This is a genomic window from Peptoniphilus koenoeneniae (genome assembly GCF_030812875.1).
In the GTDB taxonomy this organism is placed as follows: Bacteria; Bacillota; Clostridia; order Tissierellales; family Peptoniphilaceae; genus Peptoniphilus_B; species Peptoniphilus_B koenoeneniae.
Map to the genome: position 1 here is coordinate 173,015 of NZ_JAUSTN010000004.1, position 49,683 is coordinate 222,697.

Genomic DNA, 49,683 nt, shown 5'->3' on the forward strand with positions numbered 1-49,683 from the left:
GATAGTATTTTCTCTTTCTGGGAATTTGTCTAATATCAAATCGCATCCTGCTAATTTTAAAGCTCTCATAACATCATCTTTTGTCGCTTCTTTATTAGCTAAAGCAACATTATCATAAATGCTCTTCTTAAATAATTTTGAATCTTGAAAAACAAAAGAGATAGCTTTAATTAAGGCTTGGTCAGAATATTCACTTATTGGTATTCCGCCTATCTTTATGCTTCCTTCGTTAACATTGTAAAAACCTGATATAAGTTTTGCTACTGTTGATTTACCTGATCCAGATGAACCGACAAGTGCATAGGACTTTCCCTCTTCTAATTTAAAAGATAAATTTTCAATGACAGCTTTATCGTTATAAGCAAAGCTAACATTCTCAAATTCTATATTATAGTTTTTAAAATTATTGACATTGCCATGCACTAATTTGTCTTTTTGCATATCTTCGTATAGTGCCTCTAAAGTATCTACTGCATAATTGCCTTGAGAAATATACATGGAGTACCACATCATTCTCATAAATGAAACAAAGAGAACGCCTGATAAAAATAAAGTCATGATAAGCTCTAGTAAAATTATCTTGGCACTGCCTAAGCTACCCATAAAATAAACTATAGGAATAATTAAAATTGCAATTAAGCCAAAAAATAACCATTGATACAAAACATAAGGTTTTTTACAAGATAGGGAATAATCATAAGCATACTTTGAATAATCTTTTATCGCCTTGTAAAAGCTTTTAAATGACTCGACATTTGCTCTAAATATTTTTACAACTTGCATTCCTCTTACGTATTCAACAGTTTCAGCACTTAGTTTAGATAAGGCTTCTTGGTATATCTTCATAAATTCTTGCTCGCCCATCATTGCACCTAAAATTAAGCCACCGATTATGGTAAGAGCAAGCAAAGTTATGCCAACTCTTATACTTACTATAAAGCCGAGTGCTAGTACAAGTACGGGTGTAACTATTGCCTGAGAGCTATCGGGAATCATGTGAGCTACAACCTGATGAGTTTGCGCGGCGTTGTCATCTATGATCTTTCTTATTTGACCAGATGGATTTAAGTCAAAGAACCTAAAACTTGCTTTTTCTAAGCCGTCTATCCCCCTTTTTCTTAAATTTGTTTCAAGCCTAAAACCTAGTATGTGAGAACATGTTCCTGAAACAGAATAAAATATTGCTCCACTTGTTAGTGTGATGACAGATTTTAATGCTAAGCTCTCTGCACCAGATAAATCTGAATTAATTATTAAATTATCCAGAAATTTGTAGATTAAATAAAATCCATATACCGTAAGTACAGCAGATATAGCAGAAAAAAATATAGCTAAAAAGCCGAGATATTTTTTATCTTCCACATAAGCAAACAGTTTTTTATAAATCTTCATAATAATATCTCCTTTCTTTGTTATTCCTATTAGATTAATTTTCATTTAATGATATTTGTTATCATTGCTTTTACAGTATACATCTGCTATAATCAGTAATGCAATAACTTGTTAAATATAAGGCTAATTGGAATATTGTCTAAAAGGGATAGGTACATTATGACTTACTACGATTTTGTAAAAGATTATATGAAGGTGGATGAATGTAAAAACAATAAGAAGTACTCAAGTGCAGGGCACACTTTTTGTTGGAATAAAGAAGACTCAACTTATGCAGAAGGTCTATATTGGTTTTATGAAGGAGATGGGTTTATTATTGATGTCCATGACTTTTATATAAGTGAAGAAGTAATTCAAAATAGCACTTATAGCATGGCAGATTATGTTTCAATTTATTCAAGCTACATTGTCAGCGCAAACGGGGAGAGATTTAGTCCTTATCAAACTTTGACCGCAAACTCTTTATGCACTCTTGATTTTGATAATATAAGAGATGATTTTGTTTTTTTATTACACGAGAATTGTTGTTATCTTGCTGTTTCCATTGGTTTTAAAAAAGAACTAATAGAAAAACATTTAGCATCTATTAACATTAATCCAGAATCATTTTATTCAGCTTTACTTCAACCGAATCAAATAATTCTTACAAAATCCTTAGAAAAAGTGGCAATGGAAATATTAAATTGTAAGATGGACCCTCCTGCCGCTGACTTTTTCTTTAAAGCCAAAGCAAATGAATGGATAAGTATAGTAATAGATACCTACTTAAATAGGAAAAAATATAAAATTGAGTCTGATGATAATAAAGCACTTGAAGATGTAGCAAGATTCTTGGATGATCATTTCGCCATGAATGTAAATCAAGAAACCCTTGAAAAAATCTCAAGAATGAGCGGAACAAAATTAAAAAATTTGTTCAAAGAAAAATATGGTCAAAGCATTACAGAATACACCCAAAGAAAAAGAATGAACGTGGCTGAGACTCTTCTCTTAAATACCAAACTTCCTATAAAGGAAATAGCTCAATCTGTTGGATACGCATCCCATAGCAAATTTTCTATTTATTACAAAAGATACAAAGGGAAACTTCCTAGTGAGGTTCGTAATTTAGCTTGCGACCATTACAATTTAAATTGTGATTGTTGTGATTAAAATAAATTTTTACAAGCCTTGTTTTTGTATGAGTTTAAGTGGATATGCATATATAGTCTGAATAAATTTGATTTGAAAAATGAGCAAAAAAATAAAGGCAGTCCGAAGACTGCCGATATTTATCTCTCTGCACCTTTGCTATGGTCTTTCTTATTTGACTTAGCTTTATAGTCTGTCTTAAAGATTTTTATTTGCCCTAATATGGACTTTTTATCCTTGTCTTGACTCTTTACTTGTTCTTTTACTTTTAAGAGCTTAGAGGACAAAATACGAACATTTTTATGTTCTTTCCCGTTGTTATCAATCCTTGTTTTTACTTGTCCAAATATTTTAACAAAATCTCCTTGTTTTAGGTTCTCCAAATCTTTTGTCTTGTCAACAAGGTGGACAATTAGCATAAAATTTATCTTATAAAGTAGAAAAAGGGCACCTAAGTGCCCTTTTTAAATAGAAATGGATTATTTTGCAATATTTCTTTTAATTATTACTTCTTTTGTAGTTCCGTCCCAGACGATGTCTTTGCCATCTACTAGTCCTAATGCTCTTGAAACGTTTGCGATTGGAAGCATTGTTCTATTGCTCTTAAGAATTGATTTTACATCACTTTCAAATACTTTACCATTTACGATTATTTGATTTGTATCCACTGGTATTTTAACTACTGTGTCTTTATCTGTTAAGATTACTGTTCTAGTTGGATCATCCCATTCTACCTTAAATCCTAATGCTTCTGCTACAAATCTAATAGGTAGCATGGTTCTATTGTTTGAAATAAATGGTTCTACATCCATTGCCACTTCTTTTTGAACACCATTTACTGTAACTACAAGAGTCTTTGAACCAATAACAAGTTTAGAATCCATCTTTATTTCTACTGGAACTTTTGTTTCGGTAGCTGGCTTGCTTTCAGTTATTACTGGTGAATAAAATTGTAGTGACCAGAATGGGTTGTAATTATATGTTGGCCCCCATGGATATTGGTCTCTTCCAGTTTCTTCTGGGGCTTTATTGTTATTTTCTCTTTCTGCTTCTGTAATTATATCAATTACATTTGCTTTTGAAGTAGCTCCATCTATTTTCTTAAAAATATCAGCTTTTTCTTCTTCAGTTAAGTTATCAAGTGCAGCAAGTTTAGATTTTGCTTCTTTTTTAGCATCTGCTAATTTTTTAACTTCTATTGCTTTTCTTTCACCATCAGCTGCCGCTTCTTCTTTTCTAGTCTTATCAAGGTCAGCAGCTTCTTTATTTATTTTTTCAATTTGAGCTGGAGCTTGGGCTTTTTTAATCTTTTCTATAAAGTCTTTCTTTTCTTCTGGCAGCAATTTTTGCAGTTGATTTATTTTATTTTCACCATCTTTTATTGCCTTTTCAAGTTTTTCCTTGTCAGCTTGTATTAACTTTACAGGATTAATTGTCACAATCCAGGCATATTTTCCTGCTATATTGCTATAAAAATCATCCTTTACTCCTATTGTGTTTTTAGTTTGAGCCTTGTACTTGTACGTGTTTTCTCCTACTTTTTCTATGAAATCTGCTTCCAAGTTATATCTCTTGCCGCTGCAGTCTTTTAAAACTAGAGTAAAGGGATTTTTTTCTGGGGTGAGCTCTATTCTTTGATCGTTTGTGGCCCTGGCATAGGTATAGCCTCTGATTCTATTTTTCAAGGGTGAGAAGTCACAAATTCTATTATTTGCAAAGGAAAAGTTTGCAAAGACTTTGTTTCCTTCAAGGGCCGAAACATCTTTTATGTTGTTGTTTTCCAATCTCAGATATGTGATACCCGGCAAATTTTTCAAAGTGCTTATGTCTTCTATTTCATTGTCGTATAGGCTCAAATTCTCTAACTTGCCTAGATTTTTCAAGGGACTCAAATCTTGAATCTTGTTTTTGCCAAGATTAATAAGCTTCAAATTTTTCAGATTTTGCAAGGAAGTCATGTCTTTAATCTCGTTGCTTATAAAACTTATGGATTGCAGACTGGATAGATTTTCTAAAGCACTTATATCTTCTATATAATTTGAGTCCATGTTTATAGTCTTCAAGTTTTTTAGAGTCTTGATAGGACTTAGATCTCTTATTGAGTTTTCAAAAAGAGTCAAGCTCTCTAAGTTCGTTGCCTTTTCAAGTCCTTTTAAGCTCACCAAGTACATGTTTTTTGTGATGCTTAGATCAGTAAATAGATCCATTTCATCTTGAAAAATTTCATTTTCTGCTTGGGGCTTTTTGTAAGTTTTAGAAAGCGTAGCAGAAATTTTTCCTCCATATCCGTCCTCAGATTCAAAGTCTTTTTCTCCAGATTTTAAAATTTTCAAAATAGCTTCTTTGAGGACAGATATATTTTTTATTGTGTCGTCTATTTCAAAATCTACCCTTGTTCTTTGGCTTGGTGGAGTCGGCTTTTCTTCTTCATTGCCTCCGCCTTCATTTGGGTTTGGATTTTCGTCTTCATGCTTTGGAAGAGCAGATGCATCTATATTTATTATCCATGTTGGAGTTCCTGTATCATTAGCTTTTCCTATGTTTAGTACAGTATCTTCTGGCTTTTGTATGAATTTGTAGATGCCATTGTCGCCTTTTTCTATTATGTTTTGATAATCTCCGTTTAAGCTAGAGCCGAGTCTTGCCTCTTCCAGATTATAGCTTCTGCCTTCTTTGTCAATTAAGTTTAGGCTAAAGGCATTTCCTTTTAGTTTGATGTCGATATTTTGCTTGCCAAAGGAGAATTTATATTGTGAAAAGGTCAAGTCTTTTATAGGTGAAAAGTCTTTTATTTTATTTCCATCGATATATAAAGTCTTTAATACTGCTAAGTTTTTTAGTGTGGCTATGTCTTCTATTTCATTAGAATTAACTTTTAAAATCGTTAAATTTTTAAAGTCTTTTAAGAAATCCAAGCTTTCTATTTTGTTTTCTTGCAAGGCTATCTCTGTGAGATTAGTCATTTTTTCTAAACCTTTAGTGTCTTTTAGACCTTTTCTCCTATAAGTGAATTTCTTGAACATTTTCATTTCAAAGTCATATAGGTCTTCGATATCTTTATCCTTTTCATAGTTGGGGTTATCTAAAACTATATCAGGTTTTAACGGACCTCTACCCCTTCTTGTGGAATGATTCTTGTTTTTTAAAAGGTCTAAAATAAATTCTTTTAAATCCTCATCTCCAAATTCAACAATCTCTTTATTTACTTCTATATCTTTTTCTACTTGGAATTTAAAGCTGTCAGATTTTACCGGCTTTAAATTATCTGCCGAAATACTCAGATAAGCTTCATAAACTTCGCCCACTTGGCTTTTTGCTTTTAGTCCTTCTTTGGGTTTTATCTTGAGTTCTAAGCTTGAACCCTTTATGAGATTGGCATCTGCACACTCGCCTTCAACTATGTCAAAAGATGCCTTATCTTCACCTTCCAGGCTGATGTTTAGCTTGCTTATGTCTGTGCTTCCTATGTTTTTTATTTCCACCTTAATTGGCTTTATTTCTTCAAGCTTATAATTTTCTTTTGCTTTTTCAAACTTGTCTAAGACAGATACTTGCACCGCTGGCATGTCTATTTCTTTTGTCAAAGCGCCTAGAGTGAAGTTTTTGTCTATGTTGTAATATGATTCGCTTTCTGGTCCATTATAAAGGAAGGACACATCTTGCTCGTTTTGGTAGTCGTAACAAGAAATAGTCTCTGCGTTGCTTCTGAATTTTAGGGCAAACTTGTCCTTAGATAGGCTTATGTCGTCATTTATTTTTATGGTATAAAATCCAGCGTGGCTCAAGTTTCCACTTGCTATTTTTTTCCAATTTGAATTGTCTTTAATGATGAGCTTTTTAACTTCTCCTCCCTGATAGTTGAAAGTTCTCTCTTGAGTTTTAAAATTGTCACTATCTTCTGTCATATATATCTCATACCATACTGGAGTATTAGAGCTATTATAAAACCTCACATCGGTTAGCTTTTCAGGCTCTTTGGTCTGTCTTTTGTAGATGTTTATCGCTCCGTTGGCATTGGTTCCATTTCCAATTTCAGTTCTGTTGCCCTTGTAGTCAGAGTAGGTATAGATGTGGGTAGACTTATCTTTAGCATCTTCTATTCTTGGAAAGATGAATAGGGGATCTCTTTTCCCTTTAGTAAAGGAGTCATAGGATATCCACATAAATCCATCTTCTTTTTCTCCGATTTTTTTCTTACCCCAAGAATTTTTTACTAAAAAAGCTCCCGTAGCTTCTTCATTTTTCTTGTTGATGATTTTCATTTCATCATCCCAACCCACTATTGTGACTTGGTGGTTGACTATAGCCCTTTTGCCTAAATTACCAAAATCTTGTATTTTGACTCTGTGATACTTGTCGTTAGGGTTAGTCTTTTCATATCCATAAGCATCAATAAAACCGTCATCATTATAATAGCCACTCGCAACAGAGCCGTATTCCATGACACATTTTTTTATATTATCCACGTTGCAATCTAACTCTATCATGTCTGGCACATAAAATTCGTGCAATTGTTTGTCGGCATCATCCATGAGATTTACTGCCCTATTGTCAAAAGTTCCGCTACCTGCTCTTGGATTGTTCTCTACGATTTCGTATTCTTTAGCATTTTTTTCTTGGACAGGCCCTGCTAGTCTTGAAAAATATCTCATTGCAACCAGATTGTTGCCTCCCCTTTCCAAGTCCACATCCTTAGATGCATTGTATGCCATGTGGCCTTCAGAAAAATCAATTTCTCCCTTGCCTTCTTTTAGCAAAAGAGTTTCAATAGTAGAAAGAGATGAGAAGGCCCAACAAACTCCAGCCATGTACTGATTTTTTACAGGGCTTATAATATTTCTTTCTCTTGAATCATATTTTTTGGGAAACCCTGCTTCCCCTAATTGATCTAAAGACCTTCTCTTTCTAATTCTAAGACTGCTTTTCTCCCTTACATTTATGTATTTTTCTGGGATATATCCGTAAATAAATTCGTCCTTGTGATTGATGTAGTATGTGTATTCGGGGTTTAAGACTGGTTCAGTTATATTTTTGTTTAGATTATAGATTTCGTCTTGGTTTTCATCTCGAAAATACATACTCTCTGCATAAGTACCACTTCCCAGAGAAGATATACTTATAATTAACGCTATCAAGAGCGCAAACATTCTTTTAAAATTTCCTTTCATTTATTCCTCCTTTTTTTAATCCTTGGTTAATTATAATTATATTGTTAATTGATAGGGATTGTCAATTGTATTAATCTTGTCGGAAATTTTTAATTCCCAAGTCCTTTTCACCTTACTTATCAATAATCTAATTCATAAAACCTGAACAGAGTTAAAGCTAATGCTTTATTATATATAATAAAAGGTTATCAATTTTTTTTCCATAAAAATATCTATTAGAGAGTTACTCCCCCAACAGATATTATAGAGTCTTTATTTGCCCTAATATGTTTTTTCCATCCTTATCTTGACTCTTTACTTGTTCTTTTGATTTTAAGAGTTTAGAAGACCAGATACTAATATTTTTGTCATTTTCTTAGCTATCAATATTTGTTTTTAATCGTCCAAATGTTTTAACAAAATCTCTCTGTCTTATTTCTATAAAGCTTTTGTCTTATGTACTAGGCTAAGCAATTTACATGCAATTTATTTAGTTTTAAATATTCTAAATGTAAGCAAAAAAAGAGTAGAATAATTCTACTTCTCTTTTACTTAATTTTTCTTGTCTACAATTTGCCAGACAGCGTCTGTTAAATTGCATCTCCTGTCGTCAGGTCAAGTTTCATAGGATTTTTGGTCATTCTAACATTTGCCATTAGTAAAATTCTAAAGTTCTCGTACTCGTCTTCTTCTCTTATGTAAGAGATGTCTTTTATTTCAAATACTATTCAATCGTAAACACTAATATTTATAATTTCTCCTACAATTTTTTATTATATTAGCCAATATCCCATCATTAATTTTCCGATAGAAGAATAGCAAAAATTTTAGGTTTTCATCACCCCACAATATCTAGAGAATTAAAAAGATGTGATAACGAGTATGAAGCTATCTATGCCCAAAAAGATAAGATTAAAAAATCATCATCTAAAGGCAGAAAACCAAAAACTGATGACAATATCACTAAATCCATTTCTGAAAAACTTCATAAGAAGTGGTCTCCTGAGCAAATAGCAAATACTGCATGTAAAGATATAGTATGCTTCAAAACAATATATAATTGGATATATTCAGGAATTATAGACTTTTATATTTCCAAGCTAAGAAGAAAAGGAAAATCAAGAAAACCCAAAGAAACAAGAGGCAGATTTAACATTGGTAAATCAATAAATAAAAGACCTAAAGAAGTTAAAAAAAAGGAATACTTTTGGTAACTGGGAACTAGATACAGTTGTCTCATCCAGAGGTAAAAGTAAAGGCTGCCTAGCAACATTTGTAGAAAGAAAAACTAGATTTTACATAGCCTTACCTATGATAGATCGAAGTAAAAACTCTATGCTAAAAGCAATTGACAAGCTAATTAAATCCTTACCATTAGAAGCTTTAAAGACTTTCACATCTGATAGAGGTAAGGAATTTGCTTGTTATGAAGATGTTGAAAAACGAGGGATAAATTTTTATTTTGCTGATGCATATTCAGCATGGCAAAGGGGCAGTAACGAAAATTCTAATGGTTTGTTAAGAGAGTATTATCCTAAGAAGACAGATTTATCTAAAATATCTATTAATGAGCTGATTAAAAACTTAATGGAGCTTAATACCAGACCTAGAAAGTGTCTAGAATATCAAACTCCATTTGATTTATTTATGCACGAACTTAGTTTGATTTAAGTGTTGCAATATTATTTGCAATTTATCAAAATAGATGTATTTACTTAAAACTCCATTTATTTGCTCGCTCTCTTATTGAAATGAATGATTTATATATCCCATCTTGAGTTATAAGCTCATTATGCGTTCCTTCTTGTGCTATTTTCCCTTTATCTAAAACAATGATGTTGTCTGCTTTCATAACAGTTTCTAACCTGTGTGCAATCATAATAACTGTTTTATTCTGTACTAAATTATCGATGGCTTGCAAAATATGGCGTTCATTTTCTACATCTAAAGCACTGGTAAATTCATCTAAAATCACAATGGGAGCATCTTTGAGTATTGCTCTAGCTATCGCTATTCTTTGTTTTTCTCCGCCGGATAAAGTGCTACCCGCTTCGCCAATTTTAGTTTCGTATCCTTTTTGCAAGCTTTTTATAAAGTCATGACAGCGTGCTTTTTTTGCAGCGGATATAATATCCTCATCACTGGCATTTGGCTTTGCCAAACGAATATTATTCATAATTGTATCTTCAAACAAATACACATTTTGAAATACCATACTTATATTTTTCATCAATTCTTCGGTGGAGATATTTGTTATTTTTGCTCCACCAATCAGAATTTCTCCTTCGCTTACATCATAAAATCTCGGTATAAGCTTGCAAAACGTTGTTTTTCCTGAACCTGAAGGTCCGATAATCGCTGTAAGTGTGTTCGGTTTAATAGCTACTGATATTCCCTTTAAAACTTCTCCTTTTCCGTAAGAAAAACTCACATTTTTAAATTCTATTTCATTGGATTTTATATTTTGAATAGGTGATAATACCTTTATTTCTTCAGCATTTTCCATACTGCTTATATCCTTTAGTGAACTATCTAAAAGCCCAATCATAGAAAGAATAGAACCTGCTTGACTTACAGATTGGAATATTACAAAGCTCATAATCAATAAATTAATGGCTTTTTGAGGAGAAATTTCTCCACTATTCCACATAAAAAACGCATAGCTAATAATCATAATTTCAAACAGCTGTATCGTAAGACCGGCACCTATGCCTGAGGGAATAGATTTTTCGGATAAATTTATATTATTAACACAACTACCATCTATATCTTTTTTTACTCTTTCATCTTTTTCCCCCATACCAAAAGCCTTAATTACGCTTATTCCCTGTATAAATTCAATAGCACTTTCCGTTAATTTTGTTTGTGCTAATTGTCTTTTGGGAGCTTCGCTTCTTGAAATTTTCATTTGATGATTAACTACAAACAAATATGTTAATATGCCAGCAAATATTACAACGGAAACTTGCCATTCATAGTAAGCAAATCCTAAAACTATTGATATAGCAGATAAAATTCCACCTATCACATGAATTAAAATGATTGGTGCAACTTGTTCTACAGTTGAAATAGATGTAGTCAGTGTTGAGTTTATATTTCCTACTGAATTTTTGCTAAAGAACCCTAAATAGAGTTTTTTAAATAATGAGCCAAAATATAACCTTTTATCTTTCGCCATCTCAAATCCAACGGATACAGAACCCAGTTGTGTGAAATAACCAAAACCAAATACGCCGATGATACATACAATTCCGAGTATCATTACCTTATAAATATAATTGTCCATTAAATTGCTATTAAACATGGCGTTTACCGCTAAAATTATTGCTATCATTTTCAGCATAACGAATATGCCTTCTATAAATGATAAAATTAAAATTTTGACTAAACTGCCTTGCCTTTTCTTACTAAAGTTCCATACACTTTTTAGAGCTTCAAACATATTCTCACCTCCAATCAATTTGCTATTTCATATAAATGCTTATACGCAGAACACGACTTAATAAGTTCTTCATGTTTTCCATCGCAAATGATTTTCCCATTTTCCATATATATGATCTTATCTGCATTTATGACAGTTTTAATTTTATGTGTAATAACAATTAGTGTTTTTCCTTTAGTAAATTCCAGTAACGCTCCTTGAATTTTTTCTTCATTTTCAATATCTGTACTTGCAGTTGCTTCATCTAATATGATAATTGGAGCATTTTTTAGAATTGCTCTGGCAATAGCTATTCTTTGCTTTTCTCCGCCGGATAACCTATCCCCTGCGATGGTGTCATATCCATCAGGCAAAGTTACAATAAAATCATGGCAACCGGCTCTTTTAGCAGCTTCTATCACCTCATCATTCGTTGCATCTTTTTTACCTATTCTAATATTTTCCAAAATAGTATCATCAAATAAAAATGTATTTTGATCCACATAGGAGATAAGAGTATTCAGGTCATTCATTGAAAGGTCTTTTACCCCTATACCACCTATTTTTATTTTTCCTTTCTCAAAATCCCAAAATCCGGCTAAAAGTTTCATTAGAGTTGATTTTCCTGAACCTGAAGGACCAATAATTGCAGTCATAGTTTTTTCTTTAATGGTTAAATTCACATCATCAACATCATTTTTTGTCCCATCATAAGAAAATTGTAAATTTTCAAACGCTATGTCGTATGTCATTTTTTCTTTTAAATTAGAATTCTCACTTCTCTTAAGTTCCGGATAATCTAAGATTCCTTTTATTTCCTTAGCAACAGTTCCCATCTGTGCCAATTGGTCAACATAACCGGATGCTTTAACAATCGGTTTAAATATTCCAAGAGAAATCATCATAAACAAAAATAAACTTTGCTCAGTAAGAAACCCATTATTAAAAAATATCAATCCCACAACAATTGTTGGAAATATAGATACAGGAGCTATGCTATAGGAAAGAGACGCATAAATCTGTGAGCTTTTCATCCAGTTTATAGCATACTCCGCATGGCGTATGACTGCATTTTTATATTTAGCATAGGAACTATCTTCCATATTGAAAGTTTTAATTACCTCAATCCCCTTGACATACTCTATAACCGCTTGATTCATATTCTTTTGTGCCTGTACTTGTCCCTCATATTTTTTCTTATATCCAATCATCATAAGCATTCCGATTGATAGTCCAAATATAACCCAAAGAAATATAATCCCGGTAAGCTTAATATTAACTGCAAGTATCCAAACAATCATGGCAATAGGTATCAATAGATTTGCAGTCATCTCAGGAAGTAGATGTGCTAATGTTTTTTCTATATCTTCCACCCTGTCTACCAATATAGTTTTTAATGTTCCACTAGGATTCATATCAAAATATCCCATCGGCAATCTAACAAATTTATCACAAATTGCATATCTTAAGTCCTTTAGCGTTAAGTATGCTGCTTTATGAGATATAAGTGTTGAAATATTTGAAAGCAGCACCCCTGATATTTTGCAGATTATAGTGAAAATCAAGACATATATCATGTTGTTTCCATGAAATCCTTTGAAGATATATCCCGCTAAAATTCCAACAAAAGCATAGGATAACAGTTCGCATAGAACAGAAAGCATACTTAGCATAACAGATAAAATATATCTTTTTTTGTATGGCTTAATAAACGAATCCATTTCTTTAAAAAAGTTTGGTTCTTTCTCTTTTTTCATGACTTCACCCTATGCATTAGCTTCTTTTTCTAAAATATGTTTCCTTACGACCTTGCTACTTATATAAGCTCCTGCAATTGCTGAAACTATAACTAAGGCAAGTAAAATCAGCGTTCCCCAAGAAGAAATCATTTTGCCTGCCGCTATAATATTTGAAGCTAACTCCTTTTCTTTCATGGCTCCTATAGTTTTATTCAAGGCTATTGTATATGGATAAATTACACTTCCAATTGAAGCCAAAGTTTGCTGAATAACATAGCTGATTCCAATAACTTTTAAATTACCATAACCTTTTTTATATAATAAAAACTCTGCTATCAATCCTGAAATTACAAACATCAAAATATATGGTGGATAGAATGCTATCACTCCTTGAATAAGGGAATATATAAAAAACGCTCCTCTTTTTTTCACTTTCACTCCGATAACATAGAAAACAATACCCTGTAATAATGAGTAAAACACCGGTGTTAAGAGTATGGTAATTGGTGTTGCATACATGAATGTTCCTATCGAAAATATCAAAATGTTACACAATGATAATAAAGTAACTGTAATGATATCTTTCGCTTTCAATTTGTTTTTCTGCATGATTAAGTCCTCCTATTTTTATAAAATATTTATCATCAAAATTACTATCATTCCAATCATCAATATGTAATCGCATAAATTGAACTGTAAAGTAACATAAGAAGATTTTTTATGATTTAAAGCAATTCCTCTTGTTTCTGCTGAAGCTGATAAAGTTTCGCCTATTCTTACCACTCGAAAAATGAGTGATACAATCAGAGCCTCAAGATACTCTATTTTTTCTTTTATTATATTTTTATGCTTGCAACTTCCTCTATTTCTAAGCACCTGTCTAAGTAATTTAAAATCATTCCTTAGCACCGGGAAAAACCTGAAAGAAACTGCAAGAATCAATAATAACTTCTCAGGCATTCTTATTTTTCTAAGTCCCGCAAGCATATTTGTTGTCCCTCTACCTCCAAGAATAATAGGAAATAGTAGAAATATTAAAATAAATCTAGGAAACAAATTTGCCGTAAATATTGTAATTTCATTCGGATATATGATTTCAAGACCGTAAATAAGCCCTATAATGACAGAAGTAATTCCTAAAGTCTTATATCTTCTATTTGCAAGAGAAAAAACGAGAGCTAATAAATTGCATTCAAAAATCAAACTTTTATTGTCGATTCCTACTGCAACCATACAAAGAAGCCAAAACAAAATATTTGTTCTCGAATCTAAAAGATTTTTTTCTCTTTTTGTCGGAGGTTGATGTTCTAAATCTTTTTCAAATATACTTTTAATGCTTTCAATATCTCTATTCTCTTTTACTTCACAAATCCTTTGTATCGTTCCATCATCAAGTTCCAAACATTTATCCGCAACTGATGAAATAAATTCTAAGTCATGGCTAATTGTTATCACGATTTTTTTCTTTTTCATATCGTTTATCAATCCCACTACAGTATCTAAACTTTTTTTGTCCATTCCTGAGGTTGGTTCATCTAAAATAACCACACTTTTATCCGAAAGATACGCCATCATTAATGTTAATTTTTGCATTTGCCCACCTGAAAGAGAAAATGGATGTCTATCACGATATTTCCACATATCAAACTTTTTAAGTAGAACTTCTATCTCATCATATTTGTTTCGATTTACACCGTACTTCAGTTCAGATAATACAGAATTTGTAAAAAATTGAAATTCAGCTTCTTGCATAATAAAGAGGCTATCCTGCGATAGCTGCCTATGGCTCAATTCTTTTCCCTTTAGAAAAACTCTTCCCTTTTGTGGTTTCAATAGTCCACATATACATTTTCCTAAGGTGGTTTTACCTGAACCATTTTTGCCAATCAAGCAAGTCACTTCTCCCAAATAAGCTGTAAACGACAAATCATTTAAAATATGTTGTTTTTTATATCCAAAGGATATATTTTTTACCTCTAATTTATCATTGACAACATTAGAACACTTCTTCTGAACCTCAATCTGCTTCAAATCCGTAACTCGTAAACACAAATTATTTAATTCATCCTTAGAAAATATCTTAAAATCGTCCTTATCATACTTTTCATAAAAGCTTCCATTTTTTATTAGCCAATATTCATCAGCCAACTCTTTCAAATAGTAAAGCCTATGTTCACTGATTATTAGAGTTTTTCCATCTTCTTTTAGAAGCAATAAGATATTTTTCAGTTTTTCTATGGCTAAATAATCTAAGTTTGCAGTTGGCTCGTCAAGTAAAACAATATCCGTATCCATTGCCCAAGCAGACATAATCGCTATTAGTTGACGCTCTCCGCTTGAAAGTTTGAATACTTCCCTGTTTTTCAAATACTCCAAGCCAAATTTTGAAAAAGCTTCTTCTGTTCTTCTTTTTATTATTTCATGGCTTAACCCTTTATTTTCAAGTCCAAAAGATACTTCCGTATCGCTTACCATTGTAAAAAATTGACTTCTTGGATCTTGAAAAACGGACGAAATCAATTCTCCAACTTCTCCAATGTTCTTGTTTTCTATATTGTTGCTATTTACCAAGATATAGCCATTAAATATTCCATTATAGAACTCCGGTATTAAATGGTTTAAGCACCTAAGTAATGTTGATTTTCCACATCCACTTTCGCCACAAAGAACTATGCAATCTCCTTTTGATATGTTGCCAATTACATCATCTAACGACTTTTCCTTTTTGCCTTCATAGGAAAAATCTATTTTAAAATCTAAAATATTTTCATCCTTCTCGCCTTTATCGTACATAAATTCAATACCTATTTATAATTTCATCAAATATCTTTTCCCAACCCGCCCCAATAAATTCGCCGAGCATTTTTATGTACTCGATTGTCTCCTCTTTGCTATATCCTTTTTCAACCACTAATTTAAAAGCACTAAATTGTTGATTCATTAAAAGCTCTACCAAATCTAATTTCATCTCACTTATATTCGGGTCTATATTTTCCCTTATAAATTGTTTTGTTATGGAAATTTTATTATTCATCATTTCACGAAACATTGCTTCTACAGAACTGCCTTTACTTGAGCAAAGTAATAGTTTGCACTCCTCGTAATATTTAAATAACACATCTACATATCCTTTGGTTTCTTTCTGAATGCTACGCAAGAAATGATCAAAGTTTTTATCTACGCAATATTCCCTATACGAGTATTCGTTCTCTTTTCTTTTCACACTTATAGCTTCTAAAAATTCTTTTATCAAACTATAAAAAAGTTCATCTTTCCCTTTATACCTTGTATAGATTGCTCCCGTTGTAACTCCCGCTCTTTTAGCAATATTGCCTATTGAAGCAGCCTGAAATCCATTTTGCAAAAACTCTATTTTAGCAGCTTCAATGATTGGTTTATCAAGTTCATGGTTTCTATTTGCCATGTCCATTCCTCCATTCTTACAAAACTTTAATTTTAATAATATAATCAATAATCGAATTATCAATAATGATATTATTGATTATACATCAGTTAGTTTTATCTAACAATAGTTGTAAGATGTTTTTTTAGAAATTTTACTGATTTACATATTTATTTGTATGAAGTCGGTGCCACCCGTAAAACGGGTGGTTCGAACTGGTGCTATAAGCCCCATAAGAAAAAGACGATAGTTTTTCTATCGCCTTTGGTTACCATTTTGATGAAATTTTTTAAATCATAAGAATAGAATCTGTTAAGCCACTTTTTGAGCAATCATCACACCAATCGGTGCAAGACCCCCATGTGCCAATTTCATTTCAACTACTGAAAATCCATATTCTTTAATAAAATCTTCAAATTCCTTTTTATCCCATTCTTGATACATCTTAAATCCTAAAATAGACATCAAACTTTTTATCATTTTTCTTTGTTTTCCCTCTTTCCATAGAAAAGTGGGGGCGAACAAAGTCCCATTAGGTTTTAACACCCTATATATTTCTTTCATCGCCTCATCCGGTTTAGGCATAATATGAAGTGCATTAGCAATTAACACACAATCAAATTTTTCATGCGAATAGGATAATGCTGTTGCATCGGCTGTTTCAAATGTAAGATTTTCGTATTCCCCCTTTTTAGCCTCGAAAATCATTTGTTCGGAAAAATCTGTACCGATCCAACTTTTCGTATGCTTTGAAAGACTAAACGATAATTGTCCTGATCCACAAGCGAGTTCAAGCACCTCCATGTCTTTATTCAAATGAGGACGAATGTATTCGCATACTTTATCATATACTCCTTTGTCTTTTTTCATGAAAGGAGCATATAGCTTAGCAAATTTATCCCAAAATTTTTTATTGCTTTTGTCAATCATTTCAACGCTCCTTTAAATATAAAAAGGATCCTATAAATCTTTATATTGAGCCTATTTTCTGATTGATACCTCGTAAGAGAGGAATAATAGCTGTTCCTATACCAAGTAGGAATGTCATAAATGCAGAAAGTCATATGCTGTCATTCTTTTCTATTCAATCATTTTGAAGTGTCTCAAAGCATCCATGATGGCTTCTTCTTTTTCAGGTGTACACTGTGGAATAATTTGTTTCTCCTTTTTAGACTTGTTGTAATGTTCTCGTAATTCTATTCCACATTTCCTTTTTATCTGTGCAATATATAATGTTGGAACTTTTAATTGAAATTTATTCCAAACATATTCTTTGATTTGAGCATATGTTGCCTTACTTTCAGCACTTGTCAAATCAAGCTCATCCAGCTCAATTTCAATATTTATATGCTTATCGACATCGAGTTTGGACAAAAGTGCTACCGTCTCCACATGCGTTGTCTTTTGATTGGGAACATAATTTTTTATCCTCGTCATTCTTGTAGGAACACAATTTATTAATATCATTATCTTTGGCATTTTTTCTTTTATCTTTAAAGTTATTAGAATCTTGACTATCTTTAACTCCTGTTTTGAAATAGAATGTTAAGTCATAAGGATGAACTGTTCCGTCTTTGTCAATTCTTCCCACCACGACTTTATCAACTATGCTTTCAAATACTGTTCTATTAAATTCCTCTATAATTTCTCTATTCTCTAACACCTTTTTAAATTGCTTTAATCTTTCTTTAATAGAGTTTTCATCTTTTATCGTTAGTTCCAGTGTTTTCTTTTCATCGAGTAATTCTTCTTTTTGTTTTGTCAGTTTTTTATACTTTTTAGCATAAACTTCTTCGTCTATACTATCTTCCAAATGAAGATCAACTAGCTTTCTTTCTTGACTAATGATTCTATTTAATTGACTTTCTATCTTTTTCAGATCCTTGACTAAAGTATTATCATTTATTTCTTCTTCTACAATTTTTAAAAAGTCATCTATTACTGTTGAATCTGCATGGCATAATTGCCTATAGCTTTCAACAAAAGCTTTTTCTATTGCTGCTTCTTGTATTCCTTTTGAATGAGGACAATATTTTTTACCTTTTTTTGTTGATTTTACACATTGCCAGTTAATTTTTTTGTAAATAGAACTGGTGTGCCAGGTTCTTCTTGAAAGTATTTCTCCACAAAATCCACATTCAAGCATACTTGAAAAAGCGTATTGTCTTGATAGTTTTTCTCTCTTCCTATCCTTGTTAGCAATGGTGTTTCTATTTTGTGCTCTCCTGAGTCTAATCTCTTGTGCCTTTTCAAAATCTTCTCTTGATATAATTGGCTCGTGATGATTTTCAATGTGGTATTTATCAGATTCACCAAAGTTTGCTAGTCTTCTTTTTGTTATGGGATCAACTGTAAAAGTCTTTCCCATTAGTATATCGCCAATATACTTTTCATTTTTAATTATTCCTAACACTGTAGTATCAGACCATTTTGTTTTACCTCTCGGGGTGAGATATCCTTGTTCTTCTAGTTCCCTGCCAATGACTGAGCCACCATTGCCCTCTAGATATCTTTTAAAGATGTATTTGACAATTTTGGCTTCTTCTTCATTTATAGAGATACTTTTTGTTGTGGGGTCATAATCATATCCAATACAACCTTGAAAACCAATAAGTTCCCCTTTTTCCATTTTCATTTTCAGTCCTTTTTTTACATGGGCTGAGGTATTTTCTACTTCTTGTTGAGCTACTGAACTTAATATTGTTAATAGTAACTCTCCATCCATTGTCAAAGTATCTATATTTTCTTCTTCAAATACTACACCAACATTATTTTCCTTTAGAAGCCTTACATATTTCAAAGTATCTAATGTGTTTCTGGCAAATCTTGATATAGATTTAGTAATTATCATGTCTATATCTCCATTTTGACAATCGCTTATTAGTCTCATGAAATCAGCTCTCTTACTATCAGTTGTTCCTGTGGTTGCTTCATCTGCATATATACCAGCCAAAGTCCAGTTCTTATTATTTTTTATTAGATTTGTGTAATAATCAACTTGCGATTTATATGATTCAAGTTGGTCTTTACTATCTGTACTTACTCGACAATATGCTGCAACTCGTTTTAAATCTAAATGTAGTGCATTTCTATTTCTAGCTCCTGTATTTGAAGCTTTTATTAATTTTACTTTAGTATTCATTTTACCTCCTTCCCATTTTGTATCTTTCTACAGTGTTATTATATCACAAGATTAACTACTTTCTATCTCTCTTTTTATAATCATTTTCTATTCTATTTTTTATTTTTGTATATTCCTTATCATTAATTAATTTAAGATCATAAAGTCTACATAACATAGCAACTCTCATACTATAAATCTTTATTACTTGCATTTTACCTCCTATGTAAGTTATTTTTTTACCTTGATAAGTGAATTAAATTTGAAATATGCTAATCTCACATAATCAATTTTAAGAATATTCACACTTCAAAGTATTTTGATTCTTATAGAAAGATGACAAATACCCCTCACTTTATAAAGTGAAATTTGCCCTCTTTGGTAACCAGAATTTTTATTTTTCTATAGTATTTTTGAGTTTTAATGATTAATTGAATATAAAAAATGAGGACTTATGCTACTAGGCATAAATCCTCAAAAATAAAAAAATATTATAAAGTTTATATTATGGAGTATTCAAAAAAATACTATTCATAACTTCTCGTTTTTCTTGCGTGTTTATCATATGTCCCTCTTCTAATTTACTAATATATGAATTTTCATAAATAAGTAAAATCAATCACTTTATCACAAACTGACTCTAAAAACTCAACATCATGGGATATTATTAAAATCAACTTATCTTCTTCTTTTACTTTCTTTATGTTTTTAGCTACTATTTTCATATTTCTATAGTCCAATCCACTGGTTGGTTCATCGAAAAATAGAATTTTCTTGTCTGATAGTAAAGCTGATAAGATAATTACTCTCTGTTTCTGTCCTCCTGACAAGGTGTGAGGATTCCTATCACTGATATTTTTTAACTCCATATCTTTTAACCAAGTATCTAAAGCATTATCATCTTTAATATTTGATGTTAATACTATTTCATCTTTGACAGTGTCCGTGAATAACTGACAGTTCACTTCCTGCATAATAAGCAGGCTCTCATTTAGCCTACTTTTTATATTTAAATTCTCATCATCTTTTAAAATTTTACCTTTATTTTCTTTGTATAAGCCACATATAATTTTTGCTAATGTAGACTTCCCAATTCCATTTTCTCCAACAATCCCAATAATATTCCCATAGCAAAAATTAAAATCCTCAATGGACAAAATTATTTTGGTATTTCTTTTGAATATTATATCTTTTAGCTCTAATAAAGTCCCTTTATTTGAAGTTTCAAAATCATCAAATCTTTCAATAGCTTTATAATCAGAATGCCTAAGTCCTGTTCTCATTCGTTCATCTTCACTTAGATTTTCAATTTCGTCCATACTATATTCTCTGATGATTTTTCCATCCTCTAAGTATATTGCTTTATCAACAATGTCTTTTAAATACCACAACCTGTGTTCTGCAATAATAATAGTTTTTCCTAAAGATTTAAGCTTTTTTATTGTAAGCGATAGTTCTTTCATTGACTTTATGTCTAAGCTTGAAGATGGTTCATCAAGAATAAATATCTCAGGGTTTAATGCGTAAATGCTTGCTATAGCAATCTTCTGCTTTTCTCCTCCAGAAAGATTGAATATATTTTTATTCATCAAGTTTTCAAGATGAAGCTCTTTTTCAACTTCTTCAATCCTTTTGTTAATTACTTCTCTTTCTATTCCGTAATTTTCTAAACCAAAAGCAATTTCATCGGTTGTATTGGTTGTATAAAACTGTGTTTTAGGATTTTGAAAAACCGAGCCTACATTATTAGATAATTTATAAATTGGTGTGGTAAATGTATTCATACCATTGACCATAACACTGCCAGAAATGTCCCCATCATAAAACTCAGGTATTATGCCGTTCATAAGCTTTAATAGAGTCGACTTTCCGCAACCGCTCCTACCACACAGAAGAATGCATTCCCCTTTTTTGATTTTCAAATTTATATCTTTTAATGAGTAATCAGATCCTCCCTTATACTTAAAACTTAATTCTCTAATTTCAATCATAAGTCCCACCCTGATACTTTCATAAATATTACTATTGATAAAATTAAAATCATAATAATTAGAACACCAATATCATTTTTTCTAAACTTAATTAGGTGTCTACTTATTTTGTTAACAGGAGCATCGAGTCCCCTTATAATGGCTGATTGAGAGAGCTCATCCCCAATTTCTATCACACTTACGAACAATGGCACAAAAAAATATTCCATAATTAATGTTGGTCTGCTTGTTAAATTGATTAAGTTAAAATTAATTCCTCGAGTTTTCATCGCCATATTTATATGACTCCATTCGTCTTTAATAGTAGGCAAACATCTAAATATAACAGAAATCATTATGAGCGAGTCTTTTGAAAGTTTTAATTTTTGTAAAGTTGCCACTGCACTGGAAACAGATGTTGAATTTAAAATCCATTTACCCACGATAATACATGGCAGAAATTTTCTGCCAATTGCCAAGATAAATAAAATTAAATTCAAAAGAAAATTCATATTAAAATAGGCTAAAGATTTTTCCAATACTACACTTATTACAAAAAATAAAATATACCTTATAGCGGATTTTTTATAACCATCGCTAATAATGATGACAAGGAATAATAATGAAATAAGGCTTTGATAGATCCAATCAAACCCTAAAAAAATTAAAATATTCGCACCTATAAGCAAGATAAGTTTTGTTCTGAGGTCATATTTTGACCCCAGAACAAACTTTGAATTTTCCATTATAAAACTCCTGCGGATTCCAACTTTTTATTTAGTATTTTCTTTGTAAAATAAGAACCAATCAAAGAGAATATAAATGTTCCAATAATCATTACTGGTAACATCCATATTGGTGTCCATGCTCTTACTGTGTTACAAAAGCTTTGATCTAATTTACCTTTTATTAAACTTTCAAAAAATGCTTCTCTCATAAGCCAAATTGGTAAGAATCCTCCAAATAAGTTTAGAGAAAAAAACATATGACTAATTGTATTTTTCTTAAAGTCTATATAATTTCCACCTTTTGCTATGAACATGGCAATTATTCCGGCAGGCGCTGCCACTAATGGTGCAATTGGAATATGTCCAGTTGCAACTAATAAAATACTTGGTAAGATAGCTGCGATTACAATAGCAGTAGCTGACTTTGTCTTTGCAAGAAGCATATGATAGGTTGGTGCAGCAAGTAGTGCTACAAGCATAGGCATTAGTAAAAATAAAACAGGGACAGGCATTGATATTACCCCAATTACTAAATATGTTACAAAGTAAAGTGCAATTAAAACACCGGCTGTAACTGCGTTTTTTGATGATTTCTTTTGTGTTTTCATACGTTTTCTCCTTTAAAATAGATTGTTACTGTACAATCTTCCATTCTTTAGACTTTTCTTGATAATTCCATAAGTCTTTATATAGTCCTTCATTTTTAATAAGTTCTTCATGCTTCCCAACTTCCTCTACCTTTCCTTTGTTTAAAACAACAATTTTATCAGCTCCCATTACGCTTCTTAATTTATGGGCTACAACCACAACTGTTTTATTTTTAATTAAATTTGATATGGCTTCCTGTATAATAAGTTCATTTTCAGGATCAAGCGAAGATGTTGCTTCATCAAGTAGTATTATTGGGGCATTTTTTAATATTGCTCTCGCTATTGATATTCTTTGTTTCTCACCTCCAGACAGAGTCGCTCCTCCTTGTCCAATCATAGTGTCAAATCCATCATCCTTTTTGACTATAAAGTCATAAGCTCCTGCCATTTTTGCAGCATTCATGATTTCATCTTTAGTTGCATTTTCATTTCCAAATTTTATATTGTTATAAATTGTGTCTTTAAAAAGATACACATCTTGAAAAACAACAGAAAATTTATCCATTAATTTATCAGGGTCGGCTGTTAGCAAATCTACTCCACCAATTTTAATTGTCCCTTCATTAGGATCATAAAATCTGGAAATTAATTTAATTAGTGTAGATTTTCCAGAGCCAGAGTAACCAACAAAAGCAGTTAATTCATTTTCATTAATGTCTAATGAAACATTATCGATAACCTTAGATTCCTTGTAAGAAAATGAAACATCGTGGATTTCAATTTTGTTGCTTTCGTTTACATCGGAATTTCCTGACATAGGTTTAGCCTTAAGTAAGTTAATGATTCTCTCTCCTGAAACTGATGCCATTTGTAGACCTGTATAATTTACAAGTGCAAGCTCCAAAGGATCAAAAATCCTTGTACCTACAAATAAGAACATTAAAAATGTATCAATTTCCAAAGATCCATTTATAAATAAATAGGAACCGACTAAACTCATCAAAGGAAGTCCTATTCTTAAAATCATACTTGCTATAGTAGTTAATGAACCAACCCCTTTCTCACTCTTAATATTTGCATTTCTTGAGTTATCTATATCTTCTTCAAGCTTTGTTAATGTATCATCTAAGCTGTTATAAGCTTTTAGAGTCTTAATGGCATCCAAATATTCGTTTATATCTTCTTCCTCTTTTATCCTCATTTTCTTTGTTTTCAAATAAATTTTTTTCTGAAAGTTTTGCATGAGTGTAAGAAGTAGAACAGAAATCGGCAATCCAATAAGTGTTGCTATTCCCATTTTTACATTAATTATCAAAAATAATATTGAGCAAAGAACCGCTACACATATGCCACTGAAAAATTGAGGTAATTGATGCGTTACTGCCGTTTCAACTTTGAAAAAATCATTCATTAATGTATCTAAGATCTCTGCTGAGCTTTTCCCTGAAATATAACCTATTGGCAGCTTTCTTATGTGGTCTGCAAGCTTTATTCTTCCATCTGCACTTGTCTTGTATCCAAGTTCATAGGTATATTTTGTGGCTAAATTTTCCAATAAAAATGTTATTAGGAAAAATACTGCCATTATCCCAAAATACTTCCATAAAAGGCTCGTATCTATACTATCTACACCTCTATTTAAAAATAGTGTTTCTACAATTTTCGCCAAAGCAATAAATGGTATAAGGTTGGAAATAGATGCCAAAACATTTAAAATAATTGATTTTCTTATATTATTCATCTTTCCTAATGTAATATTTCTTATCATTCATTCTCACTCCCTTCTATATCCATTTGCCAAATATTTGTCTTCTTATAAATATCAAAGAGTCGCTTATATATTCCATCTGCAAGGATTAAATCTTCATGCTTACCTCTTTCTGCAATTTTTCCATCAGATATTACTAAAATTTGATTTGCATTCTCTATGGTATTTAACCTATGAGCAATCATGATAACTGTCTTATCTTTAACCAATTCAGACAAAGCTTCCTGCATAAGATATTCATTTTCAGAATCAGCAAAACTTGTTGCCTCGTCTAATACTAATATTGGTGCGTCCTTTAAAATCGCTCTTGCTACAGCAATACGTTGTTTCTCTCCTCCAGATAAATAAGTCCCTTTACCCAAAACAGTGTCATACCCATCAGGAAGTTTTACAATAAAATCATGACATCTTGCTTTTTTACATGCTTTTATGACATCCTCTTTTGTAGAACCTGTCTTTGCCATAGCAACATTATTGAAGACTGTATCTGTGATAAGATCACTGTCTTGAAAAACGAATGCTATCCTCTCCATTAAGGCGTTCATCGGAATATTTTTTATATTAACTCCACCAATTTTAATAGAGCCTTCTGAAGGATCGTAAAATCTGGGTATTAGCGTTCCAATGGTAGATTTGCCTGCTCCCGAATAGCCAACTAATGCTGTAACTTCTCCTTGTTTAGTACAGAAGCTTATATTCTTTAAAACCTCTTCATCTCCATAAGAAAAGCTTACATTCTCGAATTCAAGATCATGACCTTTTATCTCTTCCTCGATATTTTCAATTGCCAATTCTTTTTGATCTATAATTTCGTAGATTCTCAAAACAACTTCATTTAGTAAATTCATTCCTTCTGCAAAATCTCTAAGTTTTAATGCAGGTACGCTAATGGCAGGTGCAAGAATCAAATAGAAAATAAAAACTGTAGCAAAATCCAAGTTATTATTTTGTGACATTAAAAGTATTCCTACTGGAACTATGAATGTAGCAACAGATAAAATAAACATTCTAAATGAAACAAATCCCGGTCTTATCATTGATGTCATCGAACTTGTAAAGTCTCTATATTCTCCTACTGACTTTGAAAAAGTTTTAAATGATTTTGCTCCTGTTCCAAATATTTTCACTTCCGGCATACCTTTAACGTATTCAGTAGTTGCTGAATTAATTTGATCCAAAATCGCAAAGTTCTTCTCAAGTCCACCCGACTTTATAATCTTTGCCATGATTGCAATCTGAATTCCTAAACCAACAAATATAATTAACAAAGTCGTAAGACCTAATATTAAATTTATCTTCAACATAACAATTATCATTGCTAAAATTAGTGCTAAAGTTGAAATTAAATTTGGTAATTGATGAGAAAAGTATCCCTCAATTTGATTCATATCCGATCCTAATACTTGCCTTATTTTTGACTTGTTATCCCCAGTGAAAAATCCTAAAGGAAGGTTCCCAATATGAAATAATATCTTCTTTTTTAAGTTAGCTATTAAAACATATGAAAACTTATGGCATAAAATACCGCCAATGTAAGTTAAGCAATATGACAATACCACTGCTGCAAGTCCATAGGTGCAGAACTGTATTGTACTTTGTTCTAATTTTCCATATAAAAATAGAGATTTTATGACTTTGTATATCACCAAAATTGGACAAATACTTAATAGCATTCCAAGACTAACAAATAATATTCCCCCTACAAGTTGTCCTTTTTTTATTTCACTGTAGGAAATAATATCTTTGATTGATTTCTTCTTTTTCATCTAAAACATACCTCCTTACCGAACGAGTTCGTTCATTTGCCTTAAAACTAATACAAGGAAAACACCATTGATGTTTCCCTTGTAAAATACTTATATTTTATTTTTCTCTAATGAGGTCTTTGAAATAGTTCGCTTATTATTCCAAAGGCTTCACTTGAATTTGTTTTGTTTTCTCCCTTAATAATATAGTCATTATATATTGTTCCAACAGCTCCGTATAAAATAAAAGCTGCAAAACTTCTCACATTTTCCCTGTTTATTCCCATATTATTTTCTATTTTTTTATTTTCAATTCCTTCAATTATAAACTCTGAATAGACATCTATAAATTTTCCAATGTAATGAATTAATTCCCATAGCCTGTAAGAGTTATCTGTAATTGAATTCTCTTTCGAAAAATTATATCTTGTTGTAAATTGACCGATATCTTTTACTATGAGATCTCTTAGAATTTTTATTCTTTCTTCGTAATCTATTTCCTTGTTTTGAAGGATACCTAACTTATTTTTTAATTTTTCTTCAAAATATGTTTCCATACAAGCCAAGAAAATATCTTCTTTTGATTTGAAATAATAATAAAACATTCCCGGCGCTCCGTTAACTTCTGCGAGAATATCTCGCACAGAAACTTTTTCATACCCATACTTTTCAAAAAGTCTGGATGCTATATTTATAAGCTCCTGTTTTCTTTCTTCTGGATCTTTTACATTTCTCTTTACCAAAACCTCACCACCTATTGACCGACACTCGTTCTTTAATAAAGATTATCATTTTCTTATACTTTTGTCAATAGTACCCTGAATTTATATTCTGAGTATGGTATAATTTTATTTACTATAAATAACACGCTTAGCGCTTATAACTTTAATAGCAAGCACAGTAAGTGAGTACCCACTTACGAAAAATTGATGAAGCAGAACCTTTATGGACTGCTTCTTTTTTTATCAATTTTACCTTGTTAGGGAGAACCCTAAGACCCCAATATTTTATGATAAGGAGATAAACTATGGATAATAGAAAAAGAAATAATCAACTAAAAATATATTTAACAGATGAAGAAAAAGAAGTTTTTGTAAAAAAAATGAAACTTGCTAATTGCAAAACTATGTCCCACTTTCTTAGGAAATGTGTATTAGAAAAAGAGATTTATGTAGTAGATTTAGAACCATTTAGAAACCTACAATGGCTACTTTCAAATGCTACGAATAATATAAACCAGATTGCAAAAGCTACTAATACAACTGGCATTATTTACAAGAATGAAATCGAATCAATGAATAAACAGATAGAAAAATTATCAAGAGAAATATGGCAGATCCATTCCCTACTTCTTAATAAATCAAAAGAAAGTTCTGGTGACTAATATGGCAATTACAAAAATACATCCTATAAAATCAACTCTAAATTTGGCAATAGATTATATAACTAAGAGTGAAAAAACTGATGAAAAAATCTTGGTATCTTCATTTAAATGTCATCCATCTACTGCTCATATTCAATTTATGAAAACACGAGAAGACAATGATACTAAAGGTACAGTTTTGGCTAGACATTTGATCCAATCTTTTCTACCAGGAGAGGTTAATCCTATAAAAGTCCCGGAAATTAGAATGAATTATGTAAGGGTGCTTTTTACAAAATCTAATACATGTGAGCTTTATCTAATATGAAAGATCTATAGAATCTACATATATAAGGAGATGGAAAGATAGCCATCTCCCTTACATTAACGCAATTTATATTAGTTCAATAATTTTCTATAATAATTTCATCAACACTTTTTATTTCAGTGTAACCTTTATAGAAAATAGGAATATCTTCATTTTTTAAATTTGGTGAATTATAAACATAAATTTTTTTATCCAAAGCGTCTGCATACCCAAGTTCCCATGGACACCATTGTGATTTAAAAGTTAATTCTGTTAAAAAAATTATAAAAATCTTACTCTGATGTATTCTTAGTTTAATAATTTCTGATGTTGAAGCATTACACCATTCTCGTTTCAAATCGTATTTATCATTAACCCAGTCTATATAAGCCACATATCCTTTTGTATTTAGGGTTTTATAAAATTCAACTATTTGATTCATGTCATTAGAGTTATGAGATATAAAAACATCAAATCTTTTTACCTTCTCTAAATCATCTACGTACAGTCTCTGTTTTAAAACTTCAGGACCTGAATTGTTTTTTACAATTTCGTTATCAATATAATTTTTCTTTCCTTTTTTCTTACGTCTTAACATAAATGGTAATCCAATAGATTGAATGTAGTTTTGGGCTTCTTCTTTTAAAGAAAAATTTCTTGTACATGAATTAACCTTATAAAAAAACTCCGTAATATTTGATGATTTATATTTTGAAAGTTCTCTCATTATCTCTAATTTTTGATGCAAGTCATAGGTTTTAAAATATTTATCTATAAAAAACGATGTATATTGTGGTTCTATTTCTTGAATAAATCTTAATGTGCCGTCAACTTTTTGTTTTCTTTTATCAAATTTGGATTTTGATATCTGCTTTATTTCATTCTTTAAATTTTCCATATCATCTTTTCCCAAAATAATTCTATTCTTATCTTTTCTAAGTTTTTTCACACTATGAAAAGAACAATCTAAAATAAAATTATAAGGTTTTATAAAATTATATCTGCTTTTTTTCCCATACTTAAGTAGAACCATATTTTTGTTATGCCAAAAATTATACTGTTTATTCAAATCATCCCACAAATGTGGATATAACTCTTTAAATGTATTAACAATATCATCGTCTGAAAAAGTATATGGCATTAACTTCAAAACTTGTTGAATTGACTTTTTAAATTTCTTTTTGTAATCAATATATATTTTATTGAATTGTCTTGCTGTTTTTCCCATAACCAATTACTCTTTTATCCAACTTGAAAGTGGTATTATAGATTTTTTGTTTTTATATTTTATCATAACATAATGTCCTGACTTTACTTTTTTCCTGAATAATATTACTCTCACTCATCGAACTAAGTTATATATGAATATATTCTAGATGCTCATTTCCTTTTCAGTTACACTTATTCTTTTTCATAACCCATCACGTTGATGTTTTTATCAACTTACACAGTTATTTTCCTTTTTTTAGTGCTGCTTTTTCAATCCAACTTCCCAAATTATAATATCCATTGTCTTCCAAATAGTCATACAAATCATCACAAATATAGTCAAAATACGCAGGTGTACCATCATTATAATATCCAATAATAGTATGTGGATTACCCTTTACTGTTGTCCTTTGAGTTATCATATCTCTAAGATTATGTATATGAATCCCAATTATTGCATTTCCTCTTTCGATGCTTTTTCTTATTTCATATTGGACAAATGGACGGTTTAATGTTTCTTTACCAATTAGGACTATAGTAATTGAAGTTCCTTCTAGTTGCTTATCTATCCATTTGCAAACAGCATTTTCACCATTCCTTTTAATTTTTTCAAATTCCGCCTTATCGATAAAACCTGCAGCTTCTTTGCCTTGAGTAACCCAACTATTTCTTACTATCATCGATCTATTGATATCCTCATCATAATGAAAACTAAAAAATACTCTTCTTGCCATATTAACATTCCTCCTTACTGTTAAGTCTATTTATTATTTTAATTATTGCATCAACATTAGTGTCTATATCACAAAATTTAGTAATATACTGAATTTCTTCATCATTTAAAATATTTTTAACCATATCACTATTTTCAGAATATAATTCCTGAGATATAAACCCAGTAAATGCTAATGGTATATTCACTAATTGATATGATTCAGCAATATTAAATTCTTGTTTTACACCATCAGCTTTAATAATTTCTCCATCCTTTTGTTTATTACCAAACATATAAATTGCTATACCACATTGAGAAATCATTTCATCTCTATATTTTTCCCAAGTTGTCCTAAGTTGCTCACTATTTATTGCACTTAATGGGAAAGGCATCAGTTTTAAGCTATCTTCAATTTTAATGTCCCTGTGATCATAACAATATTCAGTGATTCCATTTATTACATAAGTCCCCACACCTAATCCATATCCATTAACAACTTTATATCCGTTCTTAACAAGTTCAAAAGATAGTTTCCTGATAAACTCCTTAGCTTCTTGTGCATCTAATGGAGTATAAGTTTCTGCACTTCCAGAAATAAACACAGTTTTTCTTTTATACCTATTTAATATGATTTTTAATATCTCCGTGATTTCTTCATAACTATCAATTAAGCATATTTTTATTCCATATCTGTCTAAATCAGCAATCTGTAGGCTTTGTTTAATTAAATCATATTTGTATTCGTCCATTGCTTTTTTATATTCTTTTTCGTCTTCAAACTTGTTCCTATTAGGTTCAGCAATTTTTTTTAATATATAATAATGTGGTCTGTTATCATCTTCCAGCAAAACTCTCATTTTACTAAGTACAAAATTAAAATTAGGATCACTAAAACTGAATCCTAAAAATAAAAAAGTCTTTGTCAGCAATGTTCCTTCTAAAACATCTCTAAATAATTTTCTACTATTAATTCCATATTCTTCGTAATCATCTCTAGTTATTACTGCATCAGATGGACTTTGAATATCTCCATGCATTTTATATACAACTGCATCATAATTTTTATATGAAAGCTGTAAATCCTTATCATCCTTTCTGACAGAAACATTTTTATTATTTTCTTTCAAGGCGTCTTCAATTAACGTATCAAAATTTGTTGTCCAATATGTAGAAATTGGAAGCTGTGATAATATATTATGGTTTTCCGTAGGTTTTTTATTAGAAGGAAATGAAGCTGATAAAAGTTCATTAATAGCACTTCTTTTCTTTTTATTACAATAAAATTGAGCCAAAGAAATCAAATCATGCTTTTCTTTTGATATATCTAATTCCAACTCCTTTGCAGGTTTTTCTAATAACTTTTCCCAATTATAGTATCCAGCATTTATAGAAAGTCCTGCGCCAGCAAAAATCGCTAATTCATCACTATACAATGCCTGTTCAACAATTTCAATCAATTCTTTTTTCTTAATTATATTGTTCAATTATTCTCCTCCGCAATAGAAATTAGTTCCCCAAAATCAGTATCTAGAGAAATACATATTCTGTATAAAATTTCCATACTAACAAATTCGCCTTTTCCCATCTTTGCTATCGTCGCTGGAGCAATACCAACCTTCTCCTGCAAATCTTTTTTGTTCATATTTTTATCTATCAAAAGTTTCCATAATCCATTATAGTTTATTTTCATAATATCATCCTTAATATTCATATAATTGAATTTTTCCTTCATATATTATATCATAGTTTTATTAAATAAAAAATCAGTGCAGCCTAAAGACGGCCGATTTTATCTCTCTGTACATTCGCTATAATATTTCTTAATTTACTTAGTTTTTTCATCTGTCTTAAAGCTTTTTATTTGCTCTAATATGGTCTTTTAATCTTTATCTTGACTCTTTACTTGTTCTTTTGATTTTAAAAGTTTAGAAAACAAAATACGAACATGCTTATGTTCTTTTACTTTGTTATCAATTTTTGTTTTTTTACAAGTCAAAAGATTTTATTAAATTCTCTTGTCTTTAAGCTATATAAATCTCTTGTCTCATCTACAAGGCTAAGCAATTGGCATAAAATTTATTTAATTTTAAATCCTTTAATGCAAAATAAAAAAGAAGTAAAATAATTCCACTTCTCTTTTACCTAATATTTTTTTGTCTATAAATTTCCAGACAGTGTCTGGAATATTACATCTCACTAACCCTATTTGAAATAGTTATCACTACATCAACAACCTTATCAAAGGTCAGATCTCCAATATACTTATTTTCACTGAGATATACTTCCCACAAGGATCTTTGGTATGAATCTTCTTTTATGTCCTCGATTATTTCCTCATAGTCTTTCATTATCTCCTGACTTCCTCTTTTGTCGGAAGTTCTTTCTATTGCTTCTTTTAAAATTTTATAATCTATCTCATCTTTTTTTAATTTGTAGAGGGTGTATAGGTCGTAAAAGTCTCTCATTCGTGTTGTTGTTATATTTCTTCTGATTATGGTTTCATATTTTTCTGCGAGAATTGTTTCTAATGGATATGCCATTATTTTTATATCTTCTTGGCTAAAGATACAGGGATAAGTATATTCTATTTCCCTTGGCGTTATTGCATCTCCTGTTGTTAGGTCTAGTTTCATCGGGTTTTTGGTCTTTCCAACATTTGCTATTAGTGATATTCTAAAGTTCTCGTACTCGTCCTCTTCCCTAATATAACTAATGTCTTTTATTTCAAATCTTATTCCATCATCGACATCTATATTTATAATTTCATTTACGATTTCTTTTATTTTTTCTTCTTTTAGGGGTATGCCTTTTATGGTTGTGTCCATATCCATAGTTGTTCTATTTTCAATTCCAATTAAGGAAGATATTAGGAATCCTCCTTTTATTACAAAATTATTTTTGTAATTTGATTTGGATAGCCTTTCTAAAAATCTTTCGAAGAAATATATTTGCAGAACTTCTTGTGACTTTAGATTTTTCTTCTCTGCCATGCTTCTTATCTTGCCCTTTATACTCTCGATATTAATCACGATAATACCTCCATGTATTTTCTAATTTCATTTTCTATTTTAAATAATCTACTGTATTTTATGAGTCGTCTTAGATTTTTATTTTGTGATTTAAAGTATCTTTTTATGGCTTCTGTAAAAATTTGCTTATCTATTTTTTCTCTGTCTATTATGATATCGCAAATTGTTCGATCTATATCGTAAACTGGAATAAGGTTGCCTTGTGGTGATTTTATTTCTGTCTTTCCTAGTTCGTATAAGTCTTTTTTTACATAGTGAACTTGTAGATCCTCATATCTTTTTTTGATATGGCTTGCATTATAGCCTTGGGGCACAGATATATGAAATACATTTGGAGTTCTATCTGATAGGTCGTGGAGATAGAGGGCTGTTTGATGTGAAAATATAATTCGATTACTATTTGATGATATTAAAACAAAATCGTCTATTACTTTTCCTTTTAATTGATATAGACCTGGTCTTAATCTTTCTAATTGTCCGATTTTTGTTAATTCTGATAGATTATGCCTAGTATATCCAAGTTCTTCTGCTTCTTTGTTGGTGATTACTAAATTTTCTTGGATATATTCTTTAAGTGTATTCATAGTCCGCCTCCTCTCGTTTACGCTTTTATTATATGTTATAAAAGCGAATATGTAAAGTCGGCTTGTGAATGTTTCATATTTTGAAAAGGATGTAACGAATCCTTACTCCCTTTCTAAAATTATTCTTTCTTAACTCAATATTACTAATATTATTATAGTTACTCTCCGATTTTCGGATTTCTAGAAATCTGTTATTCGGAGTTCTTGAATTCCGATTTTCGGAAGTCTGGACTTCTGATTTCAGAGATCAGATTTTGTATTATTAGTAATATTTAAAATTTATATGTACCTACTTTTTAGTAAAAAAAGAGCAGCCTTTTAAGCTACTCTTGTAGAAAGTATAAAATGGGTTTTATCTTATTTTATTTTTCCTTGTGTCTCCTCATACCAGTTGTAAAACTACTCTTACATCCATGTAGTTTTTTTGGGTCTTTTTGACGTATCCTTCTTCATCTTTATCGAAGACAAAATGCTTATAAAACTGCTTAAAATGCAGGATTTCTATATTTACATCTTTTGTATCAACGCTATAGTCTCAACTTGTTCATCATTGTCCAAACTTATATTTAGATCCTCATCAATGATAGGTAGCTTAAAAGTAATGGATTTTAACCATTGTCCATTAGGCTGTTTCTCTTCATAAATTTGAATTTCAGAAATGAGTGCTTCTATTAGCTGCCTGCGTTCAACATCGTTCATGACTTTATAAAGTTTGTCAAAATAAATCAAAACCTTATATATATTATCGCCAGTAAGTTTTTCAGCTTCAATAGTTTGTTTCTTTGCTTTTGCATCAATTAACAATGATTCTAATTCGTCAATTTTATCGTACATACGATAAAGTCTATCATCTAAATCTTGTTTCCTTCGTTTGTAGTGCTTATCATCAACATCTAAATTATCTATTTCCTCAATGAGCTTAAATTTTGTGGAATGACTTTTCCTTAGCTCTTTTTGATAATTATCTATCTCATTTTCAATCGCTGATGTATCAACCTTCATGTTGATTTTTTCCTGCATCATAGATGCAAATTTAGGATTGCTAACTAACTTGATTATTACCTCAGCGACAGCATCATCTAACAATTCTTCTCTAATTTGTTTGTTATAGGTGCATTTATGTCCTCTATTCATAAGTCTATGCTTACAACCATAGTAATAGAAGTCTTTATACTTCGTCCCATCTTTTTTATATTTTATGGATTTATTTCCAAACATTCCAGCACCACATATCGGACACTTTACTATTCCTGATAATAAGTGTGTCCTCATGTTCTTACCCTTATTTACATGTTCATACTTTTTAGCTTGTGCTTTCAGCTTAACTTGTGCAGCCTGCCACAATTCATCTGGGATTATTGCTTCATGAATGCCTTCTGCTACTAAATAATCGTCCTGCTCTACTTGTCTGTATTCATTCCTTGTACCATGAACTTTTTCTAAAGTTCTTCTTCCAAATGCTATTTTCCCGTTATACACAGGATTCTTTAATATTTTTCTTATAAGACCTGCGTCAAACAATGGATTTTTTCCATTTTGTCTTGGTATTTTTCTTATACCATGGTTTTCTAAATACTTAGAAAGACCATTAGCTCCAATACTTGTGTTTACATACTGATCAAATATAGTTCTTATTGCAATTGCTTCTTCTTCATTTATTAACAACTTTCCATCAATCAGTTGATAGCCATACGGAGCAAATCCACCATTCCATTTACCCTCTCTTGCCTTTTGAATACGACCTTCCATTGTTTGGACACGAATATTTTCTCTTTCTATTTCAGCCACTGCTGATAAAACAGAAATCATCAATTTACCTGCATCTTTAGATGAATCAATTCCATCTTCAACACAAATAAGATTCACACCAAAATCTTGCATTATTTGCAAAGTCGAAAGTACATCAGCAGCATTTCTTGCAAATCTCGATAATTTAAATACAAGAACAAAAGACACTCCATCCTTTCCGGATTTTATATCTTCCATCATACGAGTAAACTGGACTCTGCCTTCTATAGATTTTCCAGACTTACCCGCATCTTCATATTCACCAACAATCTCATAATCGTTATAGAGAGCAAAAGCCTTCATTCTTGATTTTTGTGCCTCTAAAGAATAACCGTCTATCTGTATTGATGTAGATACTCTTGTATAGAGGTATACTTTTATTTTTTCTTTTGACATAGCATTAACCTCAATATCCTTTTCTATATCTTTATATTTTTATATTTTTACCAATTATGGTTTGGACTTATATATCAAGTATATTATAGCACTTTTATTACTTTTTCTCAATCTGTGTTTTTGCTATGTCAAATTTATTTTTATCTTCTATATTTTTTACTGGAGTTGGATTTGGAAGATTATCTAAATCTAAAACTCCAGCGTACTTTGTAATCAGATTCGCAATTAAATCAGCCAATCCATTCCAGTCATTATCCACTAACACACCTCCTCCGCTTTAAATTTTCTATAATCAAATATAATTTCTCTTACTAAGTTTTATGACATTGGTAGGTGCTTGGCAGCAACATAGGAATCTCACCTCCGCCCCTTATTAAGACGAGCCGGCTTAAACTATTGAAGTATCATTATCACTACTTGTATCACCGAACAGATTGCCACCTCTGTTTTTTATGTATTCTTATTTATCGCTCACTTTCTTGTATCCTTGGCTAACCCAGTATTCATAGAACCGAAATTGCTTTCAGCAGAAAGATCATGGCGTAAGTCATAATTCTCCACAAGTAGATAAAGTCCTACCTTGGTCTATTCAGTTGTCAAAGATCAATATTTGAAAGGGATTATTTTCTTTACATTTTCCTATTTGCCATAAGCAGGCTTCTCTCTTATTGAATAAAGTAAAGGAGGTCAAACTCCCCTTCACTTTACATAAGGAAAATTTGACCCCTTTGGTTACCGAAGTTCTAAAGTTCTTCGATGAATTTTTTTAACTTTTCAAGTATTTTGTTTCTTCTTTTGATTAAAGCCGGATGTGTAATACTTTTGATTTTTGCCACTGAACGAACCGTTTCATCATTGAAATACAAACGTTCAATAATATCCCTTTCTTCAGCATTGAGCCTTGATATAGCATTTCTGACTGTTTCAATCATCATCTGTGTTTCAACAATCTTTTCTACATCAACGCTTTCATCAGCGATGTTATCTACAAAGTGTCCGTCATGATCCAATGATGAAAAAAAGAGCAAGTGGTTTTTTCTGTCCACCTGCTCTAAATACTTCTCGTGTTCTCTTTCTCGCCAGTAGACTTTGTATATCTGCTCACTGACTTTTACCTTTTCTCCTCTGACATAAAGGTAATATTCTCTTGCCATAATGTTTCCTCCATTCTTTTTTTGTCTGCGTTTTCAGGCAAAAAAAGGAGGACTCCTGCATCTTGGCATAAGAAGTCCTCTAAAACGAAAGAAACTTGTTCTTCCTTTAATTATATTTAATTGTTTAGACAAGCATATGGAAAGATAAACAGCTATAAAGCTTATAGGAAAAAGGACTATTTTTATTGTGGTTTATTCTTTCAAATAAATATATAGACTTTTCCATTTCTATCCCTCCATTTTATAGCTAACTATTCCTCATAAATTAAGCCTTTCTGCTATTTCAGGTATTCACGCACATAATAAGAAATTTTATGCTTGTACTTTTTCTTTGCTCATCTTATTTAGTTCTCCAAGCATCATGAAGATTCCAACAACAATCATAATGAAATCAACAAGTGGCTGCGTAAACCAAACTGCTTTTACTCCAAATGCCATTGGTAATAAAATCATGGCAGGGACAAACAGGAAGAGTTGTCTAAGCATGACAATAATTCCTGCCTTCTTTCCATTTCCGATTGATTGGAAGAAAGTAACAGTCATAACCATTACTCCATACAAGATAAAGACGGAATAGAACAATCTAAAATTTCCAACCCCTTGTGCAATGATGTTTGCTTCTACACCAAATAGCGAAAGTATCTGACTTGACAGCAATAGGGATGGAACCCAAAAGATTCCTGCAAGAACTAAACCGCCAATAGAAAAGACCTTCATAGCTTCTCTTACTCTGTCATACTGTTTTGCCCCAAAGTTTGTTCCAACAACAGGTTGCAAGCCTTGACTCATTCCCCAAAGAGGAATAAATGAAAAGGCATATACACGAAGTGATGCCGCCATCAAAATTCCATTGGTATCTCCGCCATACTTAAATGCCATTTTATAAAGCATAGTTTGTTGTATCATAAATAAAAGCTGCATCATCATAGCTGATGATCCTACCCCAAACATTTCTTTTTTTATCTCCGGATTAGACTTTATCTTATGGATTTTAACAACTTTACTCTTTTTCAAGAAATAATGTAGTGTTGCCACTGCCTGAACAAATTGTGCTGTGATGGTTGCAAGGGCAGCACCTTCAATCGCATATTCACCCATAACAGTCATTAAGATAGGGTCAAGAATAATATTCAGTAATGCCCCAAGTCCCATAATCGTCATAGCTTTTTTCATCAGTCCTTCACCACGCATAACCATGTTTGCGGACTGTGTGAAGTTTACAAACAAAGAGCCTATAAAGATCACTCTAAGGTATCTAATGCCATAGGCTTTGATTTCACCTGTTGCTCCAACCATAGACAAGAAATGTGGAGCAAGAAGTATTCCTCCAACTGTAATAATTACAGAGAAGAAAATCACCCAATAGATTAGGTTGCCCATTATTTTATCTACAGTTTTTTGATCTCCTTTACCGATTGCTCTTGAAAGTACAGATGCAGAACCTACACCAAGTAAAGTTGAAACACCGCTGTTAAAAAAGGTAAGTGGCATTGCAACGCCGCAGGCAGTCATTGCTGTTTGCCCTATGATTTTTCCAGCAAATATTCCATCCATTAACGGATATAAGCCGATAACAATCATTCCGATAACAGCCGGTATAGATAATTGAAATAACAAGTCTATTGGTCTTTTTGTTAATAATTGTTCTTTCATATCTTGTTTCATCGTCTTCTCCTCTCTTAGACCAATTTTTATATAATTTTTAGTCCTTTATTTTTTTCTTGCAGTTGTACCATATTTTTATAGATTCCATCTAAAGTCATTAAATCACTGTGATTTCCTTGTTCTGCAATATTCCCATCTTTTATTACAATAATATTATCAGCCTCTTTGATTGTGCCTAATCTATGGGCAATCACAAGCAATGTCTTGTTTTTTACCAATTCACTGATTGCTTCCTGTATATAGCTTTCATTGTCCACATCAACACTTGCTGTTGCCTCGTCAAGAATTACAATAGGAGCATCTTTTAATATGCAGCGAGCAATAGAAATTCTTTGTTTTTCACCACCGGATAGAGTTGCTCCTCCTTCTCCAATCATTGTGTCAAATCCATCAGGAAGTGCCATAATAAAGTCATAACATCTTGCTTTTTTTGCGGCTTCTATAACTTCTTCTTTCGTCGCATTTTCTTTCCCCATGGCAATATTATTAAAAATCGTATCTTGGAATAAATAAACTCTCTGGAAAACCATACTAATTTCCGACATCAATTCAGATAGTGAAACATCCTTTATATTCACTCCTCTAATCAAAATTTCACCGGAGTCTACATCCCAAAATCTCGCTAAAAGGTTGGCTACTGTAGATTTTCCTCCACCAGATTGTCCAACTAAAGCTGTCATTGTATTCTTTTTCATTTCAAAATTCATATCATGCAAAACCTCTTTTTCTCCATAAGAAAATTTCACATGATTAAAACTAATTTCCGGCTCACCAAACTTAGCCTTTAAGATATGTTTTTTACCTGTATCCTGTAGTTCTGTTTCATTTAATACTTCTTCAATACGATCTAAAGCAGCATTCATAACTGTTAGCCTGCTTGCTTCTCCATAAAGAGTTTTTAATGGACTGAATAAGTCAAATACAAATAGTATCAGTCCTAACACATAAGGAAGTTTCAACATTCCTTGTAAATGAAGATACAAAGCAAGTGCCAAAATAAATGTAATTCCGATACCATAAATGATGTTCAATCCGCTTGTCCAAGGTGTCATCTTCTTTTCAAACTTTATAGAAGTGTCTCTTGATGAAGCAAAGCTATCTGTAAGAGCCTTTGAATTGTCGCCTAAAAGGTTATAGCTTTTGATTACACTAATTCCTTCTGCAAATGACAAAACTGAATCTGTTAGCTTCTCTCCTTGCTCTTGCCTGATAACAGCTTCAGATAAAGACATCTTATTCATGCCGTTTGCAATCAGTGTTGCAACCAATATTACAAACACCGCAATCAATCCAATTCTGTAGTCCAAAACAAACATGAATATAGTAAGCACAACGGTTGAAAGCACATAACTCATCATATTAGCTATGGTACTCATGGATACTTCCTCAATGAATGCCATATCTGAACTTAAAACAGAATTGATTTTTCCTAAATTTCCTGATGTGAAATATCCCATAGGAAGTTTTCTAAGGTGATTTCCAAGCTCCATCCTTTTGTCTGCAAAAATCAGAAAGCCGGCTGCACTTTGCAATTTATCGCTTAAGAAATGAACCACCGCTTGTAATAAAACCACTAAAACAAGTCCTATTCCTACATATAGAAAAGTTTTGGAGGTATTCGTTTTTTCATAAAATCCTATCAAAACGGTAAATGCAATAAATATAGGCATTTTACTTAATATGGATTCAACAAAGGCAAAAACAAATGCCCCTTTAATTCTATTTTTATACTTTCCTGACAAGTTTAAAATTCTTGATATTAGCTCAAACATTCATTTCACCTGCCTTTCTATCAATTTTCCATTCCTTACTAAATATTGTCGCATCCCATAATTTACGGTAGTCTGCTGATGATTCTAACAAGTCCTTATGTTTTCCATTTGCAACTAAACGGCCATGATTCATTACCAATATTTGGTCTGCATCTACAATTGCCGGAAGTTTATGAGCAATTACAATCAATGTTTTACCTTTTACAAGTTCAGCAATCGCAGCTTCCATCTTTTCTTCATTTTCAGGATCTGCATAGGCAGTAGCTTCATCAAGTACAACAATCGGTGCATTTTTTAAGATAGCTCTTGCAAGGGATATTCTTTGTCTCTCTCCACCTGATAACATCTTTCCTGCCTCGCCAGCCAAAGAGTAAATACCATTTGGGAGCTTATCTAAAAATTCCATACACTGAGCTTTCTTTGCAGCTTCTATCACTTCTTCATCCGTAGCTGACAAATTTCCGATACGAATATTTTCTAAGAGTGAAGTATTAAATAAATATTGGTCTTGAGACACATAAGAAATCTCTTTATTCAGTGCCTTAAGACTCATATCCTGTAAATTTTGTCCTCCAATACTAATGCTTCCCTCTAAAACATCATAGTAATGAATTAAGAGTTTCGCTAAGGTGCTTTTACCTGAGCCTGATTCTCCAACAATGGCTGTCTTTTCTCCAACTTTTGCTGTAAAGCTCACATTATGAATCACATTTTTAATGTATGTTTCAGGTTGTCCATTCTCTCCCATCTTGCTTAGTTGATAACCAAATGTAACATTGTCATAGGAAATAGTTTGATCTATACCTTTAAACTTGTTTTCACCTTGTTTTAATGGTTCTATATTTAAAGCATCTTCCAATGCAGATATTTTATAATTAAGCTGTGGCATCGTTGGTAAAAATCCCAAAGCCTTTAAGAGTGGTAAGCCAATACTCAAAGATAGGCATAAAACCAATATCAAATCAGAAAGACTAACATAGCCCATGTAAGCAAAGTAACCGCCAAGCGGCAATGTTAATATAATCGTGCATGGGAGCAAGGCACTATACAATGCCATCCATGGCCATGCAGTCTTATACCAAGCGAGTGCATAATCTCTATAATCTCCAACATCTTTAGAAAATCTTTGATATGATTCCGCTTGCTTGTTAAACACTTTTACTACTTCCATACCATTCACATATTCAATAATGGTATTATTCATTTTTCCACTCGCCATATAATATGGTCCCATTTTTTTCATTCCTGCGGAATACATAATCATCATAGCGACAATGCTTAGTGGAATGGATGCCAAAGACATAAGTGCCAGTCTCCAGTCAACGAAAAACATTGCAATATATACCATTACAGGCACAATTAAATTGGCAATTCCTTCAGGCAATGAGTGTGCCAAAAGAACTTCCAAACTACCAATATCATCTACAAACATCTTTTTAATAGCACCTGTTCCCTTTTCTTCAATAGCTCCTAAGGGAAGATTCTCCATCTTTTTTTGTAGAGATGTTCTAAGTCCAAATAATGTGTTATATGCTGCCTTATGGGACATATTAAGACCCAAACCACCTAATAATGCTTGCAAAACCAAACATATCAAAATACCGGCAAGCAAAATAACTAACCTTTTGAATTCCAAATTTTGTCCTAAAATCAAAGGATTTATAATCTGATAAGCAAATAGAAATGGCACAACTCCCATAATGACACTTAATAGCATAATAAAACTCGCTAAATGTATTGTTTTCTTATGCGAACCAGCATACTCAAAAACCTTATTTAACATCATTCTCCTCCTTAATCAAAGATTTTTTATTATCCATAAAATCCATAATCACTTGTTCATTTCCTTTTACAGATATTTTTTTATAATTTTCTCTGCCAATCATTAAAACAGAATGGCAAGTTTTGAATAGTAGTTCCAAGTCATGCGTAATAATGATAAATGGAACTTCCTCTGATTTTTCTGTAATTAAATCAGATATAATACTCATACTTCTGTAATCAAGTCCAGAGGTCGGTTCATCTAAAACTATCAATTTTCGATTGGATAAAAACGAAGTAATAATCGCAAGTCTTTGTTTTTGACCACCAGACAATTTTTGTGGGTGGCTTACTTTCTTATGCCACAAATTTGTTTGCTTTAAGTAATCTCGTATTTCTTCCAAATCACTTTCCGTATTCTTTTCTTTACAAAATATCAGCTCATTTTCCACAGTGTCTAAAAAAATCTGAGCATCAACATCTTGCAAAACTAAATAAGAATTTTTCAATCGTTCCTTCTTGTTCTTTCCATAATTCACATCTAATCTTTTTTCGGAAAGCCCACACAAAGAATTTGCTAATGTTGTTTTCCCAATTCCATTAGAACCGATAATTCCCATGATTTCTTTTTCTTTAATGTCAAAAGTCAAATCTTTTATCAAAGTTCTTTTCCCTTGGTGAATATTTGCATTGTCGACTTTTATATAGCTTCTGGTTTTTAATGGCTCTTTTTCCGACACAAGTTCTTTTTCATTTAATGTTCTTAATTCCAGTTCTTTACACTTCCGGTTATCGAGTTCACCTTTTTTAAAAATATTTTCTACCGTTCCATCTTTCATATAGACAAGACGATCAAAAATATTTTTAAGGTAATACAATCTATGTTCAGCTATTACAATTGTCTTGCCAATCGCTTTTAACTTAACAAGTATGTTTTCAAATTTCCTTATACTGTCATAATCAAGGCTACTTGAAGGTTCGTCGAAAAAGATAATGTCTGTATCATAAATAAGTGTTCCTGCTATCGCCACCTTTTGTCTTTCTCCACCAGACAATTCAAAGATAGATTTTTTTCTTAGATGACCTATCTCCAATAAATTTAATGCTTTATCTACCTTTTCTTTTAATAAGTTCTCATCTAACCCAAGATTTTCTCCTACCAAAGCAACTTCATCTTCAACCACATCGCAAAAGAACTGATCCTTGGGATTTTGAAATACATTTCCTATATATTTTGCAAGTTCACCTTTCTGATACGAAGATATTTCTTTTCCCAAAAGCTCAATATTACCTTCTAAATTTCCTTCGTAAAAATATGGAATGAGTCCATTTAGAAGTCTTAAAAATGTTGTTTTCCCACATCCTGAAAGACCTGTTAATACAACTATCTCTCCTTTTTTTACAGACAGTTTTAAGTCTTTTAGTACTAAGTCCTCGCCGTATGAAAATTTGCGTATATTTGCTCCTAAGATATTTTCCATACACTCACCAAAACCAAAATTATTCCAATCATTAACATTACAATATCGATAAAAGTAAATTTTACATCATGAAAACTTGTTTTTTTGCCATCATATTCAATGCCTTTTGATATGATTGAACAAGTTAAGGTATCGCTTATATCTATGCACTTATACATAAGAGGAACAAAATATAATTCAAATGTTTTAATTGGTTTGAAAATACTTGCTTTAAATCCTCTAATTTTCATGCCATTGTTTATTTCCTTCATCCTAATAGAAATTTCCGGAATAAAACGAAAGAATACTGTGATTCCTATACCTATTCCACCATCAATACCAATTTTTCTAAATGCAGCAATTAGATGCGAAGAACTATACGAAGACAGCACTTTTCCCAAAATGAAAAGTGGAGCAAATTTCAACACTATAAGTAGCATTGTATATATAGAACCAACCAAAACATTTCCTAAGTGGGGTTTCAGCAAATAAATAAGCCCCCATACTATAAGCAATGAACATATCGTTCTAAATGCCTTTCTTATAGAAAATAAGAATAATAGTCCTAAGACAAAAATAAGGGAAAATAAATATTGTGATTGCTCTCCAACAGTTAGAATAACTGAAAATAGTAAAATCAACCCAACTATAGTAAGTGGGTTGATTTTATCTAATAGTTGGTACCCTTCTATATAGTTTTTTTCACCTTTACAAAACACTTTTTTTCTTCCTGTTGCTAAAGAATTTGTTGTAAATATATGTTCCAAAATTAGCACCAATAATTGATGCAACGATTGCGATCACTACGCAAATTGCAATGTTTTTAGGGGTGTAAAAATTATAAAGAAATGTTGCATAGTCTGTTGTAAACATCTTAGGGAATTGTTTTGTAAGACCTTCGACTCCAAATACGAATGTGAAATACATCGCATGAAGCGAATATATAAACATACCAGCACCAAAACCAAGTCCTACTCTCATATTTTTGTCTGAGTAATTTTCCTTTTTACCAATCACAAGCTCTGCTAATATTCCTGCAATTGCACAAACTACTATTACGGGCCACATTCCCATAAGAGCATAGAACACGCCGAGTAATAAGAAATATAAGAATGCTGTTCCTCTTTGTGCGACTTGTTTACACATTATTACAAAAACTGGTGCGGCAATAATTGTTGCAAGTGCCGATGATAAATACAAACTCGGAATCATTCCAAAAGAACCTGTCAAAAATCCTAATCCCATCGTAAGAACAAATCCAATAACAGAAAATACTGCTATTTTTACAATACCTTTTAAATTCATTTTTCTCCTCCTTGAATACATATAATATTTTTTATCTGCTTATAAAGCAGCATGTTGTCAATTTGTATAAAATTAAATCTTTAATATAACTAAGTTATATTTGATGCAAAAAAATTTTCCATTTTACAAACCTCTTATTTTGCCCCATCCTTCATTAAAGAATTTTGAAATTAGTTTGGCATTTAATTCTACTTCTTCTCTGCTTTTAGAATGAACAGCAACTTCAGATAAAGCATAATAATATGCATGGTTAATTAAGTGAATTCCCATATCGGTTATTACACTACCGACACCATCTTCACCATAAATCATGCTTAATATTTTGATGTGATTTTTATCTTCTATTTCCACGAGTTCATCTAAAAAATTACTGTATTTTGTTCCATAAGAACCAAACACTAATAACTCAAATGCATCTTTATTTTCAAAAAAATACAAGACCATCTTAACAGCGCCATGTGCTTTAAAGTCTAAAATTTTATAAATGGTTTCTTTCCCAAGTGGAACTTCCTTTTTATATGTCTCAAAACTCTTATCCTCATACATAGCATAGTATTTTCGGATTTGGCTTACAATCGGCTCAACTAACTCAGAAAAAAGTGCTTCCTTATCCTCAAAATGACCATAAAACGCCCCAGTAGTAACACCTGCTTCTTTGCAAATAGCTCTTAAATTTGCCTTTTCAAATCCTTGTTCTTTGAAAATTTTCTTACCACTATTAAGAATCCTATTATGAGTTACTTCATAATCTCCGTTTGCCATGATTTGCCCTCCTTTCTTCAAATATAACTTAGTTATATTATAACACTTGTTATGTTTAAAAGTCAAGATATTTATACACATACATTGACTTTTATGTTATAATTATATAACAAATTTGAAAACTTGCTTAACGCTTGCTATCTAATTCATTCTTTTGTAGCAAGCACAGTAAGTGTACGGACACTTACGAAAAAATTGATGAAGCAGCCCTCTGGGATCTGCTTCTTTTTTTATCAATTTTTAACTTGTTAGGGTGTACCCTAAGACCCCGAAATACATTCAAAGGAGGATTTACCTATGGCAAATAGAATACGAAATGAAAGACTTGAAATTAAATTAACCGAAGAAGAAAAGGCTCTTTTTGAGGAGAAAAGAAAACTTGCTAAGTGTAGAAATATGAGCCTTTTTATTCGCAAATGCGTTTTAGAAAAGGAAATATATCAAGTGGATTTAGAGCCGTTTAGAGATTTACAGGGCTTGCTTTCCAACGCTACAAACAACATAAATCAGATTGCAAAGCGTGTAAATTCGACCGGCATAATCTACAAAGATGATATAAACGATATGAAAAAGCAGATTGAACATTTCTCAAAAGAGTTGTGGCAAATTCATTCCCTGCTGCTTAACAGGACTTCAGGAGGTGATTAAATTTTATGGCTATTACAAAAATACATCCTATAAAATCAACCCTTAATCTTGCCATTTCATATATTGTTAATGGAGAAAAAACAGATGAGCAAATCTTAGTAAGCACTCATAAATGCCATCAGGAAACTGCTCATACTCAATTTTTAAGAACACGAAATGATGCAGGAACAAACGGAACTGTTCTTGCAAGACACCTCATTCAATCCTTTTTACCCGGAGAAGCAAGTCCTGAAATGGCACATCAAATCGGTCTTGAACTATGTAAAAAGATATTAAAGGATGAGTACGAATTTGTCTTATCTACCCATATAGATAAAGGGCATATTCATAATCACGTCATATTTAATAATGTAAATATGGTAACGGGCAAATGCTATCAGTCCAACAAGAGAAGTTACCACCAAATCAGGTATCAAAGCGATAAGCTATGCAAGGATAATAACCTTTCTGTGATTGATGAGTTCTACGAGAGCTATAAGAGAAAGTACAAAACAAATGGTAAGTCATGGTATGAAAATGAGCAATCTAAGAAAGGTAATTCTTGGAAAAGCAGGCTTCAATTTGACATTGATCGTTTGATAAAACAGTCTAAAGATTGGGAAGAATTTCTAAAGAAAATGGCGGAACTTGGTTATGAAATAAAGCATGGAAAACATATAGCTTTTAAGCCAAAAGATAAGCAGAGATTTACAAGGTCTAAGACGATTGGCGAAGATTATACCGAAGAAAGATTAAAAGAGCGTATTACAGAAAGGAGTGCTATTAAGGATCCTGCTGTCAAAAAACGAATAGGAAATGTCATCAATATGAATACCAATGCCAAAGTGAAAGAGAGCAAAGGCTATGAATATTGGGCAACAAAACATAACCTTAATACAATGGCTGAATCAGTTATTTTCATCAGAGAACATGGCATTAACTCCGTTAAACAGCTTGATGAATATATCAAAAAAAGTGCTGAAGAAAGACAAGGTTTACAAGATAAAATCAAAGAAATTGATAAGGACATGCAGCTACTTTCTGATACTATGGAACAAGTTCATACTGTTAAAAAATATCGAGCCTACTACAAAGAATATAAGGCAAATCCATCGGACAAGGCATTTTTTGAAGAATACAAATCGCAAATCACGCTCTATGAAACTGCTCTTTCCAAGCTGAAAAGCTCCTATTCTAAACTTCCAAATTCAAAGAATATTTTAGATAGACTTGATAAACTGCAAGAAAAAAAGAATATCCTCATGAAAGAGTATTCTTCCTCAAAATCTACTATGGACGAGCTTTATCAAATACGAAAGAACTATGAAATTTACATGGGCAAGGAGATTGAGAGATAATTTTTTCTCTCCTCTTTTTCTACCTTGATTTGGCAATTCAAGACCAATAAAAAAATAGTCGGTGCAGTCCTAAGACCACACCGACCGTAAATTTATCTCTCAGCTTCTTTGCTTACTTCTTTCTTTTCTTTCGGCTTTTCCTTATCTTCAGCCTGATATTTTTTGATAGCCCCAAGTACAGATTCTTTCTTTTCTTCTTGTCCTTTCATTTGTTCCTTTGCCTTTAACAGCTTTGAAGAAAGTATCCTGATGTTGCTATGCTCCTTGCCGTTATCATCAATGGAGGTTCTGATTTGTCCAAAGAGCTTAACAAAATCTCCCTGCTTAAAGTCCTTTGGAATATCGCTTTTTTCTCCGTATGCCGAGCAATTATGATAGACCTTATTCCCTTCATCATCTTTAGATACTACGGAGAAATTCGCTACCTTAAAGGCTTCTCCGTTCTTATTTTCCCTTTCAACTACATCAACCTCTCCAACGATATTTCCAACAATATTGATAAGATTATCCTTTTCTTCCTGAGCATAAGGCAGGTCTTTTATCTGTCCCTGTTCTCTTAAATCCTCAATCATATAGTCAAATTCCTCATGCAGCAAATTAAGGCTGTCATTGTCCATATAAGCGTCATAGAGCTTATCTAAGGCACTTTCATCATTGATACCTTTTTCCATGCTTATAATCGCTTTTACAAAGTCCTTATGGTTATCATTTACCATATCTTCTATCTGATTTCTCATTGTTTTGTAATCCATGTTTTTATCTCCTTTCATGGCAAAAGGGAGGTTCCCCTCCCCTTATCTTAAAAATTCCTGTTCTTTTGTTTTTTGCTTTTCTTCTGTTTTACTTTCATTTTGATAAGCTCTTATCTGTCCTAAAATAGATGGCTTATCCTCTGATTTTTGTGCAGTTTCTTCTTTGCAATGAAGATTGTCCTCCACATCATAGGTTGACTCAAAATAATCACTGTCCTTAAAGTCATTGTCATATCTATCAGGAATGCCATCATTATCGAGGTCTTTAGAGAGCGGATCATAGAAGTTACCCTCATCATCAATATCAAGTCCTGTTGCTGCTCTTAAATCTTCGGAATCAACATAAACCAAATCGCTAAAAGAGGACATTTCTATTTCATTTTTCATATTCCTTAGAGCTTCATTTTCTCCCTTGTTTTCATAGTCGAAGCTCTCTGTTTTGATAGGCATATCATCAATATACTGTGTCCATGTTTTAGCTTCTAAATCAAGCTCATACTGAATACCATGTCTTTCATCCGGTGTATTGGTATAGGCGATACCGATATGTTTTAAATCAGGATACAATGTGTCAAACTCATCATAGCTGTGGTTTTCTTCATACTCTCTGTTGCAGAAGTCAATAATCGCCCTCTTTACATCTTCCACAAGAGGATTGTCATTTCTCTTTTCTTCCACTTCTCCCATATCGAGTAGCTTATTCAGTTCTGCAAGTCTTAACATCTTAGTTTTCAGCTCATCAGCTTTTTCAAAAGGCTTTTTTAATTCCTCTTTGGCATTTTCCAGTTGTTCTTTTGTACTGATAAGTTTTTCTTCGAGCCTGTTTAATTTCTCAGGCATTTTCTCAAGAGCGTTATCCAGTCTTGTAATATTCCCGTCCGCACTTGTTCCAAGCTCTCCCGAATGCTTTGCAGCACCGTTTAAGCTAAAGTTATGTGAATTAGTGAAGAAGTTGTAACTTACCTCTAAATCCATATTCCTATACTTACCTATAACCTTGCTTTCATTTAATTTTACGGTCTTTATAGCTTCAATCAGTCTTTCTCCGGCTAATTTCTTATCGGTAATCTTTTCTCCTGCAATAGTAATAGAAGTAAACTTTTCCTCACCTTCCGCTTTTGGCTCTACATTGGATATATCTTTTTTTACAGCTTCAATGAGCTTTTCCGTTCTTGCGATTTCTTCAGGATAGTTTTTCGACACTTTATCCTCTAATCTGTAACGATTGGACTTATAGTTTGCTTCAAGCATTTTAAGTTTTGTAACCTCGTTGTCCAAATCCATCTTTTCTTTAATCTTAGGATCGCCAGTGGCAAGGGCTTTAATCTCTGCATAGTTAAGGGAGCTTTCGTCCACATCTTCCGCCACACGAACAGGAGTCTTTGAAGTCATAATCTGAGAAATAAATTTCTGCTTATTCTCTATCGTCTGGTCGAGTAGGTCAGGGATATTACTATCCCTTTCCCCTCTAAGAACCGTGCATGAGAGTTTCCCCTCACACGGCTCAAGTTTTTATAAGCC

39 protein-coding genes and 5 pseudogenes (1 of these 44 running past the window's edge) are annotated in these 49,683 nt (G+C 31.8%); 6 read left to right on the forward strand and 38 right to left on the reverse strand.

Annotation, left to right across the window (positions count from 1 at the left end; all coding sequences use genetic code 11):
• Positions 1-1,392: the 5' portion of an ABC transporter ATP-binding protein gene (locus J2S72_RS04810; protein ID WP_307495084.1), read on the reverse strand. The gene continues 363 nt to the left of window position 1, outside the view; 1,392 of the gene's 1,755 nt are visible here — the first part of the coding sequence; the start codon lies at positions 1,390-1,392; the stop codon falls past the left edge of the window.
• A gap of 159 nt (positions 1,393-1,551) precedes the next feature.
• Here J2S72_RS04810 and J2S72_RS04815 point away from each other — a divergent pair, with 159 nt between their 5' ends.
• Positions 1,552-2,544 (forward strand): helix-turn-helix domain-containing protein, encoded by a 993-nt coding sequence (locus J2S72_RS04815; protein WP_307495085.1) that lies wholly within the window; start codon positions 1,552-1,554, stop codon positions 2,542-2,544.
• 119 nt (positions 2,545-2,663) lie between these two features.
• Here the strand turns inward: J2S72_RS04815 and J2S72_RS04820 are convergent, their stop codons facing one another.
• The 3 genes and pseudogenes from J2S72_RS04820 to J2S72_RS04830 form a co-directional block, all read right to left on the reverse strand.
• Positions 2,664-2,942: a hypothetical protein gene (locus tag J2S72_RS04820; RefSeq protein ID WP_442417716.1), complete on the reverse strand. Its 279-nt coding sequence runs from the start codon at positions 2,940-2,942 to the stop codon at positions 2,664-2,666.
• 60 nt (positions 2,943-3,002) lie between these two features.
• Positions 3,003-7,691 carry a stalk domain-containing protein gene (locus J2S72_RS04825; RefSeq protein WP_307495086.1) on the reverse strand — a complete coding sequence of 1,563 codons (4,689 nt, stop codon included), beginning with the start codon at positions 7,689-7,691 and terminating at the stop codon, positions 3,003-3,005.
• Between the two features lie 572 nt (positions 7,692-8,263).
• Positions 8,264-8,440, reverse strand: a pseudogene (locus J2S72_RS04830) (nucleotidyl transferase AbiEii/AbiGii toxin family protein); the annotation flags it as partial.
• Between the two features lie 30 nt (positions 8,441-8,470).
• Here J2S72_RS04830 and J2S72_RS08765 point away from each other — a divergent pair.
• Positions 8,471-9,341, forward strand: a pseudogene (locus J2S72_RS08765) (IS30 family transposase); the annotation flags it as partial.
• 40 nt (positions 9,342-9,381) lie between these two features.
• On the opposite strand, the gene J2S72_RS04845 reads toward J2S72_RS08765, so the two are convergent.
• The 15 genes and pseudogenes from J2S72_RS04845 to J2S72_RS04915 form a co-directional block, all read right to left on the reverse strand.
• Positions 9,382-11,112, reverse strand: coding sequence for an ABC transporter ATP-binding protein (locus tag J2S72_RS04845; protein ID WP_307495087.1), 1,731 nt, complete (start codon positions 11,110-11,112; stop codon positions 9,382-9,384).
• 14 nt (positions 11,113-11,126) lie between these two features.
• On the reverse strand, positions 11,127-12,848 hold the full coding sequence (locus J2S72_RS04850; RefSeq protein WP_307495088.1) for an ABC transporter ATP-binding protein: 1,722 nt from the start codon (positions 12,846-12,848) through the stop codon (positions 11,127-11,129).
• A 9-nt stretch (positions 12,849-12,857) separates the two neighbouring features.
• Complete coding sequence (locus tag J2S72_RS04855) at positions 12,858-13,439, reverse strand: MptD family putative ECF transporter S component (RefSeq protein WP_023055125.1); 582 nt, start codon at positions 13,437-13,439, stop codon at positions 12,858-12,860.
• An 18-nt stretch (positions 13,440-13,457) separates the two neighbouring features.
• Positions 13,458-15,623 (reverse strand): ATP-binding cassette domain-containing protein, encoded by a 2,166-nt coding sequence (locus tag J2S72_RS04860; protein ID WP_023055099.1) that lies wholly within the window; start codon positions 15,621-15,623, stop codon positions 13,458-13,460.
• A 4-nt stretch (positions 15,624-15,627) separates the two neighbouring features.
• On the reverse strand, positions 15,628-16,254 hold the full coding sequence (locus J2S72_RS04865) for a TetR/AcrR family transcriptional regulator (protein ID WP_023055143.1): 627 nt from the start codon (positions 16,252-16,254) through the stop codon (positions 15,628-15,630).
• Between the two features lie 291 nt (positions 16,255-16,545).
• Positions 16,546-17,163 (reverse strand): class I SAM-dependent methyltransferase, encoded by a 618-nt coding sequence (locus tag J2S72_RS04870; protein ID WP_023055113.1) that lies wholly within the window; start codon positions 17,161-17,163, stop codon positions 16,546-16,548.
• A 150-nt stretch (positions 17,164-17,313) separates the two neighbouring features.
• Positions 17,314-17,634, reverse strand: a pseudogene (locus tag J2S72_RS04875) (23S rRNA (uracil(1939)-C(5))-methyltransferase RlmD); the annotation flags it as partial.
• A complete protein-coding gene (locus J2S72_RS04880) occupies positions 17,585-19,375 on the reverse strand; it encodes a recombinase family protein (protein WP_307495089.1) in 1,791 nt (596 codons plus the stop codon). The pseudogene J2S72_RS04875 and the gene J2S72_RS04880, both read right to left, overlap by 50 nt.
• 55 nt (positions 19,376-19,430) lie before the next feature.
• The gene (locus J2S72_RS04885) at positions 19,431-19,568 is read right to left on the reverse strand and encodes a hypothetical protein (protein ID WP_307495090.1); all 138 of its coding nucleotides are present in this window, start codon (positions 19,566-19,568) and stop codon (positions 19,431-19,433) included.
• Positions 19,569-19,953: 385 nt separating this feature from the next.
• The gene (locus tag J2S72_RS04890) at positions 19,954-21,345 is read right to left on the reverse strand and encodes an ABC transporter ATP-binding protein (protein WP_023054950.1); all 1,392 of its coding nucleotides are present in this window, start codon (positions 21,343-21,345) and stop codon (positions 19,954-19,956) included.
• Positions 21,342-22,070: an energy-coupling factor transporter transmembrane component T gene (locus J2S72_RS04895; protein ID WP_023054957.1), complete on the reverse strand. Its 729-nt coding sequence runs from the start codon at positions 22,068-22,070 to the stop codon at positions 21,342-21,344. Before J2S72_RS04895 ends, J2S72_RS04890 begins: the two co-directional genes overlap by 4 nt.
• Positions 22,070-22,660, reverse strand: a complete 591-nt coding sequence (locus tag J2S72_RS04900; RefSeq protein WP_023054948.1) for an MptD family putative ECF transporter S component — start codon at positions 22,658-22,660, stop codon at positions 22,070-22,072. Before J2S72_RS04900 ends, J2S72_RS04895 begins: the two co-directional genes overlap by 1 nt.
• Before the next feature lie 25 nt (positions 22,661-22,685).
• A complete protein-coding gene (locus J2S72_RS04905; protein WP_307495091.1) occupies positions 22,686-24,410 on the reverse strand; it encodes an ABC transporter ATP-binding protein in 1,725 nt (574 codons plus the stop codon).
• Positions 24,407-26,176 carry an ABC transporter ATP-binding protein gene (locus tag J2S72_RS04910; protein ID WP_023054939.1) on the reverse strand — a complete coding sequence of 590 codons (1,770 nt, stop codon included), beginning with the start codon at positions 26,174-26,176 and terminating at the stop codon, positions 24,407-24,409. The genes J2S72_RS04905 and J2S72_RS04910 overlap by 4 nt, the downstream gene beginning before the upstream one ends.
• 107 nt (positions 26,177-26,283) lie before the next feature.
• On the reverse strand, positions 26,284-26,898 hold the full coding sequence (locus J2S72_RS04915; RefSeq protein ID WP_023054933.1) for a TetR/AcrR family transcriptional regulator: 615 nt from the start codon (positions 26,896-26,898) through the stop codon (positions 26,284-26,286).
• Between the two features lie 284 nt (positions 26,899-27,182).
• Between J2S72_RS04915 and J2S72_RS04920 the strand changes: the two genes are divergently transcribed.
• Both J2S72_RS04920 and J2S72_RS04925 read left to right on the forward strand, forming a co-directional pair.
• Entirely contained in the window at positions 27,183-27,539 is a 357-nt protein-coding gene (locus tag J2S72_RS04920) for a plasmid mobilization protein (RefSeq protein ID WP_023054942.1), read from the forward strand.
• Position 27,540: 1 nt separating this feature from the next.
• Positions 27,541-27,846, forward strand: coding sequence for a relaxase/mobilization nuclease domain-containing protein (locus J2S72_RS04925; protein ID WP_081696555.1), 306 nt, complete (start codon positions 27,541-27,543; stop codon positions 27,844-27,846).
• Positions 27,847-27,922: 76 nt separating this feature from the next.
• Here the strand turns inward: J2S72_RS04925 and J2S72_RS04930 are convergent, their stop codons facing one another.
• From J2S72_RS04930 to J2S72_RS05010, 17 genes and pseudogenes are all read right to left on the reverse strand, one after another.
• Positions 27,923-29,053, reverse strand: a complete 1,131-nt coding sequence (locus J2S72_RS04930) for a toll/interleukin-1 receptor domain-containing protein (RefSeq protein WP_023054945.1) — start codon at positions 29,051-29,053, stop codon at positions 27,923-27,925.
• A 223-nt stretch (positions 29,054-29,276) separates the two neighbouring features.
• Positions 29,277-29,768, reverse strand: coding sequence for a TIR domain-containing protein (locus J2S72_RS04935; protein WP_023054936.1), 492 nt, complete (start codon positions 29,766-29,768; stop codon positions 29,277-29,279).
• A 1-nt stretch (position 29,769) separates the two neighbouring features.
• Positions 29,770-31,233 (reverse strand): SIR2 family protein, encoded by a 1,464-nt coding sequence (locus tag J2S72_RS04940; protein ID WP_023054953.1) that lies wholly within the window; start codon positions 31,231-31,233, stop codon positions 29,770-29,772.
• Positions 31,230-31,439 carry a helix-turn-helix domain-containing protein gene (locus J2S72_RS04945; protein WP_036739084.1) on the reverse strand — a complete coding sequence of 70 codons (210 nt, stop codon included), beginning with the start codon at positions 31,437-31,439 and terminating at the stop codon, positions 31,230-31,232. The genes J2S72_RS04940 and J2S72_RS04945 overlap by 4 nt, the downstream gene beginning before the upstream one ends.
• Positions 31,440-31,574: 135 nt before the next feature.
• Positions 31,575-31,860: pseudogene (locus tag J2S72_RS04950) on the reverse strand (DNA-binding protein); the annotation flags it as partial.
• 75 nt (positions 31,861-31,935) lie between these two features.
• Positions 31,936-32,778: a nucleotidyl transferase AbiEii/AbiGii toxin family protein gene (locus tag J2S72_RS04955; RefSeq protein ID WP_023054947.1), complete on the reverse strand. Its 843-nt coding sequence runs from the start codon at positions 32,776-32,778 to the stop codon at positions 31,936-31,938.
• Positions 32,775-33,362, reverse strand: coding sequence for a type IV toxin-antitoxin system AbiEi family antitoxin domain-containing protein (locus J2S72_RS04960; protein WP_023054946.1), 588 nt, complete (start codon positions 33,360-33,362; stop codon positions 32,775-32,777). Before J2S72_RS04960 ends, J2S72_RS04955 begins: the two co-directional genes overlap by 4 nt.
• 507 nt (positions 33,363-33,869) lie before the next feature.
• Positions 33,870-35,546, reverse strand: a complete 1,677-nt coding sequence (locus J2S72_RS04965; protein WP_023054956.1) for a recombinase family protein — start codon at positions 35,544-35,546, stop codon at positions 33,870-33,872.
• A gap of 97 nt (positions 35,547-35,643) precedes the next feature.
• Positions 35,644-35,805, reverse strand: a complete 162-nt coding sequence (locus J2S72_RS04970; protein WP_000368177.1) for a hypothetical protein — start codon at positions 35,803-35,805, stop codon at positions 35,644-35,646.
• Positions 35,806-36,289: 484 nt separating this feature from the next.
• Positions 36,290-36,700: a sigma-70 RNA polymerase sigma factor region 4 domain-containing protein gene (locus J2S72_RS04975; protein WP_050973568.1), complete on the reverse strand. Its 411-nt coding sequence runs from the start codon at positions 36,698-36,700 to the stop codon at positions 36,290-36,292.
• A 312-nt stretch (positions 36,701-37,012) separates the two neighbouring features.
• On the reverse strand, positions 37,013-38,365 hold the full coding sequence (locus J2S72_RS04980) for an MATE family efflux transporter (RefSeq protein ID WP_023054955.1): 1,353 nt from the start codon (positions 38,363-38,365) through the stop codon (positions 37,013-37,015).
• A 26-nt stretch (positions 38,366-38,391) separates the two neighbouring features.
• On the reverse strand, positions 38,392-40,137 hold the full coding sequence (locus J2S72_RS04985; RefSeq protein WP_023054949.1) for an ABC transporter ATP-binding protein: 1,746 nt from the start codon (positions 40,135-40,137) through the stop codon (positions 38,392-38,394).
• Positions 40,130-41,920: an ABC transporter ATP-binding protein gene (locus tag J2S72_RS04990; RefSeq protein ID WP_000933065.1), complete on the reverse strand. Its 1,791-nt coding sequence runs from the start codon at positions 41,918-41,920 to the stop codon at positions 40,130-40,132. The genes J2S72_RS04985 and J2S72_RS04990 overlap by 8 nt, the downstream gene beginning before the upstream one ends.
• A complete protein-coding gene (locus J2S72_RS04995) occupies positions 41,910-43,379 on the reverse strand; it encodes an ABC transporter ATP-binding protein (RefSeq protein WP_019116057.1) in 1,470 nt (489 codons plus the stop codon). The genes J2S72_RS04990 and J2S72_RS04995 overlap by 11 nt, the downstream gene beginning before the upstream one ends.
• Positions 43,364-44,134, reverse strand: coding sequence for an energy-coupling factor transporter transmembrane component T family protein (locus J2S72_RS05000; RefSeq protein WP_442417715.1), 771 nt, complete (start codon positions 44,132-44,134; stop codon positions 43,364-43,366). Before J2S72_RS05000 ends, J2S72_RS04995 begins: the two co-directional genes overlap by 16 nt.
• Complete coding sequence (locus J2S72_RS05005; RefSeq protein ID WP_001049471.1) at positions 44,067-44,663, reverse strand: MptD family putative ECF transporter S component; 597 nt, start codon at positions 44,661-44,663, stop codon at positions 44,067-44,069. The genes J2S72_RS05000 and J2S72_RS05005 overlap by 68 nt, the downstream gene beginning before the upstream one ends.
• Positions 44,664-44,786: 123 nt before the next feature.
• The gene (locus tag J2S72_RS05010; RefSeq protein ID WP_001273433.1) at positions 44,787-45,425 is read right to left on the reverse strand and encodes a TetR/AcrR family transcriptional regulator; all 639 of its coding nucleotides are present in this window, start codon (positions 45,423-45,425) and stop codon (positions 44,787-44,789) included.
• Between the two features lie 297 nt (positions 45,426-45,722).
• Here J2S72_RS05010 and J2S72_RS05015 point away from each other — a divergent pair, with 297 nt between their 5' ends.
• Complete coding sequence (locus tag J2S72_RS05015; protein ID WP_007895148.1) at positions 45,723-46,073, forward strand: plasmid mobilization protein; 351 nt, start codon at positions 45,723-45,725, stop codon at positions 46,071-46,073.
• Positions 46,074-46,078: 5 nt separating this feature from the next.
• Positions 46,079-47,410 (forward strand): relaxase/mobilization nuclease domain-containing protein, encoded by a 1,332-nt coding sequence (locus tag J2S72_RS05020; RefSeq protein ID WP_023054934.1) that lies wholly within the window; start codon positions 46,079-46,081, stop codon positions 47,408-47,410.
• A 92-nt stretch (positions 47,411-47,502) separates the two neighbouring features.
• On the opposite strand, the gene J2S72_RS05025 is transcribed toward J2S72_RS05020, so the two are convergent.
• Positions 47,503-48,162, reverse strand: a complete 660-nt coding sequence (locus J2S72_RS05025; RefSeq protein WP_000384988.1) for a hypothetical protein — start codon at positions 48,160-48,162, stop codon at positions 47,503-47,505.
• 42 nt (positions 48,163-48,204) lie between these two features.
• Positions 48,205-49,599 (reverse strand): annotated as a pseudogene (locus J2S72_RS05030) (helicase-related protein); the annotation flags it as partial.
• Positions 49,600-49,683 lie beyond the last annotated feature (84 nt).

Bases quoted from the DNA above. Each gene is read 5' to 3' on its own strand.
- J2S72_RS04815 (WP_307495085.1), top strand. From the start codon at position 1,552: ATGACTTACTACGATTTTGTAAAAGATTATATGAAGGTGGATGAATGT.
- J2S72_RS04820 (WP_442417716.1), bottom strand. From the start codon at position 2,942: ATGCTAATTGTCCACCTTGTTGACAAGACAAAAGATTTGGAGAACCTA.
- J2S72_RS04825 (WP_307495086.1), bottom strand. From the start codon at position 7,691: ATGAAAGGAAATTTTAAAAGAATGTTTGCGCTCTTGATAGCGTTAATT.
- J2S72_RS04845 (WP_307495087.1), bottom strand. From the start codon at position 11,112: ATGTTTGAAGCTCTAAAAAGTGTATGGAACTTTAGTAAGAAAAGGCAA.
- J2S72_RS04850 (WP_307495088.1), bottom strand. From the start codon at position 12,848: ATGAAAAAAGAGAAAGAACCAAACTTTTTTAAAGAAATGGATTCGTTT.
- J2S72_RS04855 (WP_023055125.1), bottom strand. From the start codon at position 13,439: ATGCAGAAAAACAAATTGAAAGCGAAAGATATCATTACAGTTACTTTA.
- J2S72_RS04860 (WP_023055099.1), bottom strand. From the start codon at position 15,623: ATGTACGATAAAGGCGAGAAGGATGAAAATATTTTAGATTTTAAAATA.
- J2S72_RS04865 (WP_023055143.1), bottom strand. From the start codon at position 16,254: ATGGCAAATAGAAACCATGAACTTGATAAACCAATCATTGAAGCTGCT.
- J2S72_RS04870 (WP_023055113.1), bottom strand. From the start codon at position 17,163: ATGATTGACAAAAGCAATAAAAAATTTTGGGATAAATTTGCTAAGCTA.
- J2S72_RS04880 (WP_307495089.1), bottom strand. From the start codon at position 19,375: ATGAATACTAAAGTAAAATTAATAAAAGCTTCAAATACAGGAGCTAGA.
- J2S72_RS04885 (WP_307495090.1), bottom strand. From the start codon at position 19,568: ATGCAAGTAATAAAGATTTATAGTATGAGAGTTGCTATGTTATGTAGA.
- J2S72_RS04890 (WP_023054950.1), bottom strand. From the start codon at position 21,345: ATGATTGAAATTAGAGAATTAAGTTTTAAGTATAAGGGAGGATCTGAT.
- J2S72_RS04895 (WP_023054957.1), bottom strand. From the start codon at position 22,070: ATGGAAAATTCAAAGTTTGTTCTGGGGTCAAAATATGACCTCAGAACA.
- J2S72_RS04900 (WP_023054948.1), bottom strand. From the start codon at position 22,660: ATGAAAACACAAAAGAAATCATCAAAAAACGCAGTTACAGCCGGTGTT.
- J2S72_RS04905 (WP_307495091.1), bottom strand. From the start codon at position 24,410: ATGATAAGAAATATTACATTAGGAAAGATGAATAATATAAGAAAATCA.
- J2S72_RS04910 (WP_023054939.1), bottom strand. From the start codon at position 26,176: ATGAAAAAGAAGAAATCAATCAAAGATATTATTTCCTACAGTGAAATA.
- J2S72_RS04920 (WP_023054942.1), top strand. From the start codon at position 27,183: ATGGATAATAGAAAAAGAAATAATCAACTAAAAATATATTTAACAGAT.
- J2S72_RS04925 (WP_081696555.1), top strand. From the start codon at position 27,541: ATGGCAATTACAAAAATACATCCTATAAAATCAACTCTAAATTTGGCA.
- J2S72_RS04930 (WP_023054945.1), bottom strand. From the start codon at position 29,053: ATGGGAAAAACAGCAAGACAATTCAATAAAATATATATTGATTACAAA.
- J2S72_RS04935 (WP_023054936.1), bottom strand. From the start codon at position 29,768: ATGGCAAGAAGAGTATTTTTTAGTTTTCATTATGATGAGGATATCAAT.
- J2S72_RS04945 (WP_036739084.1), bottom strand. From the start codon at position 31,439: ATGAAAATAAACTATAATGGATTATGGAAACTTTTGATAGATAAAAAT.
- J2S72_RS04960 (WP_023054946.1), bottom strand. From the start codon at position 33,362: ATGAATACACTTAAAGAATATATCCAAGAAAATTTAGTAATCACCAAC.
- J2S72_RS04965 (WP_023054956.1), bottom strand. From the start codon at position 35,546: ATGTCAAAAGAAAAAATAAAAGTATACCTCTATACAAGAGTATCTACA.
- J2S72_RS04975 (WP_050973568.1), bottom strand. From the start codon at position 36,700: ATGGCAAGAGAATATTACCTTTATGTCAGAGGAGAAAAGGTAAAAGTC.
- J2S72_RS04980 (WP_023054955.1), bottom strand. From the start codon at position 38,365: ATGAAACAAGATATGAAAGAACAATTATTAACAAAAAGACCAATAGAC.
- J2S72_RS04985 (WP_023054949.1), bottom strand. From the start codon at position 40,137: ATGTTTGAGCTAATATCAAGAATTTTAAACTTGTCAGGAAAGTATAAA.
- J2S72_RS04990 (WP_000933065.1), bottom strand. From the start codon at position 41,920: ATGTTAAATAAGGTTTTTGAGTATGCTGGTTCGCATAAGAAAACAATA.
- J2S72_RS04995 (WP_019116057.1), bottom strand. From the start codon at position 43,379: ATGGAAAATATCTTAGGAGCAAATATACGCAAATTTTCATACGGCGAG.
- J2S72_RS05005 (WP_001049471.1), bottom strand. From the start codon at position 44,663: ATGAATTTAAAAGGTATTGTAAAAATAGCAGTATTTTCTGTTATTGGA.
- J2S72_RS05010 (WP_001273433.1), bottom strand. From the start codon at position 45,425: ATGGCAAACGGAGATTATGAAGTAACTCATAATAGGATTCTTAATAGT.
- J2S72_RS05015 (WP_007895148.1), top strand. From the start codon at position 45,723: ATGGCAAATAGAATACGAAATGAAAGACTTGAAATTAAATTAACCGAA.
- J2S72_RS05020 (WP_023054934.1), top strand. From the start codon at position 46,079: ATGGCTATTACAAAAATACATCCTATAAAATCAACCCTTAATCTTGCC.
- J2S72_RS05025 (WP_000384988.1), bottom strand. From the start codon at position 48,162: ATGGATTACAAAACAATGAGAAATCAGATAGAAGATATGGTAAATGAT.